Annotated in this window: 49 protein-coding genes and 6 pseudogenes (1 of these 55 running past the window's edge); 36 read left to right on the top strand and 19 right to left on the bottom strand. The window is 33.7% G+C overall.

The window, feature by feature from the left end; genetic code table 11:
• The 11 genes and pseudogenes from I6L50_RS29350 to I6L50_RS29300 form a co-directional block, all read left to right on the top strand.
• A protein-coding gene (locus tag I6L50_RS29350; RefSeq protein ID WP_219303797.1) for a hypothetical protein crosses the window boundary here: on the top strand, positions 1–1,487 show its 3' portion. It extends 223 nt beyond the left edge of the window; the window shows 1,487 of its 1,710 coding nt (coding positions 224–1,710); its start codon lies beyond the left edge, outside the window; it ends in the stop codon at positions 1,485–1,487.
• A gap of 941 nt (positions 1,488–2,428) precedes the next feature.
• The gene (locus I6L50_RS29345) at positions 2,429–2,569 is read left to right on the top strand and encodes a hypothetical protein (protein WP_219303796.1); all 141 of its coding nucleotides are present in this window, start codon (positions 2,429–2,431) and stop codon (positions 2,567–2,569) included.
• Between the two features lie 159 nt (positions 2,570–2,728).
• Positions 2,729–3,406 (top strand): annotated as a pseudogene (locus I6L50_RS29340) (papain-like cysteine peptidase).
• A 991-nt stretch (positions 3,407–4,397) separates the two neighbouring features.
• Complete coding sequence (locus tag I6L50_RS29335; RefSeq protein WP_219303795.1) at positions 4,398–5,147, top strand: sugar phosphate nucleotidyltransferase; 750 nt, start codon at positions 4,398–4,400, stop codon at positions 5,145–5,147.
• Between the two features lie 20 nt (positions 5,148–5,167).
• Positions 5,168–7,261 (top strand): glycosyl transferase, encoded by a 2,094-nt coding sequence (locus I6L50_RS29330; RefSeq protein WP_219303794.1) that lies wholly within the window; start codon positions 5,168–5,170, stop codon positions 7,259–7,261.
• 64 nt (positions 7,262–7,325) lie between these two features.
• On the top strand, positions 7,326–8,285 hold the full coding sequence (locus tag I6L50_RS29325; protein WP_219303793.1) for an NAD-dependent epimerase/dehydratase family protein: 960 nt from the start codon (positions 7,326–7,328) through the stop codon (positions 8,283–8,285).
• Between the two features lie 28 nt (positions 8,286–8,313).
• Positions 8,314–9,414 (top strand): CDP-glucose 4,6-dehydratase, encoded by a 1,101-nt coding sequence (gene rfbG, locus I6L50_RS29320; protein ID WP_219303792.1) that lies wholly within the window; start codon positions 8,314–8,316, stop codon positions 9,412–9,414.
• Positions 9,415–10,088: 674 nt separating this feature from the next.
• Positions 10,089–10,232: a hypothetical protein gene (locus tag I6L50_RS29315; RefSeq protein ID WP_219303791.1), complete on the top strand. Its 144-nt coding sequence runs from the start codon at positions 10,089–10,091 to the stop codon at positions 10,230–10,232.
• 140 nt (positions 10,233–10,372) lie between these two features.
• A pseudogene (locus I6L50_RS29310) lies at positions 10,373–11,362 on the top strand (tyrosine-type recombinase/integrase).
• Between the two features lie 300 nt (positions 11,363–11,662).
• Positions 11,663–11,821 carry a hypothetical protein gene (locus I6L50_RS29305; protein ID WP_219303790.1) on the top strand — a complete coding sequence of 53 codons (159 nt, stop codon included), beginning with the start codon at positions 11,663–11,665 and terminating at the stop codon, positions 11,819–11,821.
• A 699-nt stretch (positions 11,822–12,520) separates the two neighbouring features.
• Positions 12,521–13,367: pseudogene (locus I6L50_RS29300) on the top strand (SDR family oxidoreductase).
• 184 nt (positions 13,368–13,551) lie between these two features.
• Here the strand turns inward: I6L50_RS29300 and I6L50_RS29295 are convergent.
• The 9 genes and pseudogenes from I6L50_RS29295 to I6L50_RS29250 all read right to left on the bottom strand — a co-directional run bounded on the left by I6L50_RS29295 (position 13,552) and on the right by I6L50_RS29250 (position 20,157).
• Complete coding sequence (locus I6L50_RS29295; protein ID WP_219303789.1) at positions 13,552–13,923, bottom strand: HEPN domain-containing protein; 372 nt, start codon at positions 13,921–13,923, stop codon at positions 13,552–13,554.
• Entirely contained in the window at positions 13,910–14,296 is a 387-nt protein-coding gene (locus I6L50_RS29290; protein ID WP_219304041.1) for a nucleotidyltransferase domain-containing protein, read from the bottom strand. The genes I6L50_RS29295 and I6L50_RS29290 overlap by 14 nt, the downstream gene beginning before the upstream one ends.
• Positions 14,297–14,302: 6 nt before the next feature.
• Positions 14,303–14,752: pseudogene (locus I6L50_RS35045) on the bottom strand (DNA polymerase III subunit beta); the annotation flags it as partial.
• Between the two features lie 332 nt (positions 14,753–15,084).
• Entirely contained in the window at positions 15,085–15,369 is a 285-nt protein-coding gene (locus tag I6L50_RS29275) for a hypothetical protein (protein ID WP_219303788.1), read from the bottom strand.
• Between the two features lie 267 nt (positions 15,370–15,636).
• On the bottom strand, positions 15,637–16,083 hold the full coding sequence (locus I6L50_RS29270) for a hypothetical protein (RefSeq protein WP_219304058.1): 447 nt from the start codon (positions 16,081–16,083) through the stop codon (positions 15,637–15,639).
• 472 nt (positions 16,084–16,555) lie between these two features.
• A complete protein-coding gene (locus tag I6L50_RS29265; protein ID WP_219303787.1) occupies positions 16,556–16,843 on the bottom strand; it encodes a hypothetical protein in 288 nt (95 codons plus the stop codon).
• Between the two features lie 261 nt (positions 16,844–17,104).
• Positions 17,105–18,073, bottom strand: coding sequence for a sugar phosphate isomerase/epimerase family protein (locus tag I6L50_RS29260; RefSeq protein WP_201055022.1), 969 nt, complete (start codon positions 18,071–18,073; stop codon positions 17,105–17,107).
• Positions 18,074–19,111: a Gfo/Idh/MocA family protein gene (locus I6L50_RS29255; RefSeq protein WP_434088125.1), complete on the bottom strand. Its 1,038-nt coding sequence runs from the start codon at positions 19,109–19,111 to the stop codon at positions 18,074–18,076. It lies immediately after the preceding gene.
• Positions 19,112–19,125: 14 nt separating this feature from the next.
• Positions 19,126–20,157 carry a Gfo/Idh/MocA family protein gene (locus I6L50_RS29250; protein ID WP_219303786.1) on the bottom strand — a complete coding sequence of 344 codons (1,032 nt, stop codon included), beginning with the start codon at positions 20,155–20,157 and terminating at the stop codon, positions 19,126–19,128.
• Positions 20,158–20,334: 177 nt separating this feature from the next.
• On the opposite strand from I6L50_RS29250, the gene I6L50_RS29245 reads away from it, so the two are divergent.
• Positions 20,335–21,282 (top strand): AraC family transcriptional regulator, encoded by a 948-nt coding sequence (locus I6L50_RS29245; protein ID WP_219303785.1) that lies wholly within the window; start codon positions 20,335–20,337, stop codon positions 21,280–21,282.
• Positions 21,283–21,310: 28 nt separating this feature from the next.
• Here the strand turns inward: I6L50_RS29245 and I6L50_RS29240 are convergent.
• The 3 genes and pseudogenes from I6L50_RS29240 to I6L50_RS29230 form a co-directional block, all read right to left on the bottom strand.
• Positions 21,311–21,679: pseudogene (locus I6L50_RS29240) on the bottom strand (RNA-guided endonuclease TnpB family protein); the annotation flags it as partial.
• Between the two features lie 75 nt (positions 21,680–21,754).
• Positions 21,755–22,681 carry a hypothetical protein gene (locus I6L50_RS29235; protein ID WP_219303784.1) on the bottom strand — a complete coding sequence of 309 codons (927 nt, stop codon included), beginning with the start codon at positions 22,679–22,681 and terminating at the stop codon, positions 21,755–21,757.
• 9 nt (positions 22,682–22,690) lie between these two features.
• Positions 22,691–23,674, bottom strand: coding sequence for an RNA-binding protein (locus tag I6L50_RS29230; protein WP_219303783.1), 984 nt, complete (start codon positions 23,672–23,674; stop codon positions 22,691–22,693).
• Positions 23,675–24,032: 358 nt separating this feature from the next.
• Between I6L50_RS29230 and I6L50_RS29225 the strand changes: the two genes are divergently transcribed.
• Positions 24,033–24,518, top strand: coding sequence for an LMxysn_1693 family intestinal colonization protein (locus I6L50_RS29225; protein WP_257475422.1), 486 nt, complete (start codon positions 24,033–24,035; stop codon positions 24,516–24,518).
• A 28-nt stretch (positions 24,519–24,546) separates the two neighbouring features.
• Here I6L50_RS29225 and I6L50_RS29220 read toward each other — a convergent pair whose 3' ends face one another.
• The 5 genes from I6L50_RS29220 to I6L50_RS29200 form a co-directional block, all read right to left on the bottom strand.
• Positions 24,547–25,173, bottom strand: a complete 627-nt coding sequence (locus I6L50_RS29220; RefSeq protein ID WP_219303782.1) for a CPBP family intramembrane glutamic endopeptidase — start codon at positions 25,171–25,173, stop codon at positions 24,547–24,549.
• A gap of 97 nt (positions 25,174–25,270) precedes the next feature.
• Positions 25,271–28,768, bottom strand: a complete 3,498-nt coding sequence (locus I6L50_RS29215) for a DNA translocase FtsK (protein ID WP_219303781.1) — start codon at positions 28,766–28,768, stop codon at positions 25,271–25,273.
• 17 nt (positions 28,769–28,785) lie between these two features.
• Positions 28,786–29,178 (bottom strand): hypothetical protein, encoded by a 393-nt coding sequence (locus I6L50_RS29210; protein ID WP_219303780.1) that lies wholly within the window; start codon positions 29,176–29,178, stop codon positions 28,786–28,788.
• 189 nt (positions 29,179–29,367) lie between these two features.
• Positions 29,368–30,651: a replication-relaxation family protein gene (locus I6L50_RS29205; protein WP_219303779.1), complete on the bottom strand. Its 1,284-nt coding sequence runs from the start codon at positions 30,649–30,651 to the stop codon at positions 29,368–29,370.
• Positions 30,652–31,127: 476 nt separating this feature from the next.
• Positions 31,128–31,244, bottom strand: coding sequence for a DDE-type integrase/transposase/recombinase (locus I6L50_RS29200; RefSeq protein ID WP_374108434.1), 117 nt, complete (start codon positions 31,242–31,244; stop codon positions 31,128–31,130).
• A 952-nt stretch (positions 31,245–32,196) separates the two neighbouring features.
• On the opposite strand from I6L50_RS29200, the gene I6L50_RS29195 reads away from it, so the two are divergent.
• The gene (locus tag I6L50_RS29195; protein WP_078205620.1) at positions 32,197–32,610 is read left to right on the top strand and encodes a hypothetical protein; all 414 of its coding nucleotides are present in this window, start codon (positions 32,197–32,199) and stop codon (positions 32,608–32,610) included.
• Between the two features lie 14 nt (positions 32,611–32,624).
• A complete protein-coding gene (locus I6L50_RS29190) occupies positions 32,625–34,079 on the top strand; it encodes an FtsZ/tubulin family protein (RefSeq protein ID WP_219303778.1) in 1,455 nt (484 codons plus the stop codon).
• 34 nt (positions 34,080–34,113) lie between these two features.
• On the opposite strand, the gene I6L50_RS29185 is transcribed toward I6L50_RS29190, so the two are convergent.
• Entirely contained in the window at positions 34,114–34,854 is a 741-nt protein-coding gene (locus I6L50_RS29185; protein WP_002069459.1) for a MerR family transcriptional regulator, read from the bottom strand.
• Positions 34,855–36,924: 2,070 nt separating this feature from the next.
• Here I6L50_RS29185 and I6L50_RS29180 point away from each other — a divergent pair.
• The 7 genes from I6L50_RS29180 to I6L50_RS29150 all read left to right on the top strand — a co-directional run bounded on the left by I6L50_RS29180 (position 36,925) and on the right by I6L50_RS29150 (position 44,860).
• Positions 36,925–37,878, top strand: coding sequence for a hypothetical protein (locus I6L50_RS29180; protein ID WP_219303777.1), 954 nt, complete (start codon positions 36,925–36,927; stop codon positions 37,876–37,878).
• Between the two features lie 19 nt (positions 37,879–37,897).
• On the top strand, positions 37,898–39,391 hold the full coding sequence (locus I6L50_RS29175) for a CpaE/TadZ family protein (RefSeq protein WP_219303776.1): 1,494 nt from the start codon (positions 37,898–37,900) through the stop codon (positions 39,389–39,391).
• A gap of 16 nt (positions 39,392–39,407) precedes the next feature.
• Complete coding sequence (locus tag I6L50_RS29170) at positions 39,408–39,857, top strand: hypothetical protein (RefSeq protein ID WP_002069464.1); 450 nt, start codon at positions 39,408–39,410, stop codon at positions 39,855–39,857.
• A gap of 25 nt (positions 39,858–39,882) precedes the next feature.
• A complete protein-coding gene (locus I6L50_RS29165) occupies positions 39,883–40,278 on the top strand; it encodes a DUF4320 family protein (protein ID WP_219303775.1) in 396 nt (131 codons plus the stop codon).
• Between the two features lie 199 nt (positions 40,279–40,477).
• A complete protein-coding gene (locus I6L50_RS29160) occupies positions 40,478–42,082 on the top strand; it encodes an S-layer homology domain-containing protein (RefSeq protein WP_219304039.1) in 1,605 nt (534 codons plus the stop codon).
• A 144-nt stretch (positions 42,083–42,226) separates the two neighbouring features.
• Complete coding sequence (locus I6L50_RS29155) at positions 42,227–44,569, top strand: hypothetical protein (RefSeq protein WP_219303774.1); 2,343 nt, start codon at positions 42,227–42,229, stop codon at positions 44,567–44,569.
• A gap of 129 nt (positions 44,570–44,698) precedes the next feature.
• Complete coding sequence (locus I6L50_RS29150) at positions 44,699–44,860, top strand: hypothetical protein (protein WP_219303773.1); 162 nt, start codon at positions 44,699–44,701, stop codon at positions 44,858–44,860.
• 180 nt (positions 44,861–45,040) lie between these two features.
• Here the strand turns inward: I6L50_RS29150 and I6L50_RS29145 are convergent, their stop codons facing one another.
• Positions 45,041–45,229 carry a hypothetical protein gene (locus I6L50_RS29145; RefSeq protein ID WP_219303772.1) on the bottom strand — a complete coding sequence of 63 codons (189 nt, stop codon included), beginning with the start codon at positions 45,227–45,229 and terminating at the stop codon, positions 45,041–45,043.
• A 375-nt stretch (positions 45,230–45,604) separates the two neighbouring features.
• Here I6L50_RS29145 and cpaB point away from each other — a divergent pair, with 375 nt between their 5' ends.
• The 14 genes and pseudogenes from cpaB to I6L50_RS29075 all read left to right on the top strand — a co-directional run.
• Entirely contained in the window at positions 45,605–46,465 is an 861-nt protein-coding gene (gene cpaB, locus I6L50_RS29140; protein ID WP_219303771.1) for a Flp pilus assembly protein CpaB, read from the top strand.
• A gap of 16 nt (positions 46,466–46,481) precedes the next feature.
• On the top strand, positions 46,482–47,303 hold the full coding sequence (locus I6L50_RS29135) for an AAA family ATPase (RefSeq protein WP_219303770.1): 822 nt from the start codon (positions 46,482–46,484) through the stop codon (positions 47,301–47,303).
• Between the two features lie 17 nt (positions 47,304–47,320).
• Entirely contained in the window at positions 47,321–48,754 is a 1,434-nt protein-coding gene (locus I6L50_RS29130) for a TadA family conjugal transfer-associated ATPase (RefSeq protein WP_219303769.1), read from the top strand.
• Entirely contained in the window at positions 48,747–49,679 is a 933-nt protein-coding gene (locus tag I6L50_RS29125) for a type II secretion system F family protein (protein ID WP_098342192.1), read from the top strand. Before I6L50_RS29130 ends, I6L50_RS29125 begins: the two co-directional genes overlap by 8 nt.
• 1 nt (position 49,680) lies before the next feature.
• Complete coding sequence (locus I6L50_RS29120; protein ID WP_219303768.1) at positions 49,681–50,547, top strand: hypothetical protein; 867 nt, start codon at positions 49,681–49,683, stop codon at positions 50,545–50,547.
• 43 nt (positions 50,548–50,590) lie between these two features.
• Positions 50,591–50,794 carry a hypothetical protein gene (locus I6L50_RS29115; RefSeq protein ID WP_219303767.1) on the top strand — a complete coding sequence of 68 codons (204 nt, stop codon included), beginning with the start codon at positions 50,591–50,593 and terminating at the stop codon, positions 50,792–50,794.
• Positions 50,795–50,865: 71 nt separating this feature from the next.
• On the top strand, positions 50,866–51,072 hold the full coding sequence (locus I6L50_RS29110; protein WP_002069494.1) for a hypothetical protein: 207 nt from the start codon (positions 50,866–50,868) through the stop codon (positions 51,070–51,072).
• 67 nt (positions 51,073–51,139) lie between these two features.
• Positions 51,140–51,346, top strand: a complete 207-nt coding sequence (locus tag I6L50_RS29105) for a hypothetical protein (RefSeq protein WP_219303766.1) — start codon at positions 51,140–51,142, stop codon at positions 51,344–51,346.
• A 72-nt stretch (positions 51,347–51,418) separates the two neighbouring features.
• On the top strand, positions 51,419–52,024 hold the full coding sequence (locus I6L50_RS29100) for a WxL domain-containing protein (RefSeq protein WP_219303765.1): 606 nt from the start codon (positions 51,419–51,421) through the stop codon (positions 52,022–52,024).
• Positions 52,025–52,097: 73 nt separating this feature from the next.
• Positions 52,098–53,192, top strand: a complete 1,095-nt coding sequence (locus tag I6L50_RS29095; protein WP_219303764.1) for a DUF916 domain-containing protein — start codon at positions 52,098–52,100, stop codon at positions 53,190–53,192.
• 22 nt (positions 53,193–53,214) lie between these two features.
• The gene (locus I6L50_RS29090) at positions 53,215–55,140 is read left to right on the top strand and encodes a WxL domain-containing protein (protein ID WP_219303763.1); all 1,926 of its coding nucleotides are present in this window, start codon (positions 53,215–53,217) and stop codon (positions 55,138–55,140) included.
• A gap of 40 nt (positions 55,141–55,180) precedes the next feature.
• On the top strand, positions 55,181–55,726 hold the full coding sequence (locus I6L50_RS29085) for a hypothetical protein (RefSeq protein ID WP_219303762.1): 546 nt from the start codon (positions 55,181–55,183) through the stop codon (positions 55,724–55,726).
• Positions 55,723–56,346 carry a hypothetical protein gene (locus I6L50_RS29080; RefSeq protein WP_219303761.1) on the top strand — a complete coding sequence of 208 codons (624 nt, stop codon included), beginning with the start codon at positions 55,723–55,725 and terminating at the stop codon, positions 56,344–56,346. The genes I6L50_RS29085 and I6L50_RS29080 overlap by 4 nt, the downstream gene beginning before the upstream one ends.
• Before the next feature lie 902 nt (positions 56,347–57,248).
• Positions 57,249–57,671, top strand: a pseudogene (locus tag I6L50_RS29075) (hypothetical protein); the annotation flags it as partial.

Below are 57,671 nucleotides of genomic sequence, written 5' to 3'. Positions count from 1 at the left end.
CACGTCGAGCAATGTCTGCACTTGCAGAAAAAACAGGAAGAAAACATAAGTTATATGGTATTACGAATGCAGATCTTGAAGTGTTCTTATATCTACATAAAAAATGCTTTACTAATGGTGTCATTCCAAATGTAACGATACATATGATGTGGGAAGATTACAAGCAATATAAAGAAGAATTTGCATACATCCAGCATTCTCAGTTCTATATTGCTCTAAAGAAATTAAGTATACATAACATAATCTCTATCGAAAATGGCGTAGATGGTCGATATACAATCAAATTGACTCATTTTATGAATGAAGAAACAGAAAAGGCTAATCCCTACGTATATATTAGTCCTGTTGTATTTACAAAGGCTTTCTTTAAGCTATCTGTAGCAGCTAAGAAACTATTCTTAGACATTGCTATGCAACAACATACCGAAACAACGTTAAAGCGTTCTTTAGACAAGCAGGACGAAAGGGGCAACAAAACTCACTTTGGTGGGATGTATCGTTTCTTACATAAAAAATATCCGCACCAAATCCGTGCGGTTATCGAAGAATTAACAACTGCTTTACCATGTACGGGTAATCCCCTATTCAAAATATGCAAAATGCAAAAAGGTGTAAGGCATACAAAACGATATACAACCTTATATCTATCTATCCATTCGGACTTCTTATGTACGAAAGAATCTGGAGAAGAGCAACACAGGGATCCATTTACACCAAAAGCTACCTATGCTCGTAAAGCGAAATTTATTGAATCAGTCCTACAAGAAATGAATATCGGTGAACTGTCTTCAGACATGAATAAATTCATTCATGTTTTAAAGCATACTTGTCATCGTCAAATTCGTGGTGTAATTCGTGGACTTCGTGACATGGTTGATCGAAAAGAAGGATACCCAACGAAAATTGTATATACATTGAAAAAATTATTGCATCAAACATCTCAATATCAAATTCTTGATACTTCGGCGAAAGAAGGCATCTACCCTCTTATTGCGCAACATGTACCAAAAGAGAGAAATAGTGACCGTGAACAAGCTGTCTTTAATTTTGGACTACATTATTCCATGTACTCTCTTCGCAACATTAAGAAGATGTTTAAAAATGTGCATGCACTACTGAAGCAGAAGTTTGCGATACCAGTGACGGAAGAGTCTTATCACCGTAATTATCTAAAATACCAGGAAGAAACGTTATTTAGAAAATATGCATATGATCAGGGAGTGAATCTCCATACATATATCGCTTTAGAAATTGAAATGCGTGAAAAATTAAAAGTTCGTGGCCATAAAGAACGCACGATTCCAAGTGATGTACGTGAATGGTTTATCGAGGCAATTGATAAGCTTCCACAAGAAAAACTTCGTGTTATTGAGCTGCCAAAGCAGTTTAATTTACTAGAGTTTATGCGTACCTTCGAACGTTTAGTACGTGCTGGTGTAACAATAACAGCTCCAGATCAGGTGCTAACCGCAATGGAAATAAAATAATAGCAACAAGCTCTCTATTTTTGAAAACATCGAAAGTAGAGGGCTATTCCTATTTGTTTCATTAAGATCCCTTTTGCACTACTTTATTTATAAATACCAAATCAGAAGGACTTCATGTAAAATGGAGTCTTTTTTTATACAATTCTATACAAATCCTCTTCTACCTATAGAATAATCTCCACACTACATATTGAATATTCTTCACGTATAGTAAAACATCCGATTTTATATCTACAAAAAATCAGAAGGATATTTATAAAAACAGTGGATATGAGGACAATTATGATCAAATGTGAATAATATTTTCCCAATACCCTTGATAATACTAGTGCCGTTGCATTTATCTAATAAAAATCATCAATAATAATGTGAGTTATGTGTAAATACTGAGTAATGTTAACAAATAGCGCCATTATCTGAATAAATTGTGGATAATCGGACGCTACATACTGCTCCATTTACCAAAATAAAGAAAATAAGCCCTATTTACATGGTTGAATAAATATAATGTGTTTTGTATCATTTTCTTTCCGATTTCATGTAGAAACATACAATTTTTTTTCTGCTTTTTTGTAGAATTGAAAGTCTAATAATCATTGAATCTACGGATACATTTTCTACTATTTATGATTTTTTATGTTCTAACATCAAATTTTTCCTTGTGGGAGTAAGTCTTTTCCCTATTTTTGATAACCTATAAAAGTTTTATCTTTATTTCTTTTTAATATATAAGATATATATTTATAATAGATTTTATTATTACTAGTATGCTTGTTAATAAGATGTCGGACCTAATTGAAAATATTTATTAACTCAGTTATAATAATGGTAATTTAATGTATCATTACCCACATACTAAAGGACAAACCTACGTATCCCTACCAGGGCGAGGTTTGTCCTTTTTTTATTTTAATAAACAATTAATATTGGGAGGATCAAACATGGCTGTACTAAAAGATACAACTTATATAGAAACGAATACATATAACGAGATTAAATTTTTCAAAGGGATTATCTGGAGATTCATATTTGTAGTTCCTTTTTGGAGTATGATTATAACATTATTGTTATGGTATTTTTAATATCACCTTGGGTATTCATTTAAGCAGTAAAATACAAAATAATTATAAAATACTGTGTACAAATAAAAGATAAATAATTCACAATTTCAATTACTTTTTTCGTTGACAACATATACTAAACTAGTAATTTTAAATATTTTACAAAAAAGGATGATGAGGATGAATTTAGAAAATCTAAAAAAATCATATGACACAGTCGTGAGTTTGGGAGGATTATGCCAAGTCACCAATCAATTAAAGAGGCATAATTTAAGAACATTTTCAGGACCATTAGATTGGTTTTATTATCCCTCCCTTTCAGATGTAAACAGATTACTTCAAAATCGATTTGAAAAATTTATGAATCTTGAAAATATGGTTATAGAAGGTTCAGAAAGCTACGGGCTTATTGAATCAGAATTTGATAATCAAACTAAATGAGCAGAGCGAATTACCTACTGTATAAAGGACACTTATTATAATTGTCTTTCAATGCATGACTTTCCTATCAACCCAGGGGAGGATTGGAAAGTCAACTATCCCTCATTTAAAGCTAAATTAACCACTAGAATTAATCGTTTTCTTGAAAAAATAACTAACAGTGAATCTATTTTATTCATTCGGATATGGGGAAATCGAGATGAAGCAGTTGAATTACAAAAGGTATTATCCAAAATTACTAATAAAGATTTTAATATTCTTATTATTAATTTTGCAGAGGGAATACCGGATGTTGTTGAACAAAATTGGGGAATAGCAAGGGTTTGTTCGATTGAAGTCCCACGTTATCAGGACAGATGGGAAGGTGATGATTCCGATTGGGATTATATTTTAAATAATATAGCAGTAACCTTTTAACTTTTTTCTTACTTTTAGCATAATTGTATCCGCTAATTCTAGTATTCACACGGGTGTAGAGAAATAATTTTACTTTCAATTAATGCGCACTTAATTGAAAGTAAATTCATATAGTAAATTATAGTTCTTTCTTTATAGGATAAATAGTTCTTTACAAAATGAATCTCATCACTAGAGCACTTTTATATGGTGCTCTTTTTATATTTTTAGTAAAAATGAAATATTTGTTTACTTAGCCTTTGATAACCTTTTAACACTTAATTTTCGCGTTATCCTCTTCTTTATTTTTTCTTCTGTTATTTTTCTCTAATAATTATGTTTTGCTGACGCAGTATGTTCACTACTACTTAGCATTTCATGCTTCACCTTGCTCTCACTATGATTATGTCTATCTTGATCTTTATCATCTCTATTTTTATGTTACTGCTCATACACATCCTCATGCTCTGATTTTTCACTAGTCTGCTGCTCTTTCTTTTCCCCTTCATCATGATGACTTTCATCCTTATTCTGTTTATTCTCTACTTCTTTATGCCTTTTTTCACTTGCCGTTATTTTATTTCCTTCATGCTCTTCTTCTTTTATCGCCTTAATTTCTTTTTCTTTACCAACAACCTATTTCTTTGCTTTTTTAAGCCATTTTCCATACCTCCAGAAAAATCATATTTACATTTTAGATACCTATGAAATGTAAATAGCAAATATAATATTTCCGAATCACATAATATTATATTTGCTTCATTCCAGCACCTATTTACACATGTAATCAACAGTAGTAAATGAACTGAAAAATAAACTTGAAAATAACTTAAATTTACATACAATTTGTGGCTAACTGCAATATGTATTCCCAACATCTAATCCTCATTTGATTTATATAATTTAAAAAATACTTTTAGTGGATTATCATTACGGTACATCCGTGTATACATTTATCAGACAGGCCGCATAGTTTAAATTAGTTAAATATATAGGGGAAGGAGATGAGTCTATGAAAGTCATAATTTTGTGTGGCGGAAAAGGACTTCGGATGCAAGGAATTTTAGAGGATATTCCAAAGCCATTAGTTAGAGTTCAAGGAAAGCCTCTACTCTTGCATATAATGAATTGGTATAGCAAATATGGACATTCTGATTTTATTTTGCCTTTAGGATATAAAGGCGAGAAAATTAAAGAATATTTTATGGACTACAGCTGGAAAGAGCATGACTTTAGTTTGAATGTTAAAACCAATCAATATAAATTGCTTCAGGAATTAGAACAGTGGAATATACACTTTATAGATACAGGAATCAATACAATGACCGGAGCAAGATTAAAAAAACTTGAAACATTTGTACAGGATGAAACTTTTTTATTAACTTATGGTGATGGATTAGCCAATATAGATATTAATCAACTTATGGCATTCCATAAAGAAAAAGGAAAAGTTGCCACATTAACTGGAATTAAAATGAATAGTCAGTATGGTCTATTGGCAGTCGAAAATGGAATCGCTATTGACTTTAAAGAAAAACCATTACTTGATGCAGTAATAAACGGAGGTTTTTTTGTATTTAACAAAGAAATATTCAATTATTTAAGTAATAGCGAGGATTGTATTCTTGAAGAAGAACCTCTTCGAAACTTAATAAAAGATAATGAGCTCGCAGTTTATGAACACAATGATTTTTGGGCTAGTGTGGATACACCTAAAGATTTACAAATTGTAAATGAAAGCTGGAATCCTAATAAAAATTAGTGGAAAGGACTGAATAAACATTGAACTCTAATGATGAAAAAAAAAGTTTACCGCGCTTGTATATCCCCTCTAATCAGAAAAAAGATAATCCACTTCCAGCAAATATTAAAGCTTTAAATCCCTCCAAAAAAACTCCAAAAAAAAAGCCGAATCCTATATTTTTTAATAAACAAAATGATTTAAATAATCATTTTTGTGTCATAGTAGGTACTGAATACGTCGTGAAAATCATTGCCTTACAACAATCTTTAATACAGTACTCTCAAAAATTCACATTGTGGGTTTGTTGTATAAATCCATTAGCATATTCACTTTTAAAAGAAATGAATCTAGCTAATGTAAACCTTTTACAAGTGGAGGAATTAGAAGATAATGAACTAAAAGCAATTAAGAAAAAAAGAAAAGTTAATGAATATTGTTGGACTTTGAAATCTGTCCTGATTGAACATTTATTGGTAAATTATGATTTACCATCCATTCTATATTGTGATGGTGATTTATGCTTCTTCTCGGATCCTACTATTATTTTTGAAGAATGGGGTGAACATTCTATTTTTCTCACACCTCAGAGAGATCGCGATTGGGTGGAAAAAATGTACGGAAAATACCAAGCTGGTCTAATTGGGTTTAAGAATGATCTCTACGGACTAAAAAGTGTACGATGGTGGAAAGATAAATGTTTAGATTGGTGCAGTGCTGAACCTGAAGATGGGAAGTTTGGTGACCAAAAATATTTAGATTTTATCCCTATTTATTTTCCAAAAGTAAAAGTGTCAAATAACCTAGGAATAAATGCTGCCCCTTGGAACTGTATATATAATAATGATTACAAAATTGATAAAACTAAAAACGATATATATATTGAAACCGATAAACTAATTGTTTACCACTTTGCATGTATTACTATTTTTAACGAAAATGATTTTGATCTTTGGTCTTTAGGAGCAATTTCAATACCAAATAATATATTAAACCATATTTACACCCCATATTTAGAGAGAATCCAATTTGTTTTAAAGCAATTAAGAGAAAAATTCAATAAAAATACTAAACAACTTTTAAGTACAAAAGATATCAATGAAGCTCAAACCTTATATAAGGATTCACAATTAAGAAGAAAAATGAATCAATCCAATCATTTTATGAACTTTTCCATGATTATAAGCCAGCAGCGATTAATTCAAGGATTGACTTCTTATTATTCCCTAGAAAACCTTAATGCTAAATTTACTGTATGGATCTGTTGTATGGATGATTTAACTTATCAAATTTTGAAAAAATTAAAATTAAAGCACGCCATACTAATTCCTGTAAAAGATATTGAAAATCATGAACTCTTAAGTATAAAAAATGAAAGAAGCTTGCAAGAATATTGTTGGACATTAAAAGCACCTCTTTGTCTCCATATCCTTACTCTTTATCCGGAGGTCGATCACATTATACATTGTGATGCTGATATGTATTTCTTTACAGCGCCTAATATAATTCTTGATGAATGGTGGAAGTATTCTGTATTTCTTTGCCCACAAAGAAGCTCTACTGAAATTGAAAATATACACGGTATGTACCAAGCAGGTCTAGTTGGCTTTAAAAACGACCAAAATAGTAAAGATATTCTGACATGGTGGAAAGATAAATGCCTAGAATATTGTAAAGACCATAATGATGTTGAAATGAATAGATGGGGCGACCAAAAATATTTAAATCACATTCCTAATATTTTTTCTAATATAAAAATCATGACTAAAAAAGGGATTGATGCAGCACCTTGGAATGTAATTCTAAATAACACTCCAATATCAAAAAAAGATAGCAAAATTCTTATAGATCAAGATGAATTAATTGCTTTCCATTTTGGAAGTATGAAGATCATTAATACAAATGAATTCGATTTATGGGAAAAAGAAACTTTAGAAATACCTCAAGTAATTTTAGATTCTATGTATATTCCTTATATAGAACAAGTGCAAAATACATGTCGTATTATTCATAATACTTTTGGGGAATCCCTCACCCCTTTATTTGCTGGACAATTAGATAATTCCACACTAAAAAATTATTTTAAATACTCCTCCTCGCATCGCAAGCGAAATTTATTTTCTACTTTTTTATAAATAAATCTATTTGTGCCATCAACAAAGAATACAACTTAATAGATAAAGGATAGATTATATAAATATGATTAATGCATTTGAAAATAAAACTTTCCTTATCACAGGTGGATATGGGTTTATTGGTTCTCATTTGATACGAAGACTTTTAAATTTACAAGCAAAAATCGTCCTCTTTATAAGAACATCATCAAATCCTTGGCGTCTCAAAGATGCTCTAAAAAATATTGAAACCTATGAAGTAGATATCCGAAACAAAATGCAAGTTCAAGATGCAATAAAGAAAATTAATCCAGATTATATCTTTCACCTAGCTGCTTACGGAGTGAATTCTGCCCATACGGACTACATCAATGCTATAGAAACAAATATTATAGGGACATGTAACATTATTCAAGCGGCAAAACTCGTGAATTGTAAAAAAATCATTAATATGGGAAGTAGTTCTGAATACGGCAACAAGATGGAACCTATTCATGAAAAAATGTTACTAACTCCTGTGGACATTTATGGAAGTACCAAGGCTGCCGGCACTATACTCGCTCATCAAATCGCTAGCGAAAACAATATTAGCCTTATAACGCTAAGACCTTTTGGCATATTCGGAGAAGCAGAGGATCCACATAAATTATTCAGCTATATTATCTTGCAAGTATTACAAAACAAAGATGTAAATTTAACGTTATGCAATCAATTAAGAGATTATTGTTATATAGAAAATATAATAGATGTCTGTATCCTAGCAGTTGAAAACACCACTGTACAGAATGAAATCTTTAATATTGGGAGTGGTAATATTTATCCCTTAAAACATTATGTAGAATTATTGTATAAACATTTGAACACCAATTCCAGACCAAATTACGGTGCAATTCCCTCTAGAACAAATGAAAGATGGCTTCCTGAAGCAGATATTCAAAAAATCAAAAACTTTCTCTCCTGGGAACCTAGAATTACTATTGAAGAAGGGATCATTAAAACTATTAATTGGTATAAAAATAATACAAATATATACCAAACTCCCTGAAAATATAGTACTAAAGGAGGTGGACTAATTGTTAAACAAAAACTTTAACAATACTTTTTACGGAAAGAAAATTTTAATTACAGGACATACTGGCTTTAAAGGTTCTTGGTTATCCCTATGGTTGAATGAATTAGGTGCTACTGTAATCGGATATTCATTGGATCCTAAAAATAAAAACGATAACTTTAATATTACTAACCTTCAAAATAATATAATTGATATTCGCGGAGATATTAGGGATTTTAATAAATTAAATAAGGTTTTTACAGAGTATAAACCTGAAATTATATTCCATTTAGCTGCACAGCCTCTCGTTAAGTATTCATATGAATATCCTAGAGAGACATACGAAGCAAACGTTATAGGAACTATGAATGTACTAGAGGCAATTCGATTACATGAATCGGCTAAAATAGGGATTATGGTAACAAGTGATAAGTGTTATGAAAATAAAGAATGGCCTTGGGGCTATCGTGAAAATGATCCTATGGGTGGCCATGACATATATAGCTCAAGCAAAGGATGCTGTGAACTTTTAATTTCGTCCTATCGAAACTCCTATTTTTCGGAAGAAAAATTTTTACAACATAAGAAAATAATCGCAAGCGTTCGAGCTGGTAATGTAATTGGCGGAGGTGATTGGTCAAAAGATAGGATTATTCCTGATTGTATACGAGCATTAGAATCGAACAAAAAGATTATTATTAGAAATCCTAATGCTCTTAGACCCTGGCAACATGTACTAGAACCCTTAAACGGATATTTACTTCTCACAGAAAAAATTATAAATAATGGCATCCTTTTTTCTGGAGCATGGAACTTTGGACCATCCCAAAGCAATATTGTTTCAGTAGAAAAACTAGTGACTAGTATAATAGATATATGGGGTTGCGGAGATTGGGCAACAGAAAATTTAGGCCAAGTAAATTTTCATGAAGCAAATTTACTAAACCTCGACATTAGTAAAGCAAAATTCTCTCTTAATTGGCAACCAAAGTGGTCTCTACAACAGACTTTAAAACATACTGTAGAATGGTATAAAAATTATCATTCTTACTCCAGTACAGAGATGATAAATCTTTGTGTTAACCAAATCAAACAATATAGCGCACTAAAAAAAGCACATTAATTTTTACCCATACTTTCTGAAAGAATTCTCCTTCCTCAAGCGTGTGCAGGACGATAGCTTAGCGGTAGGCGGGAGATGAATTTCGGTACATATTTGCTCTTTGAGAACTGAAGATATAAATTTGTTGTAGAAATTTCGTCTACAACGTAAAATCTTCAACGTTCAATCGTCCCACGCTGCTGAGATAGGTGATAGTCAATCGAAGTAAGTAGTGTAAATGTGTCCAACGTGCAGATACTATTTTTAGGGTTAGGAGCTCCCGCTTCAAGTGTCTGCCAAGTTGTGAGTAGTTCACAGTCTTAAATTAAAATCCCCTTTTGATAATCTCCCTCCCCTTTATTAATCATACTAATATCGAAATGTTATTATTTATATAATACTGAGAATCATTTAATATATAGTCAATCTTTTCCCTATTTTTGATAACCTATAAAAGTTTTATCTTTATTTCTTTTTAATATATAAGATATATATTTATAATAGATTTTATTATTACTAGTATAATTGTTAATAAGATGTCAAACCTAATTGAAAATATTTGTTAATTCAGTTATAATAATGGTAATTAAACATATCATTACCCACATACTAAAGGACAAACCTACGTATCCCTACCAGGGCGAGGTTTGTCCTTTTTTCATTTTAATAAACAATTAATATTGGGAGGATCAAACATGGCTGTACTAAAAGATACAACTTATATAGAAACGAATACGTATAACGAGATTAAATTTTTCAAAGGGATTATCTGGGGATTAGTCTTTGTAGTTCCTTTTTGGAGTATTATAATAGCCATATTCATTTGGCTTTGTAAATAATAATCAACATATCAAAAAAGCAAAGGGTTGTTTGTCCATTTGCTTTTTTGATATGCCAGCAACCGTGCGTAGCAAAGGGCGGTAGCAGGTCTTTCACCTGTTTTCTGTTATAATATATCCAAAGAAATTAGGTGATTATAATGAACGAGGCAATTAGCTTAGAAGAAACATTAGAAGCTTTTTCTGCTTATTTAACAGAAAAAGGTCGAAAACACTCTACGATCCAACGTTATTCATACGATATTAAGGATTTTCATAGATGGTTAGAAGTAAATGAGATACTTTCACATATCAAATCATGGCATCAACTATCTGGAGAAGATTATCAAACATATTTTTCGGAGTTAGAAAACAAACGTAAGTATTCCCTTAAAACAAGGCACCGAATATGGGTTGTCCTAAAGAAATTTTACATGTTCTTAGGGATAAATAGTCCAATAGATGACATCCAACTTTCTTTAATTCCAGATCAATCACTAAGTGATAATGATTTTATTACCGAAGTGGAAGAAAAGCTTTTAAAACAAACTATACTTTCGACAAAGGGGTTAACAGAAAGATAAGCTAAATATCGACCTCTAATTATGGATAGAAACGCTTGTATAATAAATTTAGTAGTAAACTACGGTTTATCCTTGCAAGAGCTTGTATCGCTTAATATGAGCCATATACAGTTTGCTAGAAATACCTTAGTGGTACCTGGAGAAAATGGATTAACTAGGTCTGTCCCCTTAACTATGGAAGATACACAGCAGCTTTACAAATATTATACGACTATTCCGGAACCTGTAAGGCCTCGACAACACACAGATAATCCCCTATTTGTGGCATTTGATTTTAATCGAGGTACGTATTGTTGGGTGTACGGAAATGATGCGCCAAAGGCTTTGTCTGAGGTTGCTGTGCAAAAAATGATACGATTTGAAGTAAAACGTGCGGGGGGAAATAGGCTTATTTCTGCATAGCAGATGAGGAATACATGTATTCTCCGTCTTATTATTAAGCAAGGAATAAATGAAGATGAATTGGTAAGTAGAATGGGGTTCAAAACTAAGATATCTCTAAAAAGATATTTCCGATATTTACAACAAGTTCAACTCAAGTACGTTCAAAACAATACAACAGATTAAAGACACATGAATATTAACAGTAAAGATAGTAAGGATATTAAATTAAATATATAGAAAGACGATTAGTTATTGAAATATAAAGCCTGTATCGATGATTACCAAGTAATTATTGATACAGGCTATCTTTTAAAGCATTTGTCATATTCAACTAACGCATACGTTAGTTGAACAACGAATATATGTTTATTATTCAAACGAAAGTCCCTTTATTTTAAGTGAATTTCAATCGAATCCTTGGAATATACTAAGTGTTTTTGTAAATAATAGGATTGTTAAATCAATAAATAAAGGAGGACTTTTATGCTACAGAATCAACAAGACAAAGAAAATTTGGGCTCTAATATGAAACGAAAATTTGCGGGAACTGATGCACAAAAAGTAAAACAAGAAATTCAAAAAGATGTTAGCCAAGGGCAAGGAGCAATGACCTCCCGTGAGGCAGGAGCAATGCGCGATTAAAAAACCACTCTAAGTGGTTTTTTATTTTTCTACATGTAAATTAAACACTTTACAACTCTCATTTTGATTTGATGGTTTAGATAATCTGTAGTAAATAACCTCTTTCTTGTTCATTTACTACAATAAAAAGATGTAAAATAGTCTTCGAAATGTAGATTCATTATCTTCTGCTTGGGGTTCATTCGCTGTTTTACCAAGAAATCGCATCAGAAGTCTCTTTTTATAGAAAAATAAATGACAAACTAATTCCCAAATGGAATTCATTTCCCCCCTCCGGTTTCCAAATTGCCTTTTCAAAAGTAATATTCTTTAGCACTTTTTCAAGTGGCGGAAACCAGTCTTCTTCATCTAAGCAGCTTGCCCATTGTTGTGACAAAAGTATTTTTACATCTATTTTCGATTTTTGCCCTCATAGTGAGTTACTTCTCCATATATTTTTTATGTTTTGTATTTTATTTTACTATCTTTGTTTAGGACAATAAATTATAAATTGTATATTAAGATATCAGCTGAGAAATATAAATATCTATTTATGGAACGATATTCATGAAATAGTCGTATATTATTCTTCAATCAGTATTAAGCCCCCCTTCACTTCCTCTATTTAATTCCTTATGGAGGATATATTTTCCTGATGATAATCATAACCTATACCAGAATTTCATTTATTACATGAAAATTCAGAGAGGAGTGATTATGATGGGTTTCCCACCTCAACAACAAAGTAAACCTGGCATTGAATCATTAATGATACCTAGACCTATATTTGATAACCCCGATTATAAACCAGCTGGTAAACTTATAAATAAGGTAGCGCTTATAACTGGTGGAGATAGTGGAATTGGAAGGGCTGTCGCTGTGGCCTTCGCGAAAGAGGGGGCAGACATAGCAATCTCATACCTAAATGAACATAGTGATGCAAAAGAAACGGAGTTCTATGTCAAAAAGTATGGTCGTAGTTGCATTACCATTCCAGGTGATATTGGGTATGAGCAGCATTGCCAACAAGCAGTAATGCAAACAATTCACGAGTATGGCCGTATGTATCGACATTTTGGTGAATAATGCCGGTGTACTATACATAAAGAACGATCTACTTGATGTAGATTCAAACCAACGAGCAAGTACTTTTCACACAAATATTTTTTCGCAGTTTATTTTGACGAAAGCCGCTCTTCCATACATGAATTCAGGGAGCTCTATAATAAATACAACATCCCTTAGTGCCTATCATGGAGATCAAGATGCAATTGACTACGCTTCATCTAAAGGAGCCATTGTTTCATTTACACGTTCGCTGTCATTATCACTTGTACCGAAAGGAATTCGAGTTAATGGAGTGGCCCCAGGACCAATTTGGACGCCATTAATTCCATCTTCTTTGCCTCCAGAATGGCTTGCCACATTTGGAGACCACGTTCCTATGAAGCGAGCCGGTCAACCGTTTGAAGTGGCACCTGCTTATGTATTCTTGGATTCTGATGATGCATCTTACATATCAGGGCAAATTCTGCACGTGAATGGTGGGGAAATTATAAACGGTTAAATATTTAACAAAAATAATCTTAGTTAATATTATTCAAATGGGGTATTTACCCAACACCTTTGGATGAGTCATTTCTATTTTTTTTGGATAGAAAAAGAAGTCCCTCATTAAAGGTACTCTCTTTTACGTATTTCCTCTATTCTTAATCGATTACGGTTTCATTTATATTTAGCTTGTTTAAAGCCTATTTATAAAAACTCATTACTTTTTGAGCATGTTGTATAGCCATTAACCCATCTTGAACGGTACGGGCTTCGAAATACGGATAACGATTGTCTGTAGCATAACCATTCAGCTGCACGCATTGTTCTAAAATCAATGAGAATTCCTCTTTTAATCTACGACTAAATTTGTGCAGCATTAAAAGGTTATGAGTTTTAGGGACTGGTCTACCGTTTAGTGCAAGAAATCCTTTTAGAAGTTTCTCCACACATTGTTGACTATGATAGCAAATAATTGCAGTAGGGAAAGGTTTCATGTGAGTTAAGTACCTAGCATAATCTAAATCAGATTTTGCAATGAATAGCCACTCTTTTAGATCCTCAGTATTTTTCATATAAAACTTTCCCCTCTAGTGCAATTTTGTGCTCCATGGTTACATTGCGGTTAGCACGTTCTTGAAACTCTTCCGGTCCATACACTAAAATATCAACTGGTGTTTCCATTACATCGTAAATACCCCAATTGATACGATTAATGACTTCTCTTTTTCTTGCTCCTACACCATCCACAACAATACAAAGATCAAAATCACTATCTTCATTTGGTGTGCCATAAGCATGAGAGCCAAAAAGGATAATTTTTTGGACAGAAGACACGGTTTCACAAATTTTTTGTACTAATAGGTTTAATTCCCTTTGTACTTCTTCGTTAATCCGAATCACCTCTTGGATAATTGAATTATATTGACGTTTGATTACATTATACATGCGTTTCTCTGCTCCCATTACCACAATAGGTCTCTGATTACTAATCATTTTTATCGCGATTTTTTCAGAAGATATCGTTTGTAGTGCTTGCAGCAGATATTCCACATTACAAGCCAATGTAAATGCCTCTACTTGATTACATGGAATTTCTACACGTGCAGTACCTACTTGAGAATTTTGTGGTTTAAGATGAATGCTTTCCTTTCCTTCTGACGTAAGCACGATTAGTGAAGAAAAGGCAGAAAGCTGTTCCAACGTGTTTTTAAATTCTTCACGTGATAGTTGTATTTCACTTTTGAACTGGTCGGGCACCATACGTGCCGTATCAGGATATGTACCAGCTAATAATCTAGGCTGATAGATAATACTTTCGCCACGTATTAACAGCTGTGTATCACTAATGAGCTTTAATTGTAAATTTGTTTCACGATTAAAGAGCTTAAGAGCTGTTTTAACTTTGCTATGAGTTGATGAATGGCTTTTGCATGAACATGAAGTAACCATTCTCTAAAAGACGTGATATCGCCAGTTATATAGGTGGATAACCAGCGATTAAGCTGTTCCTGATTCCCATGGCTAATATCTTCGCATCGTCTGGTTTCGTCATATCTTCTACTTCAATGTTTACAACTTTTAGATGGTACGGCATACGACCATTGCTAAAAACATCCCCTACACAAATTCTTCAAAAACTCGTTTCAATTTCAGTTACAACATTCATTATATATGCTCCTCTGCAGATTAATAAAAAAGACATTGAACAAATTCGTCCAATGCCTTTTTCCCTCTTATATATTCTTTAACTCAAAGTACAATTTTTCAGGTTTTCCATACATGTTAATTTCATTTTGATATACGACAGCTAATTGCTGAGACATCTCAATGCTTTCCAGATAGGATAATGAAGCAGCTGCTTCTATTTTTTCTTTAATTTCATTAGGAATAACTGCGTAAGATAAGCTATCCATTTTACTTCCTAATTTAGTATCTGTAGCAGCCTCATAATAAATTTCGGTAATTAAGACCTCATTATCATCTGGATCATACATATATCCTCGGTTAACTGTAATCATATTAAAGTACTCCTCTCAAGTTTTACATTCTAATCCCTTGTGCTTTTAGCATTGCAACAAGTATCTTACGTATATAAATGCTCTAGTTCTTAATTTTTATATTCCATTCTTTATCTAGTTTACTATAAATTAGAAATTAATCTCTTTCTTTGCTGTCAAATTCAAAAATCTTTAACAATAGTAAGAGTCGATAAAGACCTGGTAAGTGTTTTTCTCCATAATAGAAATAGAATTCCTGCGATTCTTTTTTATAAGAAAATTGTACACCTAAGTGTGCAGGAAACGACTTTTAATGGGTTCGGTGATTTTTTTATTTTGAAAGGTTAATATAAGTTCCCCTAGTGATAATGCTAGTTCATCTAATGTAATTGCATGTTCATGTTTCATCATAAATATCTCCTTTTTCAAATAAAAAAAGCACAAATCATGTGCTATTTCTTCACAGTATTTTTTAGTTATAATACCTAAATATCTAGCCTTCTTATTCTTGCTTAGTATCTCTACTACAGTACAAGGACATGTTGTAAAGCACTTCTCTTTAGAGATTTCTTGTAAAGATTTAGTAACAGGATAACCATTGTACAGAACCTGAATATGCTCTGAGAGGCCCGTTATTTGAATGAGTAACTCATTTAAGTCTGTACAATTGTGATCTGTTTCTAATAAATAGTACCCAGCAGCCTCATATGAATTTCGAGCATAAATTACTCTCATAAACTCTTTTGAACTTCCTATCTTTTAAAATTTCATATTATCTCTCCTCTTAATTAAACAAAAAAAGCACAAAATAAGTGCTTTTTCATTTAGCATATTATTAGCCCCGAAGGTCTATTTACATGTGCTTCCTAACTTAAAGACAACACAAAAAGGGCTTCTTCAAGTCGATTAAAATGTGCATAGCAAAATAAGCTATATATACACTAATCGGCTCAAAGAAGCCCTTTCATAATTGAAACAAGAACACAACTTGCTTCTACAACTCAACCACAACACATAAGGTGTGGGAATAAACGGAATCAATTAAACAATAAATATAAATTTATATTAAACTATTTTTATATTATATTCAATTGTTTTTAATGAAATGAAGATAAGAAGGAATTTATTATGCAGATGTTATATGTATTGTATAATAATGCCCCTGTTTCCCCTGCTATAAATCCCCTCTTATTTTCATTTCTTGGTGTTACTTCATATACTGCATTTCAAAATATAGTTTTTCTGGCTTTTGATGTTGGTCTAAATAACAAAGTATTTCTTTAATGGTTTCTGCTTCAACTTCAACAGTCTCCATGTAGGACATACTTTCAGTTTCTTGGACCTTTTGAAAAATAGCAGTAGGTAGTTTAACCGCATCGAACATACCCATTTTGCTTCCTAGCTTTTGTTCTGATGTAGCATCGTAGAAAATTTCATTAACAATTACCTTATTATCATCCGGATTGTACATGTACCCTCTTTGTATACGTAGCAATGTATTACTCCTTTCTTATATATTCTATTTCAACAATAATTACATCTGTATATATCATTATTATTGAAACAGGCATCAAACAATATTATTTCGTAAAATCCATACTTTGTATAGAGGTAGATACAGGATAATTAGTTTTCGTAATTTATTTTTGAATATTTCGTCCTTTTTTAAACGTTTCTTTTAAAAAAAGAGAAGCTGATATTCTTTTACGAATGGCTTCTCTGAAAAAAATGTTACTTATTTCTTTTTTAAACGAAGTTACACCCACCACATCTGTGAAGGGTTTTCTTCAATTAAAATAGATTGAAGATTTTTTGTGGCACGTTTAAATCCCTCTTGAATAGACATGAGTGGATCTTCGTGTTCGATACTTACAACATAATCATATCCATATGTACGAAGTGCACTCATCATTTGCGACCATTCTTCTAAGCTATGACCACAGCCAACAGAACGGAATGTCCAAGCTCTTGTTTTCAGTTTACCGTAGGGCTGCATGTCTGTTAAACCATACATATTTACATTATCTTGATCGATGTAAGTGTCTTTTGCATGAAAGTGATAAATTGCATTTTCTTTCATTAATAACTTAATAGCAGCGACAGGGTCAATTCCTTGCCACCATAAATGACTAGGGTCTAAGTTAGCACCTATCGCATTGCATGTTTCTTCACGTAGTTTTAGTAATGTATATGGCGTATGTACTAAGAAACCACCGTGAAGTTCTAAACCAATTTTTACACCATGTTCTTTTGCAAATTCACCAACTTGTTTCCAATAAGGAATGAGCTTTTCTTCCCATTGCCATTTTAAAATATCATTGTATTCATTTGGCCATGGTGCAACAGGCCAATTCGGATATTTTGCGCTTTCATGGTCACCTGCTACGCCTGAAAAACAATTCACAACAGGTACGTCTAGTAGTGAAGCTAGTCGAATGGTTTTTAACAATGTTTCATGAGATTCTGTTGCAAAAGCAGCATCTGGGGATAATGGATTTCCGTGACAACTAAAAGCGCTAATGATTAAGTCTCTTTTTTGTACATGTTCTATATATACGCTTCTGGCTTGTTCACTTTCTAATAATACATCTAAGTTACAGTGCGAACCTCCAGGATAACAACCTGTACCAATTTCTACTGCATGCAAACCGGCTGCTTGTACATAATCTAGCATTTCTTCAAATTCCATGTGAGAGAAAAGTGTTGTAAATACTCCTAATTTCATTTATCTTCCCGTCCCTTCTTCATGTGTGTTACTACTTTCGTAAATTGCATCAATAATTTGCGATACTTGCAGCGATTCCTCAGGCTTTACAATTAATTCTTCATCGTATAAGCAAGCTTTTACAAAGTTTTCTGCTTGCAAAATTCCAGGATCGCCGTTATTTGCTATCCAAACTGGTTCACTATTTAATATCATATTATGTTTTATTGTATATAATTCAATTGGAAAAACATTTATTCCACCGTTTACTCCGGAAATACTCACATGTTCTTCATCATTTTTAATATTTGCTGCCCAAGAAGTTTCAAATAACAATGATGCCCCATTTTCAAACTTTATATATGCGGTAACATGATCATCAACTTGAAACGTTTTATAATCATATTCTCCCCACATATTTACTTGATTTGGTTGCTTACTAACGGCATTATAGACACTACCAATGACTTCTGTTTGTTTTGGATTTCCAATTAACCAAAGTGCTAAATCAAGAAGGTGACAACCGTAATCTATTAAACTTCCTCCGCCTTGTAATTCTTTATTTGTGAAAACGCCCCAGCCTGGTACTTTTCGACGACGGAGTGCTTTTACACGAACAACAAGAGGTGTGCCAATCTCACCTATCATCATTTGTTTTGCAACTTGCGACTCTTTCATGTAACGATAATGATAAGCGATAGCAAGTTTTTTACCGTTGTTTTTTGCAGATTCTATCATTTTTTCGCATTCTGCCGCTGCTAAAGCCATCGGTTTTTCGCATAATACATGTTTCCCTGCTTGTAATGCTGCGATAGAAATCTCAGCATGAAACTTATTAGGTGTACAAATACAAACAGCATCAACTTCTTTAAAGACTTCTTCATACGTTTCAAATACATAAGGAATGTTATATGTTTCAGCGATTTGTTTTGCGTGTTCTATGTTTCTATCATGTATAGCCGTAATCGTACAATATTGATGTAACTTTACAAATGCAGGGATATGGCGACCTTGTGCAATTCCTCCGGCCCCTATTATTCCAATGCGTAGTTTCTTCATGTCTTCACCTTTTCTCATAATGGAATTGTAACAATTTTTTTTGTTTCACTTGATTGTATGGCTGCTAAAATGACTTCCAACGATTTCATTCCTTCTACACCATTAATTAACGGCTCTTTATCAGAAAGGATAGACTCTACAAACTGCTCAATTATATGTGAATTACTTTGACCAACTGCAGCATTCGATTGAATTTTATCAAGCTCATATTTTACAACTACACCATTTTTATATTGAAGAATGAGTGAGTAATTCGGATCATCTTCTAGTCGAAGAATGGCCTTTTCACCATAAATAATTGTTGAATTATCTTCTTTGCTAACGTAAGACCAACTTGCTGCAAGTGTTCCGATAATGCCACTTTCGCTTTTCAACATACATACAGCACAATCATCTACATTTGAAAATGTTTTTGCGCTCGTCTCAACAAAGGCACCAACTTCTGTAATTTCTTCATTAAGAATATAACGAATTAAATCCGCTTTATGCACACCTAAATCACCCATTGCACCAAGAAACGCTTCATCTTTTTTAAAGAACCAGCTCTCTTTTCCATCTACACTCCAATTTTCAGGACCACTATGACCAAATGCTGTACGGAAGCTATATATTTTTCCGATTTCTCCATTTTCAATCAATTGTTTTGCCTTTTGGTGAGAAGTAACAAATCGCTGGTTATGACCAATCATTAACTTTGTACCACTTTTTTCAGCAGCTTCAATCATCATTTTCGCATCTTTTTTTGACGTCGCCATTGGCTTTTCACATAGTACATGGATACCTGATTGTAAAGCAACGATAGAAATTGATGCATGTAAATCATTTGGTGTACATACACTCACTGCATCTAACTCTTCACAATTGATAAGCTCGTTATAGTCAGTGTACATATTTACACCATACTTATTGGCAACTTCTTTTGCGCGCTTTTTATTACTGTCACAAACAGCCACAACCTGTACATATGGGTTTGCTTCGTATTCTGGTAAATGACGATACTGCGCGATGCTTCCGCAGCCAATAACACCTACTTTTAAAATATTCACTATCATATCCTCCTTTTGCTTGATTTGAAATTATTATAGAAATTTTTTTACTGAAAAAATATGCTATATATCGTTATGTTTTTATCAAAAGTTGCCTTTTTCTATAAGAAATAAGGCAACTTACTTATCGCATTTTGATAAAGGTGTTATATTGCTAATGAGGAGGTGTAAACGTCTATGTCAGAAGGGATTTGTAATAAGCTTGCTGAAGCAATTGAAGAAAAGGTTATTTATCAAAATCCATTACTATTTTTAAAGGTATGGGACATTGTTATGGAAACCTCTTATAATAATCAAATTGAGAGTGCCCCTTGGCATTATCATGAAGAGATTGAGTTTCTAGCAATTATAGAAGGAGATTTAGGCATACAAAATAAAGATAAGTATATTGTTCTTGGCCCTGGAGATGTTTTTATTTTTGGGAAATCTGAGTTGCATCGGTCACATAAACCTTCTGCAGGTTCGTTACACTACGTTGTGTTTCAAGTAAATTTAAAACAACACTTTGACCGGAGCATTATACAATATTTACATTGCTTTTCAGAACAAACAAAATCCTTAAATGAGTTAAACTATATTTTTAAACAAAATGAAGTGGTGAAACATGAGGCTTATGTTCTTATTACAGAAATCTTTACAGAATCAAAAATGAAAATGAACGGATATGAAATCGCAATTAGTGCTGCCATTAAGAAATTACTTTTATTACTAGTAAGAAACGACACACATAACATATTAAATTATAGTGAACAAGACGACTTTGCTCGTTTAAAACCAGTACTTGATTATGTAGAAGATCATTTAGGAGAAAAGATAACCGTAACCAAAGCATGTGCATTGATAAATTTAAGCTATCATTATTTCATCAAATACTTTAAAAGAATTATGGGTATTTCCTTTTTAGATTATGTGAATTATAAGCGCATCAAACAAGCTGAAAGTTTATTAATAACAAGTGACCTTAGTATTACAGATATCGGATGCGAAGTTGGAATTGCAAACATGTCACAGTTTTATAAGTTGTTTAAAAAAGAAAATAACTGTTTACCGAAAGAGTTTAAGCAGCGAATACAAAGCATTGAACTACCCCCACTTTCACTTCGTTTAAAAGTGGAGGATTCCTAAGTAAAGAGTTCTATCGAACTCTAATTTATTAGTAGGCTATCCCCACAGTCCTTGCGGTTAGAAGCTTTATTTCTTTATTCTTTAGATTGATACTTGCGTTAATATCTCTATCATGATGTGTACTACAAGAAGGGCAGTCCCATTTACGTAGGTTTAGGTTTTTAACGTCTTTGTTTTGATATCCACAACAAGAGCATAATTGGTTTGAAGCAAATGTTTTCGATACGACAATGACTTGTTTGCTGTACCATTTTGCTTTATATTCCAACATGGTTCAAAACTGTGACCATGATACCTCACTAATTGCTTTTACTAACTTATGATTCTTTAGTATATTCGATACTTGCAAATCTTCTATACCGATAACATCGTGGTTTTTGATGATTTCAAGTGATAAAACACGCAAATCATCTCTATTTGTAAAAGTAAACAAGCCACCCTTTAAAAGAAAGCAATAGCTTGTAAGGATGGCTTAGTTTGTTGCGAATAGCTTTGTATTTAATTGTTTAATCTCCCCTTCTGCAAGAGGCTGATAAAAAGCATGTTGTAATCCTTGAGAATGTAAGGTTTCTCCTATACATAGCAATACTTTACCAGGAATTAAATCAAGTAGTAGATCATTATTAATTTGCTTTGCCTGTTTTTCAGTAGAAACATAAACAACTAAGATTGTAGGATTATTCCCTAAATCTTGCATAATAACATCTTTCCCGGACTCTACAAAAGTCTTCCATCTAGCGATAATCCGCTTTAATCGATCCTTTGTATCTGATAATAAGGTGGAGTATACAACAAAATTAAATTTACGATCTTCTCCACCGCTTACTACAAAACTTAAAGGAGGGGTGAAAACCCCTTTACTTATAGATGGATGCATAATATGCCCCACAAAGGACGGAGCATAGCGTAGATGGCAGAGTAAGTCTATATCATGCCAATAACGTAGGTGAACGTATTTGCCGTGATTATCAAGGCGCTCCGGAGCAAAGTAAAACATATGTCCTTGCCAGTACTTTAAGAGCTTAAACCCATTATCGGATAACGTATAAGCCTCCTCAAGAATTTCCATATCAAAAATCTCTACTTGCCATTTTTCAATGAGACGATAGTAAAGTAGTCCTTGAAGTGCATCATTAATTCTCTTACGCGAAAACTTATCTTTGAATAGATATAATAAATGATTAAAACGAACAGATGTATGAATACCGATGAAAGTTAGTATTGCATGCTGTTCTTCTGTTAAACGCTGCTTAAACGTAACTAATTCGTCATAGGAATGGAATACATAGGTTTTATCAAGATTATGTATTCGATATACCTGAAGTCCCTGTACGTCCTCACTTGATAAATGTGGAATGGAAGGGAGATATGATGACATTTGATTCTCTATTGTACGCATAGTCATTCATTAAAATTGGTAAATTGGTGAATTAGATTTTTTACTTTGGCCCTGCGGATAATTCAAGATACGTACAGTACCTTTTCTATTTTTCGCATCAATGTTAAGCAGCTCGCATGTAACAATGGTTTGGTTAGTTGCATCGTGTGCAGTTGGATTGGCAAGATTACGGCTTTTTAATCCTTTGAACTGAATACCAGGTGCAACTTCTACGAAAATACCAGCAATGGCATCTACACCTACAATTTTACCTACAAAACGGTCACGTCGTTTATTAAGCTCTAGTAGCTTTTCCATTGGATCTGTTTCTAGTTTCTTTTTATTTCCTCTAAATTCATAGCGGCCGTTCTTTTCTACTACTTTATCGATAATGAGCTCTACAACATCACCAATAATAATATCCTCCGGACGTACAAATGAATGTGACCAATGTGAGTACCTTACCCCTATAGTTACACCATGGACTTCAACCAGAACGGTTTGTGCAGTTGGGATATGACCTGAAACTGTTCCTGTGTATACTTTGTTCCCACCTTGTGAGGTTACTTCATCATATAATCTTTTTTGTAATGCGAGCTCTCCTGCTGTGATTGATACAACGGCAAAGTTTCCTTCCTCTGTCTTTTGGAAATGCTCAATGATAACAGGTTTTGTTTTACCAACTAGCCATTGAGGATTTTTAGGAATTGTTATCCCTGCCTCTGTAATAGGGCAATATGCAGTTGTATGGGTACCAATTTGCATCGTAAGTACGGGTATGCGTTCTGATTTACCATTTTTAGTTGGGAACAACTTTTCAGAGACTACTGTAATTAAGCCTTTACCTATAATACGTTCCCGTTTCATACGAGCTAACTCTTCTAATTCATGCTCACGTACTCGTTCAAATTGGTTGAAGTTTGTTTCTACGGGTGTGTCCCCTGCTGTGAATTCTTGTTCAAAAGCCATTCCTAGTTCTTCTGCAACGTGTGTTGTTTCTTTCTCTACTGTCATCCTATTTTTCCTCCTAGAACGTAAAAAAGGACACACCTGTACCGTTGGAATGGTACGTAAGGTGTGTCCTTCACGTAAGTTATGTTTCATTTATATAGTTATTAATACAAATATAATGGTATTTCGAAAATTTTGCAAGTATAAAATTAATATGAGTTTAATAGAAAAATTGTAAGTAGAAATATTATTAAATCTATAATACAAGTACATTAAGTAGAGGAATAAAAAAACAGTAACAATCCACACTGTACCAATACTTACCAATCGATCTCTATATATAAAATACTAACAAAATATTCCATTATTAATACAAATATGTTATTTTTTAGTAGAATGATAATAAAGGAGGATGATTTAATTGTTAAAGAAAAGTATTATAACAAGTCTTTCAACTTCATTACTGGCAATACCTATTTTAGTAGGATTTACCCCGTCTGCTTCAGCTGAAATGGAACCTCAAAACACATATGAAATTGAAATTTTAGATGAAAATGCTGTATTAAATCCAGCAAATTTCGGTGTTCAAGAACCAAAACTTTTATGTGCTACTTGTAATCAGTATAAAAGTAGTATCGTTTCTGAATCCTTAGTTTCTAGAACGTATAAGGGAACTGTTACATTAAGTAGTACTTCGACACTTTCAGGAGAGATATCATTTTCATATAGAGGAGCTACGGTTAAACTTGGAGGCTCTAAAGTGAATTCATCAAGCCGTAAATTCAAAGAGTATTCTGTAGTAAAAGATTATCGTATAAGAGTTAAAACATATAATCCAATTGGACAGCTTATTTCTGACGAAACAGTAAATAAGAGAATTACAACTCTTGAAAGAGTACCAGTTTAAAAGAAAGCCCTTTGTAAAAAGGGCTCTTTCAAATAATACTGGTTAAGTTCCATAGACAGTGGATAAAAAATGGTGCTAATAATGAATTTGTTTTTTTATATATAAAACTAGTTACAACACTCAATATAAATGGAAAAATACGATACTCCATTGGCATACTATGTAATGAGGCAAAAATAATGGATACTATGCAGACACTAAGCCAAAATGGAATGTAACACTCTAATGTATCTAATACGATTCTTTTAAAAAACATCTCTTCCCAAAATGGTGTCATAATAACCACGCCTAAAATAACTATAGCTATGTGGGACATGGATGTAATCTGTATTGTCTCGGTATCTATTGCTTGATCTTTTATAACGATTAAATTCCCTGTCTGTGATAAAACAAATATTATGATATATCCACCAAATACATATAAGTAATTTTTAAAGTCGGCAAAAAACGACCAATGAATTTTTTGTAGCATATACTGCCTTACCTTTTTAGGAAGAAAAAATATTATCAAAAAAATCAGAGTTATTATAAAAGAATCACTCATTTGAGTATATATTGTAATATTAAACAAATATTCAAAGAACCTCAAAAGTAAAACTATGCCTATAAAAATTAAGGTACAATACAATAAATCCTTAGATTTTTTGATATCCATCGGCCCTCCTGTTATTAATTTCAATTTGTGTATATTTTTTACATATATATTAGTTTTATTTTATCATATTTTAGGTAGTATTGGTTCTATTAAATTATCAATTAAAAAACTCGTCTAATTCTTTGCTCATCACGTTAGATGCATTTTTCTTAGGTTGTTCATTTCTATATGACAGTGGCTGCGTTTCACTATACTTATTTTTCTGTTGAGTTTTTAGAAGTTCTTGACGTTCTTTATAGGTCATAGGGCTATACTCTCGTTGCTCTTCATTATTTTTAGGATTCCCTAGCCTATTTTTTTCTAAGTTTTTATAGACAGTAGTACTAATTGATTCGTAGACTTTTGCTACATCTGCATCAAGTTTGTTTTCTTCTGTAAAATCTACTGCTTCTATAACTGGAATCAGCTTGTCACCAATATCTGTTTCTGATTCTTCCGCCATTTGCAGTGTATTTACTTCTTCTTGTAACTCCTCTTGGAATGGTTCGGTTTTAATTGAAAGCTCCGTCTCAATTGAAGCATCTGTGTTCCACTCTTGTTCTATTATAGAAATGGATAAACCTTTGTTAAGTTCGGCCACATCCATATCTATTTCATAGGAATCTACTATATCCTCTGGCTTTAGCTCAATTACTTCCTTGATTATTTCTTCAACTACCTCTTCATGTATTTCAGGTGTTACACATTCCAACTTTTGTTGCATGTCTATGTCATTTAAGACTCCATAACGTTGTAAGGCATCTAGTAAGCGTGAGGCACGTGTAGAACCAATATTAAATTTATCCTGCAATGCCGATAGGGAAGTCGCCCTGGATTGCTTCACAAAAATTACAACATCATCATATAAGATATCTTTAAAAAAGCTTGTCTCTACAAGCGCGGCCTCCTTGTCTTCGCTTGGAATGGCTACTTCTTGAGGAATACTTTTATCGGAATTTGTTTTGTACAAGACGGTAGAATTTATATCAGACGCCTCTGGCGACAGTGGACTACTATTGTCTTTTGAAATTAGAACTTCACGAGGTTCTTTTCCTGTATAGGAGCTGACAACTAGATTTTGTTCTAACTTCTCAATTAATCGCGCTGTCTTCATATAGCCAATCCTAAATTTTCTTTGCAGCAGGGATGGCGAGACTTGCTGTGATTCAATTACGAAGCTTTTAATCTCTTCATATAGAGAAGTGTCCTCTTCATCTTTCTCGTTGTGGCTTGTCTGTTGTTCATTAGCAATGGATGTATTTGATACAACTATATCTTCGACTTCTTTTGTTTCAGGTTCAGATTTATTCTCCTTATAATTATCCAATGAGACAATGTGCTGTTGTCCCTCGTCTGTTCCTATAGAATTGTTCTGCTCCATCGTATCATTCTGTATAGGTGGTAATGGTTCTATTGTTTTCATATTCTCTGCATCTACGTGCTTCATTGGATTTGCTTTAGTAATAGATTCCTTAATTAGAATGAGACGCTCATTTCCCCAATATTGCCCTAGTTTTTCGTCAACTTGAATAATCGCTTTAGCAAACTCTTCTTTAGGTACAAAATTACTTGTGATTTGTTGTACAGGCTGCACATGATTATCTTGTACGATACGAGCAGCACAAATAAATGCACCTTGTGCCATAATATCCCCTGGCGACATAACCACTTCTTTTGTTTTTTGATAGGTTGATCCTAAACGACTAACGGGATTCTCTTGCATAGGAGAAATGCCTTGTTCAGATTCAGATTCTTTAAATTCCTCTTTTTCGCCAAACATGTCAGAGAAAATCTTTGCATCATATGGCGTAACATCTCCAAATATCATTTTGTTACGGAATGAGCCCAGCAAGGTAAACATGTACTGCTCTGTGAAATCGAGAGCTAATTGAGATAGTGTTTGGCTTGCAATTGTCAGGATTACTTTATATTTACGAGATTGTGCAGGGAATTCTTTAAACGGGCGGACAACGTAATCTGGGAATTCATCGACAATTATATGGTGGTATGGTGAAATGTTTGGTTCTCTACGGAATACAGCATTCTGTATACTAAGTAAGACGAATTTTCCTAATACATTAGAAAGGTCTGCCAATTCCCCTTTTGCCGTATTTACTAATAAAATTCCACCTTGTTCTAAATGTACATCAAAATCGAAATCGGATTTACCAAATAAAACTCGTCGTATTAGTACGTTCGAAGCAAGGTCTTTTAAAATATTACGTAATCCTTTTACATATTCTTCTTCTCTATCATAATGCATGGGGTGCCCGCGGTATTTCCCTTTTTTATAAACCGCAGGTTCGCCTTGAGAATCTGTTTTTTCTCGAATTGTATTATCAAACCACTCATCTATCCCTTTTATAATTTTATATTCGTTGTTCTGGTCCCGCGAAGCAGCGCCAGTTTGAACAAAATCGTATAACTTTTCCACCTGTACTTTTAACAGTTTATGCATACGATGGACACGTTCTACATCATCATACATCTCTATCAAGTCGTCGAAGGTTACATCTTTTTGCGGGTTGTGCAGCTTTAATAAATAGATATGTTGCTTAAGATGGTTACGCTGTGCTTGTTCAAAGAATGCATTGTTGGATTCAGATAAACCTTGAATAACCATTGCGAAAACCTCTGCTACTTTATCAACTGGTCCACGCAGAATGTTTATGTTTTTTGTATCAGGGTTAGTTGGATCAATATAGTAAACCGAGCTTTCAGGAATTTTGTGTGCTTGTACTAACTTAAATACTTTTTGACATAAATCATTACTCGGTTCAATAACAGTGATACCATTTAAAAACGTCCCTTTTACTTCTTCCGTATCATAATCATTTTTTTTATAAGCATTCTCGAACTTATTAATGAAACGTACCATCCAGTGTAAATCTTGATTAATCATTGGAATGATTAAACTAGATGTTTTACCAGAACCAATTGGACCAATAATGATTCCATTTAATGTTCTATCTTTCCCTTTGATACGAACCATTTCTTTATGCTCAATATGAGGACCAATTTCTACATGAGGATATATTTGTTGTTCCTGACTATTAAACCATTTTTGTAACTTGTGGTTTTTGTACTCATATTTTTGTACCCATTTTAAAATTTCTTCCCGGTAACGAACAATATGCCCGCTATACCAAAGAGTAAACAAGATCATAAATACAGTAGGTAAAAACACAAATATCATGGTTAATGTGTGGAAATTCCCCGTTAATACATGGCCTACTGCCTGATATTCACCAAAATTAACATGCGTTGCTTTATCCGTGAGATAAGGGATAACCTTTGCATGGATAGGAGCAGTCGCAAACCATAAGAAGTGGATATCAACTGCGATGTGTGAAGCAATTAGAATGAAAAGTTTCCCATTTTTCACATGTAAAGCTGGAATACGGCTGTAGAAACGAAAACTAAATTCTCCTAGAAATAAAGAGAAGAACATTAAGATAAGTGGTACATATGTAATTTCTATAGGATAAGACGGTAGTTCAAATGCATAGTATAGTAACTTTATATAGTTTATTAAACCGACTCCAAAAGAAATAATAAATGCGCTAATTAGTGTAATAGTTGTAAATAAAGGCAACCTTTGCTTAAACGTATTCATAAAGGCTCACCTATTCCTTACAGAAACAGCTGAGCTTTATGGCGGAATGTAAAACGATCTTGTAACTCTGGATTAAATCGCTCTTTTGACTTTTCTAGAAAGAACATTGCTGCATCTTCAGTCTGTTTTAAATATAGGTCGATACTAGATTTTTCACAAAGCTTGTCATATTCTTCTTGAGAAAGTACAGCAATATTCACTTCTATTTTCTTAGCAGCTGCAGTTTCAATCAATACGTCGTACCAATAATAATTAGGCTTACCAGGTATTTGAATATCTTGTAGTGAAACGCTGAACTCCGCACCTTCTTCTGTAATATGTTCAAGTACTAGTTCTGGATTTGCTAATGCTTCTCTCACAGAAAGCACTCCCCCATTGGCTGTTGATGCAGTTGTAAATTGCAAATTCATTTTCATTTTCCACCTTTCTCCAAATAAAAAAAGGCAAGCGACACCCACTGTAAAAACAGCGTGTGTCGCTTGCCTTAATTCATATGTTCTGATTTGATTGTAGTTTTAACTATATGTTCAAACGTTATTCTACCACCTTAAATAATGAAAATCAATAAAATTATATAGTGTTATATAAAAAATAATAGATTAATATAACTCAACAAGTTTACGTCTTTTCGGATGAACGTTATTTGCAGTACGTACCATGATCTGTTCATCCATGTCTATATGGATACTTTCATTTTGGATTGATAGCAGTCGTACATTTTCATAAGTGTCCATCAGAAGAATATCTCTGGGCTTTTCACGTTTAGGATAGATAACTACAAGTGGAACACCGTCATCCCCTTCTCTTCTTGAAAACACGACATCATCTAATCTAGCGATCATTCGATAATCATTTTCGTTCCCAAAAACAAAGAAGAAATCTTGTATAACGTCTTTGTCTCGCCTATAAGTTCGACGTAGACCGCCATCTATTGGTTCCTTAAATATTTGTACGTTCTCAACAAATGCATAACGCCATTCAGCATCTCCTACTGTACGTTGAGATAAAGGCACAAGAATATCTTGTTCGAAATTTTGGTTGTCATCTTTTCCAAGAATGATATCTGAAATAACGTCTCCAGCATCTTTAAGTGAGCAGACGTACATATTTAGATTAGGTATTGTCATTAAAAGTTCGTGATACTCCCTCATAGAAAATAATAGATTCTTCATACGTACGTATGGTGGTTCTGCTTCTTCTGCAAGGAACATTGATTTGTCGTACATGACAAAAATAACTGAAACATTGTCCTTCGTTTTTTGAGCATATTCTACATACTTCCCTACTTTTTCAACCAAGGTAGAATTAGTTTCTGTACACATATCCATTTCAATATAGATATTTTTATCTTGATATGAAATGTGTTCATCAGGTATCACCGGTAACTGGCCATCCTCAATTTTCATATTTTTCTTCAGGTAATAAGAGCGGATATCTAATTTATATAATATCCCATTGTTTTGTGTCTTCTCTGTAGTAGCTAGTAGAGTACGAACAAGAACCTCACGTGAACATAAAGTGTGAAGTGAATTTATACGTGAATATCTTTTTTTTGAAGCACCAGATGGGAGCTTCCCTATCTCTTTTAAGAATTCAATTATTTTCTCTTTCAAGGAAAATAAAGCGCGTTTTGTTATACTGTCATCCCTTTTATCTATTTTTTTAGTTAGGATAGCACCATATTGGGAGTATCGATCGAGTTTTGTAAATACGCTTGCTTCTGAACATGCCCTCCCCTCAAATGCACTATATAACGTAGTGATTTGACGTGTTGTAAGGGCTCTTTTGTAATATAAAACTGTAAAAACAAATATGTCTGCTTCTTTTAGATGAAAATATTTTTGGGTACCTGGCCGTTTATATTTATACACTTTTTTAAACACTATATACACCTCGCATGTTAAATTAAACTAAAACTAAATAAGTATCATTTTATATATACTAGTACATCTAAATATTGGTTGTAAAACAAGAAAAAATGAATGAGAGGATTTGTCTTCTATAGATACCTACTCTTGTACTCCAAAGTTGGGATGATAACTTGCTTTATAAATCTGTAGAAAATTATTGATTTAATGGGATTTACGAGATTGTTCTGATTGTTAGGACGGGCTACTGCTAGATACCTAACAAGCATTCAAAAGAAAAATCACTAATAAAGTGATGTTATGCCGCCCTAACAAGACGTAGATAGGAATATTAAGATTTTTATGGATTGAAATTATTCAAGAATTATAAAAAGGATTTTGATAACAAAGAGTGATTTTCTTTCCTCGTTATTAGATTATTAATTTCTTTTTTGTGATTGAGTGTCTACTTCTATTACTGGTTCAGTGCGAGATTCAATTTTTTTTAGGGTTTACCTTTTGTGTTGAATCATCAATTTACTTAGATGAAAATTAATGTTATTTCTTTCTGAATCAACGGCATGGTATAAATACGTCCATGGGCTCTTTACCTTAATATAGATCCCCATTCACTAAACCATAAAACTACATAATAAACTTTGAGATACCGTCTTTTGTTCATATGAAAATAATGGAGTGAAAATGTCAGAACGATCGAAGTAAACTACTCAATCATTTTAAACTACAAAGTGTTTAAAATGATTGAGTAATTTTGTGGATATGAAATTAACAATCTTCCCTAATAGATTTTTAGGAATGACTGAAATTGATAAGAAATTGGATTCACATGCAGCACCCTTGTTTTTACTGCATACACAGTTGTGCGAATTAATAAAAGAGTTTAGTTAAGTGAAGAAATGCATTAACATAACATTAACAATCCCCTTTCTAACAAGAGATGAATCATGTAAAAGCAAATTGTTAATGAAGGGAAAATGAAGTATGAATTTTTATAGAAACTTAATGGAAGCTTTTAATCAATATAAATAGATGAGTGCAATGTTAATTATTAAAATACATAATTTTTCCCTCATTATTATATAAGTGGTACATATAATTCTTATACACACAACTTACATGTACCGCTTACTATGTAGTGTTGATGTGAAATTAATATATATAAGAATGTAATTCGTTGATATATATAGCCTTTAATGTACACTGTATATACAAAGTGTATATATAAAACGCACAAGGTTTTGGATTGATAATTTATAAGTTTTATGTTAATAAAATAGAGCTATTTTTTGATATGTTCATTTCATGTAGTCATGATAGTAAATCAATCCTTGTTAAAATGTGAATTACATGAAGTGTGAGATTGATATATCATATATACACTTTATATATACATCGTATATAAAAACCTATGTAAAATACGGATTTCTTTTATTAAGAGACTTATAAGTTCTATATATAAGTTTTGTATATAAGTTTTATATAGAATGACTTGATATACGACGTATAATGATGTACTATGTTTCTAGGAATAATTAACCAATGCTTTAAGGGGGGGACAACTTGAACGAGGTTTTAAGTGAAAAATATCAAACAATCAAGTTTGCAGATGAAGTAGTAAACATGTTTGCTGATATTCTTGAACAAGACGAGATACTATACAGTGTATTTCTATACATAGGAAACGTAGTAAACAAACAATTTCAAGAGACAACATATATGAGGGGCATATCCATTAATGAAATAGTGGAAAATGTAGTTATAGACAGGAGAGTAAAGAAAACAAAAGGAAAATCTTATTCATTAGAAGTTGAACGTACAAATATATCAAGGCGTTCGGCTGAAATAAGTGTGAGTACATTATCATCAATGTCTTTAATTTATGAAAAGACTATGCACCCATATAAATTTCTAATCTTAACTTATAGAGGACAACAAGTACTTATTGAATTAGGGAAAAGAAAAAAAAGTGAATAAGGAGAGATAAAATAATGGCAAAGAACTTTTTGAAGAATGAAGTAGCAGTTAAAATGACGATGATTGGTTTTGGTCAAGCTGGTACTAGAATGGTAGATAAATTTGCGGAATATAAACATACAGACGGAACAGCAGTATATAACTGCTTAGCGCTAAATAGTAATGATGGGGATCTAGCCGAACTAAAAAATGTACCAAAAAGCAATCAAGTTTCACTTAAATTAGGTGGTTTAGGTAAAAACCCTGAGCGTGCGGTAAAGGTTCTTGATTCAAATGATGACGCAAAAGAAAAATTAAAAGAATTTATAACTGAACGTGTAAGACCATCTGATGAACTTGTTTTGTTTTTTGCAGGACTTGGTGGAGGCACAGGAACTTCTACAATCATTAAGGCCATTGAAGAGTTTTCGGCTTTTCATAATAAGCCAGTAATTAGACAAGAATTACAAAAAGTTGCACAGCAATACCCAATGGCTGAAATAAAAGCAAATCAAGCGAAATTTACGAGAATCGCCTTTGAAAATGCTATTGAACGCAAAGACTTTATAAAAATGGGGATCGTTGTAACACTGCCTGTCCGAGCAGATGGGCCAGATGTATTACGACAAGTAAATAAATTTTCACAGGAGATTTGGAAATTAGCAAATGATAAATCAAAAGGTGTAGCATTTGTAGTATTTGCTGATAACCAGCACTTTTATGATGAATTTAAGGAATTAAATGAAAATGAGAAAAAAGGTATTGCCAATTCGCGAGACTATGCAAATCAACGCATTAGTGAGATTATTCATGAGTTAAATACTGCTGCCAATGGATCTGGTACATCTGTAATACTTGATTCTCAAGACTTTAAACGTATTTTACTTGAGAAAACGGGCTGTTTAGTTATTAATAAGGTTTCACGCAATATGAACCAGATAGAAAATAGCCATGCAATTATAGAGATGTTCCAAGAGTCATTAAGAGGAAGCTCATTCCATCCTCCAATTGATTTGATGAAGAAAAATAACGATGGTTCTGTTGAAGCGTCAAGAGTACATCATTTTGGCATGCTGGCTATCTTAGATGAGCAAAAAAACATTGATGATTCCTTTATGGATGATGCTAAAGTAGAAGTTTCAAATAATCTACCTATAAATGGTACCGTTTTTAACGGGTATTTAGTAAGTAAGAATGATTTCTTAGGAAGTGTATATACGTTCTATAAAACTGATGCATTACCATCAAGGTTATCTAAAGGTTTAGTTGAAGAATTTAATGAGTTTAAAGAAAGACAAAGCCAAATTCAGTACACAAAGTCTCAAATTAGTACAATAGAGAATGTAGATGATGATGACGACTTAGGCTTTGCATTTGGAGATTTTATTGATATGGGTAGTGATGAAGAAAATAAAGATGCTGGAGCAAATGAAGATGATGAATTTGCGGATTTCCTAGATCCAGATAAGATGTTCGGTACTACAAAATAAAGAAAAAGTCTGGATAAAGATCCAGACTTTTTTGTTATTCCACAGTATTCATAAGAGATTTTATATAATCAATAATATTATCCTGTATGTACTGCTCAATGAAGAGTTGTTTTCTACCCAAATCTTCCTCTTTTTTAAACCACCCTACTTTTCTAGTACGCTCTTCTTCAGGTTTACTATTCCACAGGCTTTCTGCCTGTTTTCTTAATTCCTGACGTGCTCTATGCTCAATAATGAAATTATCCAGTCGATCTTGGCGTTGGCGTAATTTTATGGTTTCTACATCTTCTGGTTGTGGTAACTGTTTTAGTATATTTTCAACCCTTTCTTCATAATGAGATTCAATATGTTTTATTTTTTCTTCTAACTGCTTAGTTACCATTTTTTCGATAATTTCTGCTGCGGCTTGAAGGTTTAATTCGGTAGATACTTCATTTGTTTGATTCTCTGGTGAAACTGGTCTTAAATCAAACTGGTGTGGTAAAAGGTCAATAATGGCATCTAAAGACCATTTTTCATCTCTTTTTTGTTTTATAAATAGAGCAATTTCAAGATCTAACGTATTATAGAGTTTTTCGTTTGTGTTTTGGGTTCTTAAAGTTTCGTGAAGCCCTTTTTCCTCTAGAATGTTGAACCAATTATAAACAGTATTATGATGACGCCCGACTAGTTTAGAAAATTCAGTTATTCGCCATGCTTTTTCAAAAACAGTATCATTTAATATGTCATCATCATTAGTTTGATGGTCTTGTGATTCGTTTTTTTGGTCAATCACTGTAACTACCTCCTTAAAAATCAACTCATAAACACCCGATTTGTAATTAACATGTAAACTGAAATTGACATGTTAGGCATTAATTCGGTAATAATCATGTAAATCCCTACCTGTTCAGTAATTGACATGAAATATAAAATCAACATGTAACCGAATGTTTGTTAACAAAACATTAACTGTTAACACGTAATATGCTTGATTTGTTGATACTACTGTTAACTCTAAGTGTCTAAATGGTAATGTTCTATCGATGAAAACACCTATCTTTTATGTTAGTAAGATTAATGATAGTTGCCATGAGATTAACAAATCATGTCACTTAATATTAATGATAAGGAAATATAGGTGTTTTGTAAATAAGTTATAAGGATATAATTAAAGTATACTATGGAAAAACAAGCATACTAAACTAAGGAATTTAAATTATAATGTATAAAAACTAGAGAAAAAGGTAATAATACTACTACATCAGCATTATTTGGTGAATTTAAATGTACTTAGCGATATAGGATCAGAATCAAGATAAATAAACTGTAAGAGTTAATTCCCACTCTACGCTGCCATTAATGTGAAATGTACGAGTATTTTAATATGGTATAGGATACTTGGTTGGATTTGCATAGTTAATTTAATACTGGTAGCTTTTAAATAACTTAAAGACGTTATTTATCTAACATAAAACATCTTGTTTCTGAATAAAGGTGAAAATCATCCGCCCCTGGATCGGATCTCGGGTTTGTGTTGACATTAACATATAACGTGACATTGATATGAAATAAGTTACACAAGAACAGCCCCTATCATTGTTAATGTCTTATCAACTAAAACAACCATAGGCACCTGCTGTATCTATGGTGGTCTTCCATAAAGGGGCACTTTCAACATAGAATGTTCAATAACCGCTTTGATATGAAGGTTAAATATACTAATGCTTCCTTTTGATCATCTAAATAAGTCGATCAATACCTTTTCGGTGTTAATTGATTAATTATGTGTGCAAATAACAAAGTGAATAAAGAGAATGAAATTAACATGTAGACAGGTTAATGAGTGATACTGTTAAGAATATCTATATTATTATCAGTAACATTAACATGAAACTATAATGCTATTAACAAGAGATTGATATTTGAATATGATACTATACTTACTGTTAATTTTGTATCAACTAAAAGGACAACTTGTAAAGGGTTTAGTTTCATAGAGTTAAGAGTGAATTTTGAAGCTCCATCGAAGTAGTGTTTATTTAGGTGAAATATATCAAAAAGATAATTGAGATTTGTTATAGAGGTTATTGATGCACTGAAGTATCTATTGGTTTATAAGTTTTATTATATTTTGTTAGCTTTTAACTCTGGTGCAAGCCTGGGTATGGGCGGGTTCTGTAGGTGCTAGTCATTTAGAAGTGTTTCTTATAAGGTTGCTAACGCTGTTAAATGTCGATATGAAATCAACATTTAACAGCGGGAATTTGATCACATGTTAATGTCAATTGATATGTTAATGTGAATGAGTTCTCTGGAATGAGCTTTAATTGTTTACATAACATTAATATGTGAGTTAATTATGTACTAAGTAGTTTTGTGAATCCGACTGTATATAAAGGTTGCAAGGTTTTGGTGCAAAAACTCTAAAGTTTTTGCAAGTAATCTCCTAAACTTGGATATACTGATAGTGTTACGCTAAAAAAAGTGTGGTTGTTATGGGGAAAGCCCGTTCGGATGGAAATGATAGGAAGTCGAAGGCGTATTATTAAAAGTAAGAGGATATCTACGGTACAACTTCTAATTAAACCAATTATAGGTTTTATTTGAAATATTGTTTTCTTTAGATTAGATACATAAAAAATAAGAAAAATATAAGTGAATATATTAGCATTAGGATTTTTTGAAACTGTTGACTTTTAAAATTCAGAGATGTATTCTAATACATGAACAAAATTCACTAAGAGAAATATACAAATTAATAGATCAATCCTTTAGCTAAACGGACACACCGAAGGCACATAACCTGCCATCGGTGTGTCTTTTTTTATGTATTAATAACATTTGAAAGGGAGAAATCAGAACTATGAATGAAATTGTAAGCATGAGTAAAGAGAGATTTGCAAAGTATTGTGAGGATAATTCAACGTTTGAAGAAAGTATTAGTCGTATCATTAATCATTACTTTTTATTGTTAGGTAACAAAGCTAATATCCTACAAGAAAGGGAGTTTAATAACGAAGTTGAAGAAAAGAAATGTAAGAACAATGTAAAGCGCTTTGAAACTCTATTCCCAGCAGCAGTCAAGAATGCATTTTTAAAAGGATATCAACTATGCCTTGAGTTTGTACATCATCCTGAAACCCACATTCCAGAAGAGCTATATACTGATTCGAATCTTATTAAAGATATTCCTTTTGCTTTAGTAAATGCATCTGAGTTTGAATTATATGAAATCATTCGAACAGATGAAACACAGGAATTTAGTGTATTTGCAATACGAACATTTGAGGGGATTCGTCCATTACTAGAACAAGTATTTTGCGAAATTGCATTTGCTGGCGCTGAATGCGCGTTTGAACACGAACGATTGGAAAAAGGATTGGAACTAGTAAATGGGGATACCACTACTTTAACTAAAGTTCCTGTAGATCGTCTTTTTGCAATTACGCCTTCAGTAAATGGAGTTGTTGTGCATGCGGAAGAACATTGTGAGATTTGGAATCTAACTTGGAATAGCGGAGTAACGATAGACAATCCTTTCATTGAGCTTGCAGAGGTTACATTTATTCATCAAACAAGAGATATGATTCAAAAAAGCATTGAAGATGGTGTTTTATACTACAGAATTCTTTATCTCGATACACCATTAAATGAAATTCAAGATCGACTGGAAATACGAATAAAACTTAATTCTGATTTTGAGGCACCACGATCATTGGAACAAGTTGAAGTGGAGTATATTCTCAATGAGATTTTTGGGAAGATTCATCAACAGGCACAAATTCCAATTGAAAACATGATTTTAATCCAACGCTAAAAGTTAAAGGAGGTCTACCATGATCAAAAAAATTGTATTGGCCATCAGTGATACTGTATATACGGCATATTTACGAGAAGATTTTGTTGGCGCGGGATTTGAAGTGGCTGATAGTGATGTGATGCATATTAAATATCTAGATGAAATTCTAGATACGGAACAACCCGAGATTCTATGTATTAATGACAAACGATTAAATATTGATGCGGGACAGGAAGATAAACGTGAATTAATTATCTTACAGAAGTTAAGGGATATACGTTTTAATCGAGATATTCGTATTGTAGTTTTTACAGAACGTGAAAATGATGATGAGTTTTTGGCGAAACTGATTTATCTAGGTATCTATGACATTTTCAACTCTCGTAGAATTGATATTGATAATAAAGTTATCCCGCAGTTGCTACAGGAGTCGGATATTAAGAATGTAGCCGAGATTGTTGGAGCAAGTCAGGCACCACAACAAACGAAATTACCGGACATTCCTGCTGAGGAAGAAGAGGAAGTGCCAAGTGACTTAGAGGAAGGAAGCAATGATGAACCTGCCTCTAAGTCAAAAATATTTAAAAACAAACAAAAACGTAAGTCTGTACAAGAGGAAACGGTAAAAGCACCAATAATTAAAAAGCAATATAAATTATCGTTTGAACCTGTATATGAGAAGCAGATTGGTATAGCAATTCCAAGGAAAACAATTGTTGTGGCCAGTATGAATAGGAGAAGTGGAGCTACTTTTGTTTCACATCTCCTAGCTGCCTATTTGAATGAACTACAGATTGATGTGAACTATATAGAGAATCTATACGATGAGGGATATACGTATCCACTATTAAAGGGTTATACAGAAGCACCAGAAAATTATCGCAGCGAGTTCATGTTACAGCGCTATAAAGAGATGTTACAGAAGGAATCCGATATATTATCGATTCCAAAGTGGAAGCAAGGAAAGATAAACTTTATCGTAAAGAATCCGATTGTGGACCAAGAATTGAAAAATGAAACAGAGCAGGACTTTGACCATTTTATTAAGGTCTTGTTGGGGAACCAAGAAGCACCTATTTCTATTATTGATGCAGGTAATGACTGGGACAAAGCTTTATACCAAGAGATATGCGAGATGGCGGATTACATATTCTTTGTAGCGGAGCCGGATCTTCATCAAATGCTAAAGATAGCACATCCTCTTACGCAAAAAGAAAGAAAGTTAGTTTCCTACTTAGCATTAGAGAAAACAAAAGTAATTGGGAATAAATTTTCATCATCATTGTTGAAACACGAGGTAGTGGAAGAATGTTTAGGGCATAAGTTATTAGCGGCTATACCACCTTATGGGATTGAGGATGTATTTGAAGCACAGTTGAATAGTAGTACGTTACTATCAAGTCGTAACTATTATAGAGAGTTAGAAGGAATAATGAAGAAGATAGCAGAGTTATTACTACCAAACGAATTGCTGAACCAGAAGAAAAGCTCTATATTAAGTGGATTTCGTTTCCGAAAGATCGAAAATTAAGAAGGGATGATATAAAATGCAAAAATTTATTGTAGCTGCAAGTACGTTGCTATTATTTGTTGGATGCCTTTTCTTTGTTACGGATATGGTGATTGGGGATACAACACATACTGATAATAAATCTTCTTTAGAAAGAGGGGGCGAGATAGCTCTATCTAAGGCTGTAAAAGTAGGTACTCTCCGTGCAGAGGAAGAGATAGCAGTTGACCGAGAAGTAGCAGAAAAAGAATTTGAAAAAGCATATAACAGTAATGCAGATTTTAAAGATCCTGCTTCAAAACGTGATTTTTCTGTTCATGTTGTACAGGAAAAACCAGCAATGATCGCTGTTGAAGGTGATGCAGAAGCTGCTAGTTATTTTAAGCAATTTGATGAAAAAAAAGAAACGATAAAGAGTAAAGCAAGAAGTATTATTATCTACGATGCGAATGCAAAAGAAAAACAAATTGGTGGGAATGTAAAATAATAGAAAAAGAGTAGGTGTATAAAGAATGCAAAATACAGTAACTACAGCTCTATTCCTTACACTTTCTTTATTATTAATTAGTCTTCTACCTGAAGGTGTATTGTATGGGATTCAGTTGGTGAAAGCACATAACTTTGCTTCTGATATGGTAGAAAGTGCAGAAAATAAGGGTGGATTTCAATATGATAACAATGGGAAAAGGGTTGATTTAATCCCTGGAATAGAGAAAAAAATGAAAGAAGAAAAGATGGATGGCTGGAAGTATGAGTATACGAAAGGTCGCATAGAGCATGGTCAGCCACTCTCTTTCAAGGTGAATGCAGAACACCATTTCTTCATATTTAAGCTAATTGGAGTAGAAGGTGTAAAGGCTCCGATATGGGCAAGTAAGGATGGAATGGGACAAGTATATTTTAAATAATGAAGGTGAAATCTATAAGATTCTTACTATAAAAGACTATGCTGAAAAGTATAGTTTTTTTACTAGAAAAATATATTTAAAAATAAATATATAAAAATATTTTACAAGCCTATTTTTATATGGTAATATTTTCCGTATAGAACAGCGGTCATAAAAAAATGCTAATCAATTAATTAATATGTTAAAACATCTAGATTTTATGTTCAATTTAGGTACAATAAGAGAATCTATAAAAAAACTAATATATTTGGAGGAACAAACAATGGCTAACAAATTTTTAAAAACAGCAACAGCACTAACAATTATGGGAACATCACTTTTAGGGGCAGGAGCATTTACTGCAAAGGCTGATAACACAGATTCATTAAAATTCAATGATGTTCCAGCAAATCACTGGTCTACTAAAGCAATCTATGATTTAGCAAACCGTAAAGTAGTAGCAGGATACGGAAATGGACAGTTTGGTTTTGGTGACAATGTAACTCGTGGACAAGTTGCTCGTATGATTTATGCATATGTAAAACCAGCGGATGCAGATGCTAGTTTCAAAAATCCATTTACTGATATTAAAGGACACATGTTCGAAAAAGAAATCTTAGCACTTGCTAAAGCAGGTCTTGTAAGTGGTTATGGTGAAGGGAAATATGGTCCGGATGATATTTTAACTCGTGAACAAATGGCACAGGTACTTACAAATGCATTTAAGTTTAAAGCAACTACAAAAACATCATTCACAGACGTTGATAAAAACTCTTGGGCATATAATGCAATTAATGCATTAGAGGAAAATGGTGTTACAGCTGGTACAGGAAGTAATAAGTATTCTCCACAAATGCACGTAACTCGTGAACAATACAGTCAGTTCCTATATAACTCTATTAATGTAATCGAAAAAGAAACAAAACCTGAAACGAAACCAGAAGAAAAACCGGAAGTGAAGCCAGACCCGAAACCTGAAACAAAACCAGAAGAAAAACCAGAAGTGAAGCCAGACCCGAAACCTGAAACAAAACCAGAAGAAAAACCAGAAGTGAAGCCAGACCCGAAACCTGAAACAAAACCAGAAGAAAAACCAGAAGTGAAGCCAGATCCAAAGCCTGAAACGAAACCAGAAGAAAAACCAGAAGTGAAGCCAGATCCAAAACCTGAAACAAAACCAGAAGAAAAACCAGAAGTGAAGCCAGATCCAAAACCTGAAACGAAACCAGAAGAAAAACCAGAAGTGAAGCCAGATCCAAAACCTGAAACGAAACCAGAAGAAAAACCAGAAGTGAAGCCAGAAACAAAGCCTGAGACAAAACCAGAAGAGAAACCAGAAACAAAGCCTGAAGTCCAATTGCCTACAGGAATGGATTCAAATTTAGTGACAGAGAATGTAGAATATTACCCTGAAGCAGTAGAAAAAATGCCAGTTGTAAAGCAACAAGTTTCGAATGAAGCACAAAGAATAATAAAAGAGATTAATGGAAGATTCGGTACAAATTTAAAGTATAGTGAGATTAGTAATGATGTATCTTTACTAGATAAAAACATGTATCTTCCTGCAGGTACTATTGGAGCGCAATTTGTTGTTCAATCAGATAATGAAGGGAATTATAAAATTATATTCTTAGATAACAACAAAGCTACAGTATCTTTAACTAAAGAGTGGACAAAATTATTAAGTGGTTTGAATTTAGATAATGAATTACAGGAAGCAATAGATACACAAAAAACGAAAGTACTTGAGAAAGAGAATCATAAAATCCGAATTGCACACTCAACTGCGGAACATATGATGTATGTTGAAGTAGAAAAGAAATAAAATTGCTATTATGCGAGAAATTTGATAATATTAGTCGCATAATATGATAATAGAATGTTTTTATAATAATTACGTAAAGGACACACCTTACGTACCTACCAAAGGTACAGGTGTGTCCTTTTTTGTTTTCTAGGGGGATAAGATATGAAATTAAAAAGAAAATTATTAATTAGTTGTACATCAGCATTGTTGTTATTACCTACATTAGCTCATGCAAATAACAATGATGTTCCGTTCTTTGACGGGAACGAAGAAAACTTTATGAAAGCAAAGGAACTGCAAATGCCTGGAAGGTTTTATCGTCCAGGAAGTGGGTACGCAGCAAAGGAATCACTATATTTGAGTGACTTACATTATCCAGCCGTATATAATGGTTCTTTCAATTGGGATAATCCTAATGAAAACAAAGCACAAAATGAAGATTTCTCAGAACCTTATGTTCGTATTGCTAATGAGGGATACCTAAATGGTTCAGTTCCTGCAGGAGATCGAATGGTAACAGAAGTGGAAAGAATTAATTATGACATAATAGCAAGTAAGTATTGGGGGAATTCTGAGTTTGTTCTAGCAGAAATACTAAAGTATAGACTATCGCAGTATCAAGGAAGTAAAGCATATGGTGATTTTTATTGGATTCGTGATATTGCGTATTTATCCGGAGGATATGCTGGATCAGGAGGAAACGCTAATAAATATAATTTGTGGTATGTTCGAACGAGTAAGCCAGAAATAAAAGATTTCAAGGCTTCAAGTGGTACAAAGGATATACCTGTAAAATTTAGATTTAACGGTTTTGAGTATGTCAGCAAGGGAAAAGGGTATAACGATAGAGACCCTAATGGGACAACAGTAAATCCTTATCAATCAGCTGCTGGGGAAAGGAATCGTGTGAAATGGATTCTAGACATTGAAAAAGATGGCGAAACAGTGCATCATCAGGAGAATTACTTACGTTCGAATCCGCAAAAAGATAACCAGAAACCAAATGAAGGCGATGCAGGACAATTTACTAAAGAAGATGTAAGCTGGAAGCCGCAAATGTGTGGTCGTTACACTGCAAAAATTAAAGTTACTGACGCTGTTCAAAGGGATTCAAATGAGAAGACCGTAAACTTTAATGTGGATGGTAACTGTGGTACAGAGGTTACACCTAACCCAGATCCGGGTGATGAAGAAGATTATAAATATAAAATTGATTTTTCGGCTGACCGAATTGAAGGAGAAACAGCAAGAGAAGGAAAGAATATTAAAACAAGAGTAGACGTATCACGTGATAACTTCAAACCAGAACGTGATCAATATAGAGCGACGGTAAACAATAATATTAATAAGTCCCAGCAGGAAGTAAATAGCTCTGAATCAGATAGAGATAGCGCTCAATCAAGTTTAAGTTATTGCCGTCGTGATCCTATTCATGAAATAGATGCGGAAGGAAATCACCACTATTATGATAGGGACTGCTCATGGGAAGAGAATAGACTAGACAACGCTGCGGGTAGGTTAGATAAGGCAAGAGAAAAGCTAGATAAAGAGAAGAAAAAAATTAAGAAGTTAGATGGATTAGAAGAAAAATATGTGAATCCTGAAACAGTTGTGGTGTTAAAACATAATGGGCAACAAGTGGCTTTACAAAAGATAAGACTAACAGAGGGAGAAAAGAAAACATTGAACCTTGACTGGCAACATAAAGGGAAAGGAACAATTCAGGCTGAAATTAACCCTGCTGGTAATCGTATAGATATAGAAGAAACCACATACAAAAATAATCCTATTAAAACAGCTATCTATGCACCATCACATGAAAAAGGGATGTGTGGTGTAACTAGCGTAAAAGGTGTGGTAGAAACAGTCAGTGAGCGTGTTTCTAAAGATGATACAGTTGGAGAAATGTATTATGAAACATTAAGTGGCAGTATTGATAAGTTATTGCCGTCTAAGTTACATTCTGGATATGGATTTTCGTATGAAGTAAATGGAACATATAAAAATGATTGGAATGCAAATTATCCTGGTGTATTTACAGCAGCAACAGCACAATATCCGTTCGCAGATGAAGGATTAAAATCTAAACAAGATTTAGAACGTAAGACAAATACAGGCTCTACATCAAGTTTTTCTCCAAAGAATATGTATCTTTCGGAGAAAACAGGCCATGTATTTGATAGTAAAAGACCAACTAAGTCTTTATATTGGGATGGACAAGAAAAGATCATTGATGGGGGACAAAAATGGTATACGCCAATGAAGACGAAAGATGGGGTATATACTTTCAATGTAGAAACAGCTCCAGTAGGTATTAATGAAATGAGTCTGTGTCTAACAGAGCAGGTAGAAATTAAAGGTGTTGCGTATGATGATTTTATAAAAAGAAGAGTTTTCCCAGATGATCCATTCCCAGGTGGAAGTGGAGTAGGCTGGAACTGGGTAGGTAAAGAAGAACTACTTCATAAACTGACGGATTGGTATTACATGAAAAATGGGAAATAAAAATTAAATATAGTATAATTAGATGAATCGAAAAAAGAGATCCATCTTAAACTAGTAGCTGAATGGATAAACCAAAGGCACATCCCTTAATTGGGATGTGCCTTTTTTTCGTAGAAGGGGGAATATAAAGTGGATAAAAAGAAAAAACAACGTGTGAGACGTGCAATTTTCATCGGGGTTGTCGCAATGATTATATCGTTGTGCATTGGTAGTGAATTTCAGGATCGGAATGGGAAAAGCTATGCTCCTGCAAAGTATTTTGAAACAGGAACAAAATTGATTTCATTTTAGAAGTAATTTTATTTATTTCTTCAACTATAGTGGATGCAGAGACATGACATGGACCATAGTTGATGTTATAATATGTGTAGAAGTATTACAAAGATAGTTTTTGCATAAACTAATAAAGACGAGATGCGTCAACATCTCGCCTTATGTAACTGCTACCGCAAGGTGGTTGGTTACTAGAATTTAGTTATTTTTGTTGAACCACCTAGTACGTTTGCGGCGTTGGGTGGTTCTTTTCGTTTTTCGTCGCTTTTTTTGTATTTTCTTCCAAGACGTTGATAGGTATTTTCCTACTCGTTTTGCAAAAAATACAGCGACTTCCCTAGCAATAACTTTCAAAATTTCAATTGCTATAGTGAAAAGTATATCCATACGGTCACCTCCTTTCTCCATAAAATGAAAGAGAAAGGATAGCAACCGACCACCCTGAAATATTCAGTTACGTTACATCTATTATATCATATTTAATGGGTAGTTAATAGCTTAAAAACCTTGATATGACAACGTTTTTAAAGGTTATTTGTTTTTTGTAATTCGTGCGTTAGAATAGAAAAAATTGATTTTTTTTTAGAAATGATTGACATAAAACCGTATATATCATAATATTGAAATTGTAATATTAAAGAAAACAAATCCAACATTTTCATATAGACTTTAGATTAGCTAAAAGGACACACCTAAGGCGCTTTATGCCATAGGTGTGTCCTTTTTTTGCGTTTAAAGGCTACATAAGGAGGAGCACAAACATTGAAGCCATCTAAGTTTCAAAAGAAGCAGATTGCTGCGGTTGGTCTTGCCGCTGCAACAGTCGCTGGTATCTATGGATACAATCATTTTGCAGTGGAGAATGCAGTAAAACCAACAAAGATTGTCGTAGCCGCAAAGGATATACCCGCTCATACAGAGATTAAAGAGGATATGCTAGTTGAACGCACATTACCTGGTGATGCCATTCCGCCCAATGCATTACGCGTGAGTAAGAAAGAGGTCGTAGGAAAATGGACAAATGATGGGCAACCCATTACAGAAAATAGCTATCTTTTCAAAAATAAAGTGGTAAAGAAAGAAGAGTTACCAGACTCTGCAATATTAAACCTAAAAAATGAAGAAGTTGCTTTCCCATTACTCGTTGATCTTGAAACAAGTTCCGGGAATAGTATTATTCCTAACACATACGTGGACTTGTATTTCAAACAGGTTGTGAAAGAAGGAGAAAATGAGAAGGTTGTATTCGGTGGTCTTTTCCAACGTGTACGTGTTACGGCAGCAAAAGATAGTAATACAGAAGATGCATTCGTGTTAGAAAAGAAAGAATCAAAAGAGGAACAAGAAGGGAAACAAAAACCGAAGGTAACTCGTTTATATACATTAGCTGTTTCACCAGAACAACTCCAATACTTAAATCGTGCGAAAATGCTTGGAGATGTGATTCCCGTTGCAGTCGGACAAAAGGTAGAACAAACAGGGAAGGAATTACAACCAGCAGAAGGGTTCTCACAAATATCTGATCAGAAGAACATTTTAGATTATGTAGAGAAACATTCAACCAATCCAATTTCTAAAAATGTAAAAGAATATGTTGCACAGTATCTGAACGAATCCAAATAAGAAAGGGGGTATTAAGATGGAGCGGCAAGTCAGAATAGTTGCCTTTTATGCGACAAACGAAAACGTAGGGAAAAGCACGTTAAGTATTGCGATGGCGAATGAGTTAGCTCATTTAGGGAAAAAGGTGCTGTATGTAGAAGCAGACCAAGTGAGACCAAGCTTTGCAGTTGGAACAGGTCTTAGCCATGACAGCAAAAATATGTTAGAGCTTGTGAGAAAAGAAAATGAGTACAATCTCTTGCAGTACATTTGCACAAAACAAGATTTACTAGAGAAAAAATTGAATCCAAGGTTGATACAAAAATTGCACGATAAGATGGATTTTCTGGTATTTCCATCAGGATATAACATGGCTCACTTCCCTGAGATTCAAAACAAAGAATTATTTGTAACAACATTCATCGAATCGCTTGTAGCCACAGAATACGATTACATCATTCTATCTGTACCAACTGAATTATCAGAGGTACTGAGTTACCCAATCTTATATCAATCAGATCTTGTGGTTCATGTGCTAAATAGTAATCCTCGTGGTGCTTTAGCAATTAAGCAAGAATTGCAGTTGATAGAAGAAACGAAGCTGACATTACCTCGTATGATTCATGTTTTGAACATGGGGGATGAGAATTATGTAGAAGATATCGAAAAGCTTTCTTCTCAAAAAATTGCGGTGACCATTCCATATGATAGAGATCGTACAAGTTACGAATGGGGGATGCAGATTGGTTCCCCACAAATTAATACAAAGGTCCATCACATTATGGAAGCAGCTGGTCTTGATATTGCATCCCAGCATACATCCTCTATGAAAAAGGGTATCTTTGGTTTTCGAAATTAAAAGGGGAGGTTAGTAGTATGTGGGGTTATTTACAGGCAAAACAAGTGGCCTTAAAACGAAATCGAGTAGATTTATACCATTTTGGTTATATGATTCGTTCCAAATCGGCTCGAAAATTAGGGACGACTACAGCTCAACAAATTAAAGATATAACGGATGAAATTCGTGCGTTTTTAGTAAAAGAACATCGTGATATTTTAAGTGAGTCCTTTATGAATAAGGAGAAGAGAGCTGCTGTAGAAACGATCATTAAAAACTTTTTGTTAAGTAATCAAGTTGTTATCGCAGATGTTCCTTCGGATCAGTTATTAAACATGGTATGTGATGACATTGTGGGATTCGGGATTATAGAGTCTTTGAAAGAGGATAAGGACGTAACCGATATTTATATAAATGGCACAAAAGAGATTATTTACGAAAAAATTGGGGAGGGAGAATGTACATTTCCTTACCGATTTGAAACGGAAGAAGAAGTGAAAGCCTTAGCCTACAAGATGGTAAACAGTACGTCAGAATCATTAAATACAGCAAAGCCATATGTAGATTGTGTATTTCCGTATATACGTATCAATATTGCGTTAGATGAACTTGGGGGACTAGGAACAACGATAACGATTCGTAAGAATGCGGATCATCTTCGTGCCTCTGAAGAGCGTATGTTATCTACAAATCAAGCATCGAGAGAGATGTTGGACTTTTTGGCCGCAGCCGTGAAAGCCAAAATGAATATTTTAGTGGCGGGAGCAACAGGTACAGGGAAGTCAGAGTTTATGAAATATCTTGCTTCTCATATTCCGAAAGGGAAAAAGAAAGAACGTACTCTCGTAGTAGAAGATAACCCTGAATTATATTTGCATCGTATTTTTCCAGAACATCATTTTGTTCCGATGCAGTGTAGGGCATCGGAAGTAGAAGAGAATGCCATTGACTTTGATAGATTGCTAACAAATGCGTTACGACAAGGACCAAAGCGATTAATAGTAGGGGAATCAAGGGGGAAAGAAGCATTGAAAATGCTGAACTTCTTCCAAACAGGACACCCTGGTTTTACTTCTGTCCATGCAAGAAGTGCAAAAGAAGCAGTTAGACGTTTAATGCTCATGTGTCTGCAAAGTGGTGCAAATATTGACGCCCAGTATTTATATGAATTAATTTCACAGACGTTTGATGTGATTGTCTTTTTAGAAAAGAAAGATGATGGGAATCGCTATATTACAGAGATGATTGAATTATTGGATTATCAAGATGATATACAGTTCAATCAGCTTTCTCAATTTATTCCGACAGGCGAGGAATATGATGAAATGAATGAGAAAGTAGGAAAGATTCATGGAGATCATATCATTACAGCAAAAATGTCAGCTGAAATGGAGAAGAAATTCCGTTCTTCTACTGTAAATCCAGCTCTTTATGCACCATTCCTTACACATAGGGAGGTGCAATATGCATAGTTTGTTAGCTTATGGATGTATATTCCTCATATTCATGAGTGTACTATTGTTAGTTTTACTTTTCACAAAATCTAAGGGTTCTGCCCTTTCCCAATTTGTACAAGAAAATGAGAAAGAAGAAAGACGCTTAGAATTACGGAATATCAAAGGAATACGGATGTATCTTCCACAATCCGTTATCCAGGAAGCCCAAAAGTACGAGTGGAAACTGACGAAAAGTATGTACTGGGTATATACGGTACTTTCAGGGATGAGTATTGCAGCTGTATTCTACTTCTCTTTTGGAAGAGATCCTTTTACACTGATTTCCGCTTTATGTGGGTTTTTAGTGCCGAGGTTTCTTCTCTATCGTAGAAAAAAACGTTATTACTTAGTTGTCATAGATCGTCTTTCTATCTATATGAAGGCTGTAGCAAATGCACTTCAAATTAGTAATAACGCAAAACGCGTGTTACTTCAGGTGAAACCGATGATGCATGACAGTATTCAAGAAGAAATAGAAAAAGTTTCTCTTTTATTAGAAGGGGGAACCACGATGCATCGTGCATTTAGAGGGTTTAATGAAACCTTTAACTTTAGAGAATTGGTTTTCTTCCACGAAATGTTGGAAGTATGTAGCAGAGAAGGTGGAGCAAATTCTGTGCAAGTCTTACTAGATATTGCAGAAGATTTCGAAAAACAAAAGCTATACCTGGCAAGATTACGTTCTAGTTTGTCACAAGCACAACGTGCTTTTGTACAGAACTGCTTAATAGTCATCGCAATGCCGATTGTCATTATGTTGATGTCAAAAGAGGCATATGGATTTTTGGCAGGTTCTATGATGGGAAAAATTGCATTAACAGTAAATATGTTTATTGTATTTTTCCTAGCAACACGTGTAGAAAAAATTGCAAATTATAACCCGACAGAAAGGGGGGAATAAGATGGCTGCGTTTTTAGGTTTAGTCATATTTGTTGTCATGTACTGGGTATTCTCCACCTTTCTACAAAGTAAAAAAGACAGTGAGAGTGTACTTACTCATTATGTAGAAAATGCGAAGCGTATTGAAAAGAAGAATTTGAATCAAATGATGCTTGCTCCTTTTCAATCGTTATCACATAAGTATCTGACAGAAGAAAAGAAAGAGCAAATTCAGAAAAAATTAGAGGAAGCTGGCTTGGATACGAGACCAGAAGAATATTTGAAAATGAAGGTTGCGTATCCTGTCATTTTCACATCTGTTTTCTTGATTTGTACCGTGTTCCATGATTACTACTTATTTAAAGTAGGTGTTCTGATTTCACCACTGCTTTACTTCTATCCAGATTACTTATTAAAAAGAAAGATTAAACAGGCTGTAGAGGCAAGAAAGTTTGAGTTACCGGAGTATTTAATTCCATTGCTGCAGTTGTTAAAAACACATACAACACTAGAAGCAGTTAAAAAAGCAGAGATATATGCAGGAAGGCACCTTCGTTCCTATGTATCTACTCTTACAGCGGAATTAGAAATGTACGCAGGCTCAGATCAACCATTTAGAAACTTTGCCGCATCTTTAAATAGTCCAGAAGTAAACACCTTTACCATCGCACTGCAACAGGCGCAAAAAACGGACAAGGTACAAAGTCTTCGGATTATGGATTCGCAAATTAAAATGATGCGTGAATTAAAACATGAGAACTACAACCGTCTGATTCAAGATAAGCCAATGGAAATGAATAAATTTAACGTTGCGGTTATTGGTTGTATCGTTATTTATCCGATGGTCATTGTTATTCAATCCTTAACACAAGGATTTGCAAGTTTATAAAAAAGATATTACCCCAAATGGAATAGGAAAAGGAGCAAAATACATGTTAACAAAAATGAAGAATTGGTTAAAAAATGAAGACTCACAATTATCATCAGAAAACGGTATGCTAATCGCTTTAGCGGTAATTATTGTACTAGTCATTGGACCGTTTGTATGGAAAGCAATCCAAGGTGGTTATGAAACAATTCTATCTCGATTCACAAAAGCATCAAGCAATGCAAATGTGGATTCTTGGAACAAGTAATAAAATTTTAATTAGGTAAACTCTTATCCTAGTAGTTTCCTAAAATCGATATATAAAGGGGCAAAAATAAAATGTTAGTAAAAACGAAAAATTGGTTAAAAAACGAAGATTCACAGTTGTCATCAGAAAACGGTATGTTAATCGCGTTAGCGGTAATTATTGTACTAGTCATTGGACCATTTGTATGGAAGGCAATTCAAGGTGGTTATGACACGATTCTGGCACGATTCACAAAAGCATCAAGTAACGCAGATGTAGATTCTTGGAACAAGAAATAAGGGCTTGTACTAGATGAAATCTTAAATTAGTAAATCTCTAAATTTTAATATAAAGGAGCAAAATGAAATGTTAACGAAAATGAAAAGTTGGTTAAAAAATGAGGATTCACAGCTATCATCAGAAAACGGTATGTTAATCGCGTTAGCGGTAATTATTGTACTAGTCATTGGACCGTTTGTATGGAAAGCCATTCAAGGTGGATATGACACAATTCTATCTCGATTCACAAAAGCATCAAGCAATGCAGATGTAGATTCTTGGAACAAAAAATAAATTTTGGATTGCAAATAAGAGGGGGCATGTTTCATACAGCTCCCTCCTTTTAAAACATAAGGAGGTATTATGATGAGATTCAGTAAAGTAATGATTCCTACTTTAGCAACAATTGCTCTGGGTATGTCAGTAATGGGTACACCTGCAAGTGCGGCGACAACAGCGGAGACAAAGCTAACTCAAAGTATAACTGGTGGAGAACATAATGTTGCTGTTACTCCTGTCAGTAATTTTAACGCTATAACACTAAGTGGAGAAACACAAGTGACAAATGCAAATCCAGGTGTGCTAACAGTCACAGATGCAACTGGTTCAGGAAATGGCTGGAGAATTAATGTAAAAGCAGATCAATTTAAGATAAATGGTGATGCAAAATCAAATCGAACACTTCCAAAAGGATCTCTAGTTTTAAATAGTGGCGGTGCTGCTATTACGAAAATAGGCGGGACAAGTTCACCTAATCCGGAGTTTAAAACAGCTAACTTTATAATAGATACAGATAATCAGGTTACAATTTTAAGTGCGAAAAAAGATGAGGGTATGGGAAAGTATAACGTGAGTTTTAATGATAAGTCTATGGCGTTAACCTTAAATCCACATAGTACATATGTAGAGAATAAGGCTGGTGCTACCTCATATGAGTCGAAACTTACCTATTCCATTGTAACAGGACCTTAATTAGTAATGATCATGCAGAAGAGATTCATATTATAGATATGGTTCTCTTCTGTACATAGAAAGAAGGGGCAAAATGAAAGACTATGCATATAAAATTTTTATTAGTATATTGGTGGCTATTATATTCATTTTAAGTCTAAGCCTAAAACCTTTTCAGCTTGTTTATGCAGAAGAAAAACAAGATAGTCTACCATTTGATGTAAACATTCATGTTCCAGATAATCAGATAGGCGATATCAAAAACTATTTTACTTTACAGGTGAATAAGAAACAGAACCAAACAGTGAAAATGGATGTACACAATAAAGCTAATACTCCAATCAAAGTGAATGTAAAAGTGGCCAATGCTCTCACCTCTACAAACGGAGGTATTATGTATGTGCCAAACCGTGAAGTTTCACAAAGTAAGTTAATGGATACAAATTTTTATATGGATCAGTATGTGCAAGCTCCTTCCGCTGTTACTTTAGAAGGTAATCAAACGAAGACCATAGAGGTACAACTAACGACACCTAATCAAGATGGAGTATTTTTGGGCGGATTATTGTTTGAATTAGTACAAGATACAAAATCACAGGATCTTGAAAAAGATGGACTGAACTTCTCTGTACATAACCGTATCGAATATGCAGTAGCGATACAATTGAATGTAAGTAAGACTGAAAATTCAGTTAATAACTCATCTCTGAAGTTAAATGGCACAGCGATTGAATCATATCCAACTCAACCGCAAGTACATGCACTTATTCAAAATACAAATGCAAATATAGTGATGGATGTGGCAGTTTACTATGAAGTTTTATCTAAGGATAACGTTCTATTTCATGGGAATATCCCAGCGTTCAATGTTGCTCCGAAATCCAAGGTAGGATTGGCTATTCCATGGAAAGCGAAAGAATACAAAGATGGAAAGTATATGCTAAAAGTCACAATAAAAGAGAACGGTGTACCCAAAACATATACAGAAGAATTCCAGATAACTGCTTCTAATGTGACAGAGTACGCGGAGCAAACAGGTGCAGTAAAGGTGTTAGCGACGTATTCTAATCAAACATATATGATAGTGGCTGGTGTTGTAATCGTAATCATTTCAATATTTGTATTTGTATGGTGGAGAAAGAAGCATGCAAAACAGCAAGAGGAAAAGAAAGCCTCTCAGAGAGCATAAAAAACGAAAGGTGGGGACAACGGTGAAATGGGGGAAGCTTTTCACTTCAATCATGCTTTTAAGTGCTTCATACCTATTTCTTGATTCAAAAGATAATTCTATATTAGCTGATCAAGTAGAAAAACAGCAGCATGGTATTCCAACTCTCACTGCGAGTGGGAAAGAGAATGAGGTCAAATTGGAATGGGCAATTGATATCTTAGATCAAGATGTACTATGGAAAATTGATTTTAATAACCCTAAAGATGTCAATTTAATGAATGGTTGGGGAGAATTTTATGGGAATGGGAATCAAAGTTTACAATCAGAAGTCTTTTATCCAAATGGTGCAGATACCAGCGGATACAAAGTATTTGATACAAAATTAGGAGGGAATCGAGTCTTATATCCCTATACGGTTAAAACAGATTCTATCGCTGTTTTTAAGCGATTAAATGTGCCCAATAATGCTTATATTTCCGCAACCTTTAAAGCAAGATCACAAGGATTGGGAAGAATTAGTTTCTATGGTGATGGAAGTTGGGAAACAGGAAGAGAATTTGATTATTATAACGCTACCGTTTTAAAGGATGTGCCATCCGGTTCGAAAGAATTAGAAATTAGTAATATCTCTTTATTTCCGGAAAGAGAACCAGGCACCAACATACCAAAGGATAGAAAACATTTAACTTCGGACATAAATAAAGATGTGTATCAAGATTCTCCGATGGTAGATAAGGTAATTCCTTATCAGGATGGTTCTGGACAGGGGAAGTTAATATTAAATAGTCCTATTATGACTCCAATGAAACAAGGTGACCGCTTAAAAACAAGAAAATGGGCAGCACCTATCCAATTACCAAATAATCGTACGGTCACAAAGGATGATTCTAATAAAGATATAAATGGATGGTCTACATTCAGTATGAATACCCAAGTTGCAAATAATCCTTTTTATATTACCGAGCAACGAGGCGTAACGTTTTATATGCTTGCGTATTCAGAAGGGATTACATATGTGGATGAATTAAAAGTGGGATATGCATCAGAAGCAGAAGTATACCGAGCGAATCAGCAAATATATAAAGGTAGACTTTCTGACTATGTAGATAAAGAAACAAGGGATCAGGCAGCACCAACAACACCTGAAGGCTTTCAAATAGAAAATAGAGAGCTAAAGGAAACAAAAGTAACATATGATTCCGCGAAAGATGAAGGGAGTATCTATCATTATAAAATTCGTGGTGTTGGTAGGAATGGCGCTTCAGACTTTTCTAAGGAGGTTCCTGCTACTGTAACAAGTGGTGTGAAAGGGTATGAATATGTAGTAAATGACAAACCGGACATATCACTCGATAAAGCAAATGGCGTTCAGTTTACAAATCAGACTAGTATTCAGTTTCCGACTGATTATGCGAAACCGCAATATGTACATATCCGAACAGTAGATAAAGCTGGGAATAAAAGTGCGACAAAGCATGTTTTTACCACACAAAAAGGACATGTAGACATGCTCACTGTACCAAAAAGTGTGGAATTCAGTCCGATCCAATTAAGTGGAGAAAAACAAAATTCATTTGGTACATTAGGAAAAATCATGATTCATGATAGTCGGAATCAAGCGGATGGATGGAGATTGAATGTAACTATATCACCATTTACAGAATCGAATATATCAAAACAATTGCCAAAGGGTTCTCTATACTTGAAAAATCAAGTGAGTGTAACAAAAGTGAAAGGGCCAGAGACAGGGAAACCTATTGTACAGATTCCCAATGCACCTATTGATAATGGGGCAGCACACACCATTATCCAGGCTATAAAAGATGTAGCAATTGGAGAATATCAAATTGATTTTGGTCAACATGCATTCCAACTTCAGCTAGATCCAGGGACAACCTATGTAGGGACGAATAGGCAAGCAACTTATAATTCTACGGTCACATGGTCTTTAGTAAGTGGACCTTAAAAAATCCATCTAAACAAGAATGAAATAAGGAGAGGGAAATATGGGTATATATGTAATAGGAATGTTAATAGGGTATATGATCCTGAATGTATTTACTGATTTGAAGTATAGAAAAACGAAAAATATGTGGCATTTACTATTCTTAATTGTGGGTATAGGAATCACGTATTTTGCTGGAATAAGAACAGGGAAAGAGATTACGATTGTACTAGTCATGACCTTAGCATGTGGTTTATTGTTAGAGACGTTTAAATTTTCTTCACCTGGTGATACGAAAATGCTTGTGGTGGTAGCTTTATATGTTAGCAATGTAGTAGAAGAATCGGCTATACTTACCGCTATTACATTAACAGCTTTCCATTTACTATTCTTTTGGATTGCCAGTGTGTATCGATTAATTAAGATTTTAGGGTTTACAGGAGCTATTAAAGACCAATTAGAGCATGCTGCCTCTATATTTGGTGCGAAACTACCAAAGAAAGAAATACAGCTAATACAGAGTTTTCCAGGGGCTTGTTCTATTTTATTAGGAGCACTTGTTTATGTTGCTTTCACTATATATCAAAACGGAGGTATCTTGGCTTGAACAGTAGAATCATTCATCAAAGAGAAACATATATTTACTTCACTATATTTGCGCTTGTAGGAGTTTTAATTTTGAACATGTTCATTAATATGGTGTTTGTACTAGCGTATCCGTTACTTATCGGATTAATTGCACAGGTTGTCTTGTTGCAGAAGGTGAAAAAGCCATTTTATCAAAGCGGAAAAGAATTAACGGAACAGCTAAAACTAAAAAATATATTTCTAGTAGAATCAAATGTTTTAGGAGATGAAGAAGGAACGGTGTATGAGGTGCATCAAATGCCTTTTGCATTCTCAAATGGATTAATTAATAAAGAGAAGGGGTATAAAGTAGTAAAACAAGAATATGAAAGAAAGGTAAAAGAAGATTTAACGAAAATTGCAAAATGGCAAGTTACAACAAAAGCTAGGCTAGTTACTACTACACATTTTCGCTTGTATGTGATTTGGCAGAAAAATAGTACAGGCTATCAGCTGAAAAAGTTAGAAGATTGTATTGATCCCTATGCCAAGATGAACCTTATACAATGGATGATTGCTTCATTCTGTACGACTGGTCGTATCAAGTACGATAAGAAACCAAAAGAGTGGGCAAGCTATGAATGGATTGTTTTAAGATAAATAAAAAAGACAGAACGTAAAACTACTGTTTTTTTAAAAATGACGATGAGATATGACTCAATATCTCGTGTAGGATACTTTAGTTATACATAATTTCAAGAAAATGAAAAAGAATATGTAAAAAGACAATAAATTTATTTAAATTTAATACCTAAAACAAGCATAACCCCGTCCTAAATTTAGGACGGGGTTAAAATATAGTTGTTTAATTTTCGATATAAGATACTTCACTGTACTCAAAAATATAACAATAAAGTCGTTTGGAAATCTAATGTTTATTCAACAATAGCGCCCGATTGTTGAAGATGCTTATTGAAGAAAAGCGCCCGTTTGTTTAAGTGTAATTGTTCACAAAGCATTAAAGGAATGCTATGTCCGTTGTTGAAGAAAGAAAACACCTCTGTCATTTTTCTTCAGGGTAATAGCCATATGTATTCTTCCGTTCATCATGACGGGTAATTGAGAATCCATTGATAGTCTAAAAAGTTTCTAGCAGTAATAAAGTCCCCTTCTAAAAGACTATGTAGCAATAGACTATTCATATGTCCAAAATGATTATTTAAAGCATTAATAAAAAGTAATAATAAGCCCTTGATATAATTACCATTATAGAATTGACCTAACCCTGTAAATAACCAAGTAAATGCTACAGCAATGATTTTCACTACGGAGCTCCTTAATAATATTCATGATTAGTATTTCTATAAAAGGAAATCCGATTCAAACACGTAGTACGTTTATGCGTTTCTATACTTTACAGGCGAAATGCAAGTCAAGCGGATCGGAAATGAATTGAGCCTTGGTGTGTTTTTGCTAAAATTTTTAATTGATATGCGGCTTCCAATGTTTTATGCTAATTATGCTCTTTATTGCAAATATTTCACATAAAAGGACGGGTCAACTTGAGAAAATCGAAAAAGCTAATCATTGCCGGAGTTGTAGCAGCAGTACTATTGCCCTTGGTTTATCTTCAATTAGAGACAGGAGCTGTAACAAAGAAAGTAAGCAATGTCATCTATGACAGCAAATATGGTAAGTGCGGGTTTCTTGACAAGGAATGGGACCAGTTGGAAGAAGCTGGGATCACAAACGCCAGCATAGATGAAATGGTTGCAAATGCTTCGAGTCCTGGGGTTGTGTGTGACGACCTGGAAGACATGCTGTATGACATTCACAATCCAAAGTTAACGGAAGAAGAGGAAGCCGCTAAAGAAAAAAAATCTGCTAAGTTGGCGGAGGCAGCAAACCAGGCGATTGAGGAAGACAATAGGAGAATCGAAAAAGCAAGAACCTTCATAGATACTGGCCTTAAAGCCATGATTGAC

This window comes from Bacillus sp. FDAARGOS_1420 (assembly GCF_019344915.1).
In the GTDB taxonomy this organism is placed as follows: Bacteria; Bacillota; Bacilli; order Bacillales; family Bacillaceae_G; genus Bacillus_A; species Bacillus_A mycoides.
This window is presented reverse-complemented; position numbering and strand designations above follow the sequence as displayed.

Excerpts from the sequence above, each read along its gene's own strand:
- I6L50_RS29345 (WP_219303796.1), top strand. The coding sequence starts at position 2,429 with ATGGCTGTACTAAAAGATACAACTTATATAGAAACGAATACATATAAC.
- I6L50_RS29335 (WP_219303795.1), top strand. The coding sequence starts at position 4,398 with ATGAAAGTCATAATTTTGTGTGGCGGAAAAGGACTTCGGATGCAAGGA.
- I6L50_RS29325 (WP_219303793.1), top strand. The coding sequence starts at position 7,326 with ATGATTAATGCATTTGAAAATAAAACTTTCCTTATCACAGGTGGATAT.
- I6L50_RS29315 (WP_219303791.1), top strand. The coding sequence starts at position 10,089 with ATGGCTGTACTAAAAGATACAACTTATATAGAAACGAATACGTATAAC.
- I6L50_RS29305 (WP_219303790.1), top strand. The coding sequence starts at position 11,663 with ATGCTACAGAATCAACAAGACAAAGAAAATTTGGGCTCTAATATGAAA.
- I6L50_RS29295 (WP_219303789.1), bottom strand. The coding sequence starts at position 13,923 with ATGAAAAATACTGAGGATCTAAAAGAGTGGCTATTCATTGCAAAATCT.
- I6L50_RS29290 (WP_219304041.1), bottom strand. The coding sequence starts at position 14,296 with ATGTATAATGTAATCAAACGTCAATATAATTCAATTATCCAAGAGGTG.
- I6L50_RS29275 (WP_219303788.1), bottom strand. The coding sequence starts at position 15,369 with ATGATTACAGTTAACCGAGGATATATGTATGATCCAGATGATAATGAG.
- I6L50_RS29270 (WP_219304058.1), bottom strand. The coding sequence starts at position 16,083 with ATGAGAGTAATTTATGCTCGAAATTCATATGAGGCTGCTGGGTACTAT.
- I6L50_RS29260 (WP_201055022.1), bottom strand. The coding sequence starts at position 18,073 with ATGAAATTAGGAGTATTTACAACACTTTTCTCTCACATGGAATTTGAA.
- I6L50_RS29255 (WP_434088125.1), bottom strand. The coding sequence starts at position 19,111 with ATGAAGAAACTACGCATTGGAATAATAGGGGCCGGAGGAATTGCACAA.
- I6L50_RS29245 (WP_219303785.1), top strand. The coding sequence starts at position 20,335 with ATGTCAGAAGGGATTTGTAATAAGCTTGCTGAAGCAATTGAAGAAAAG.
- I6L50_RS29235 (WP_219303784.1), bottom strand. The coding sequence starts at position 22,681 with ATGCGTACAATAGAGAATCAAATGTCATCATATCTCCCTTCCATTCCA.
- I6L50_RS29230 (WP_219303783.1), bottom strand. The coding sequence starts at position 23,674 with ATGACAGTAGAGAAAGAAACAACACACGTTGCAGAAGAACTAGGAATG.
- I6L50_RS29220 (WP_219303782.1), bottom strand. The coding sequence starts at position 25,173 with ATGGATATCAAAAAATCTAAGGATTTATTGTATTGTACCTTAATTTTT.
- I6L50_RS29215 (WP_219303781.1), bottom strand. The coding sequence starts at position 28,768 with ATGAATACGTTTAAGCAAAGGTTGCCTTTATTTACAACTATTACACTA.
- I6L50_RS29210 (WP_219303780.1), bottom strand. The coding sequence starts at position 29,178 with ATGAATTTGCAATTTACAACTGCATCAACAGCCAATGGGGGAGTGCTT.
- I6L50_RS29200 (WP_374108434.1), bottom strand. The coding sequence starts at position 31,244 with ATGGGGATCTATATTAAGGTAAAGAGCCCATGGACGTATTTATACCAT.
- I6L50_RS29190 (WP_219303778.1), top strand. The coding sequence starts at position 32,625 with ATGGCAAAGAACTTTTTGAAGAATGAAGTAGCAGTTAAAATGACGATG.
- I6L50_RS29180 (WP_219303777.1), top strand. The coding sequence starts at position 36,925 with ATGAATGAAATTGTAAGCATGAGTAAAGAGAGATTTGCAAAGTATTGT.
- I6L50_RS29175 (WP_219303776.1), top strand. The coding sequence starts at position 37,898 with ATGATCAAAAAAATTGTATTGGCCATCAGTGATACTGTATATACGGCA.
- I6L50_RS29170 (WP_002069464.1), top strand. The coding sequence starts at position 39,408 with ATGCAAAAATTTATTGTAGCTGCAAGTACGTTGCTATTATTTGTTGGA.
- I6L50_RS29165 (WP_219303775.1), top strand. The coding sequence starts at position 39,883 with ATGCAAAATACAGTAACTACAGCTCTATTCCTTACACTTTCTTTATTA.
- I6L50_RS29160 (WP_219304039.1), top strand. The coding sequence starts at position 40,478 with ATGTTCAATTTAGGTACAATAAGAGAATCTATAAAAAAACTAATATAT.
- I6L50_RS29155 (WP_219303774.1), top strand. The coding sequence starts at position 42,227 with ATGAAATTAAAAAGAAAATTATTAATTAGTTGTACATCAGCATTGTTG.
- I6L50_RS29145 (WP_219303772.1), bottom strand. The coding sequence starts at position 45,229 with ATGGATATACTTTTCACTATAGCAATTGAAATTTTGAAAGTTATTGCT.
- I6L50_RS29135 (WP_219303770.1), top strand. The coding sequence starts at position 46,482 with ATGGAGCGGCAAGTCAGAATAGTTGCCTTTTATGCGACAAACGAAAAC.
- I6L50_RS29130 (WP_219303769.1), top strand. The coding sequence starts at position 47,321 with ATGTGGGGTTATTTACAGGCAAAACAAGTGGCCTTAAAACGAAATCGA.
- I6L50_RS29125 (WP_098342192.1), top strand. The coding sequence starts at position 48,747 with ATGCATAGTTTGTTAGCTTATGGATGTATATTCCTCATATTCATGAGT.
- I6L50_RS29120 (WP_219303768.1), top strand. The coding sequence starts at position 49,681 with ATGGCTGCGTTTTTAGGTTTAGTCATATTTGTTGTCATGTACTGGGTA.
- I6L50_RS29115 (WP_219303767.1), top strand. The coding sequence starts at position 50,591 with ATGTTAACAAAAATGAAGAATTGGTTAAAAAATGAAGACTCACAATTA.
- I6L50_RS29110 (WP_002069494.1), top strand. The coding sequence starts at position 50,866 with ATGTTAGTAAAAACGAAAAATTGGTTAAAAAACGAAGATTCACAGTTG.
- I6L50_RS29105 (WP_219303766.1), top strand. The coding sequence starts at position 51,140 with ATGTTAACGAAAATGAAAAGTTGGTTAAAAAATGAGGATTCACAGCTA.
- I6L50_RS29100 (WP_219303765.1), top strand. The coding sequence starts at position 51,419 with ATGAGATTCAGTAAAGTAATGATTCCTACTTTAGCAACAATTGCTCTG.
- I6L50_RS29095 (WP_219303764.1), top strand. The coding sequence starts at position 52,098 with ATGAAAGACTATGCATATAAAATTTTTATTAGTATATTGGTGGCTATT.
- I6L50_RS29085 (WP_219303762.1), top strand. The coding sequence starts at position 55,181 with ATGGGTATATATGTAATAGGAATGTTAATAGGGTATATGATCCTGAAT.